49 protein-coding genes, 1 tRNA gene, 1 other RNA gene and 1 pseudogene (1 of these 52 only partly in view) are annotated in these 56,790 nt (G+C 66.9%); 36 read left to right on the top strand and 16 right to left on the bottom strand.

Annotated features, from left to right (window positions below; genetic code table 11):
• The 10 genes from pcnB to D579_RS0111590 form a co-directional block, all read left to right on the top strand.
• Positions 1 to 911, top strand: partial view of a polynucleotide adenylyltransferase PcnB gene (gene pcnB, locus D579_RS0111635; protein ID WP_018168075.1) — the 3' portion only. The gene continues 529 nt to the left of window position 1, outside the view; the window shows 911 of its 1,440 coding nt (coding positions 530-1,440); its start codon lies beyond the left edge, outside the window; it ends in the stop codon at positions 909 to 911.
• Positions 908 to 1,453: a 2-amino-4-hydroxy-6-hydroxymethyldihydropteridine diphosphokinase gene (gene folK / locus D579_RS0111630; protein ID WP_018168076.1), complete on the top strand. Its 546-nt coding sequence runs from the start codon at positions 908 to 910 to the stop codon at positions 1,451 to 1,453. The genes pcnB and folK overlap by 4 nt, the downstream gene beginning before the upstream one ends.
• Complete coding sequence (locus D579_RS0111625) at positions 1,450 to 2,100, top strand: deoxynucleoside kinase (RefSeq protein WP_018144144.1); 651 nt, start codon at positions 1,450 to 1,452, stop codon at positions 2,098 to 2,100. The genes folK and D579_RS0111625 overlap by 4 nt, the downstream gene beginning before the upstream one ends.
• 34 nt (positions 2,101 to 2,134) lie before the next feature.
• The gene (gene panB, locus D579_RS0111620; protein WP_018952115.1) at positions 2,135 to 2,929 is read left to right on the top strand and encodes a 3-methyl-2-oxobutanoate hydroxymethyltransferase; all 795 of its coding nucleotides are present in this window, start codon (positions 2,135 to 2,137) and stop codon (positions 2,927 to 2,929) included.
• Positions 2,930 to 2,959: 30 nt separating this feature from the next.
• Positions 2,960 to 3,838 carry a pantoate--beta-alanine ligase gene (gene panC, locus D579_RS0111615; RefSeq protein ID WP_018952114.1) on the top strand — a complete coding sequence of 293 codons (879 nt, stop codon included), beginning with the start codon at positions 2,960 to 2,962 and terminating at the stop codon, positions 3,836 to 3,838.
• Between the two features lie 320 nt (positions 3,839 to 4,158).
• Positions 4,159 to 4,539, top strand: coding sequence for an aspartate 1-decarboxylase (gene panD / locus D579_RS0111610; RefSeq protein ID WP_018144141.1), 381 nt, complete (start codon positions 4,159 to 4,161; stop codon positions 4,537 to 4,539).
• 68 nt (positions 4,540 to 4,607) lie between these two features.
• Positions 4,608 to 5,768 carry an ADP-forming succinate--CoA ligase subunit beta gene (gene sucC, locus D579_RS0111605; protein WP_018952113.1) on the top strand — a complete coding sequence of 387 codons (1,161 nt, stop codon included), beginning with the start codon at positions 4,608 to 4,610 and terminating at the stop codon, positions 5,766 to 5,768.
• Positions 5,765 to 6,640, top strand: coding sequence for a succinate--CoA ligase subunit alpha (gene sucD / locus D579_RS0111600; RefSeq protein WP_018952112.1), 876 nt, complete (start codon positions 5,765 to 5,767; stop codon positions 6,638 to 6,640). The genes sucC and sucD overlap by 4 nt, the downstream gene beginning before the upstream one ends.
• Positions 6,641 to 6,647: 7 nt before the next feature.
• A complete protein-coding gene (locus D579_RS0111595; protein ID WP_018952111.1) occupies positions 6,648 to 8,342 on the top strand; it encodes an NAD+ synthase in 1,695 nt (564 codons plus the stop codon).
• Positions 8,343 to 8,790: 448 nt separating this feature from the next.
• A complete protein-coding gene (locus D579_RS0111590; protein WP_017940393.1) occupies positions 8,791 to 9,129 on the top strand; it encodes a P-II family nitrogen regulator in 339 nt (112 codons plus the stop codon).
• Between the two features lie 262 nt (positions 9,130 to 9,391).
• On the opposite strand, the gene D579_RS0111585 is transcribed toward D579_RS0111590, so the two are convergent.
• Complete coding sequence (locus tag D579_RS0111585; RefSeq protein WP_018144137.1) at positions 9,392 to 10,234, bottom strand: outer membrane protein assembly factor BamD; 843 nt, start codon at positions 10,232 to 10,234, stop codon at positions 9,392 to 9,394.
• A 79-nt stretch (positions 10,235 to 10,313) separates the two neighbouring features.
• On the opposite strand from D579_RS0111585, the gene rluD reads away from it, so the two are divergent.
• The 3 genes from rluD (at position 10,314) to clpB (ending at position 14,901) form a co-directional block, all read left to right on the top strand.
• Positions 10,314 to 11,273, top strand: coding sequence for a 23S rRNA pseudouridine(1911/1915/1917) synthase RluD (gene rluD / locus D579_RS0111580; RefSeq protein ID WP_018952110.1), 960 nt, complete (start codon positions 10,314 to 10,316; stop codon positions 11,271 to 11,273).
• The gene (gene pgeF / locus D579_RS0111575; protein WP_018952109.1) at positions 11,266 to 12,048 is read left to right on the top strand and encodes a peptidoglycan editing factor PgeF; all 783 of its coding nucleotides are present in this window, start codon (positions 11,266 to 11,268) and stop codon (positions 12,046 to 12,048) included. The genes rluD and pgeF overlap by 8 nt, the downstream gene beginning before the upstream one ends.
• A gap of 270 nt (positions 12,049 to 12,318) precedes the next feature.
• Positions 12,319 to 14,901 (top strand): ATP-dependent chaperone ClpB, encoded by a 2,583-nt coding sequence (clpB, locus tag D579_RS0111570; protein WP_018175810.1) that lies wholly within the window; start codon positions 12,319 to 12,321, stop codon positions 14,899 to 14,901.
• Between the two features lie 126 nt (positions 14,902 to 15,027).
• Here clpB and D579_RS0111565 read toward each other — a convergent pair whose 3' ends face one another.
• On the bottom strand, positions 15,028 to 15,507 hold the full coding sequence (locus D579_RS0111565) for a cupin domain-containing protein (RefSeq protein WP_018144133.1): 480 nt from the start codon (positions 15,505 to 15,507) through the stop codon (positions 15,028 to 15,030).
• A 245-nt stretch (positions 15,508 to 15,752) separates the two neighbouring features.
• Between D579_RS0111565 and D579_RS0111560 the strand changes: the two genes are divergently transcribed.
• The 4 genes from D579_RS0111560 (at position 15,753) to D579_RS0111545 (ending at position 20,633) form a co-directional block, all read left to right on the top strand.
• A complete protein-coding gene (locus D579_RS0111560) occupies positions 15,753 to 17,042 on the top strand; it encodes an alpha/beta hydrolase (protein WP_018952108.1) in 1,290 nt (429 codons plus the stop codon).
• A gap of 108 nt (positions 17,043 to 17,150) precedes the next feature.
• On the top strand, positions 17,151 to 18,302 hold the full coding sequence (locus tag D579_RS0111555; RefSeq protein WP_018952107.1) for a putative zinc-binding metallopeptidase: 1,152 nt from the start codon (positions 17,151 to 17,153) through the stop codon (positions 18,300 to 18,302).
• Positions 18,303 to 18,370: 68 nt separating this feature from the next.
• Positions 18,371 to 20,029, top strand: coding sequence for a BCCT family transporter (locus D579_RS0111550; RefSeq protein ID WP_018952106.1), 1,659 nt, complete (start codon positions 18,371 to 18,373; stop codon positions 20,027 to 20,029).
• A gap of 319 nt (positions 20,030 to 20,348) precedes the next feature.
• Entirely contained in the window at positions 20,349 to 20,633 is a 285-nt protein-coding gene (locus D579_RS0111545) for a hypothetical protein (RefSeq protein WP_018952105.1), read from the top strand.
• Between the two features lie 75 nt (positions 20,634 to 20,708).
• Here D579_RS0111545 and D579_RS0111540 read toward each other — a convergent pair whose 3' ends face one another.
• The 6 genes from D579_RS0111540 to D579_RS0111515 form a co-directional block, all read right to left on the bottom strand.
• On the bottom strand, positions 20,709 to 21,287 hold the full coding sequence (locus D579_RS0111540; protein WP_018952104.1) for a hypothetical protein: 579 nt from the start codon (positions 21,285 to 21,287) through the stop codon (positions 20,709 to 20,711).
• A 99-nt stretch (positions 21,288 to 21,386) separates the two neighbouring features.
• Positions 21,387 to 22,379 (bottom strand): NAD(P)H-dependent glycerol-3-phosphate dehydrogenase, encoded by a 993-nt coding sequence (locus D579_RS0111535; RefSeq protein ID WP_018144127.1) that lies wholly within the window; start codon positions 22,377 to 22,379, stop codon positions 21,387 to 21,389.
• Between the two features lie 15 nt (positions 22,380 to 22,394).
• A complete protein-coding gene (secB, locus tag D579_RS0111530; protein WP_018952103.1) occupies positions 22,395 to 22,922 on the bottom strand; it encodes a protein-export chaperone SecB in 528 nt (175 codons plus the stop codon).
• 111 nt (positions 22,923 to 23,033) lie between these two features.
• Entirely contained in the window at positions 23,034 to 23,324 is a 291-nt protein-coding gene (gene grxC / locus D579_RS0111525) for a glutaredoxin 3 (protein ID WP_018938373.1), read from the bottom strand.
• Positions 23,324 to 23,752 (bottom strand): rhodanese-like domain-containing protein, encoded by a 429-nt coding sequence (locus D579_RS0111520; protein WP_018144124.1) that lies wholly within the window; start codon positions 23,750 to 23,752, stop codon positions 23,324 to 23,326. Before D579_RS0111520 ends, grxC begins: the two co-directional genes overlap by 1 nt.
• A 28-nt stretch (positions 23,753 to 23,780) precedes the next feature.
• A complete protein-coding gene (locus tag D579_RS0111515; protein WP_026182005.1) occupies positions 23,781 to 24,116 on the bottom strand; it encodes a helix-turn-helix transcriptional regulator in 336 nt (111 codons plus the stop codon).
• A 74-nt stretch (positions 24,117 to 24,190) separates the two neighbouring features.
• On the opposite strand from D579_RS0111515, the gene D579_RS0111510 reads away from it, so the two are divergent.
• The 3 genes from D579_RS0111510 (at position 24,191) to D579_RS0111500 (ending at position 27,338) form a co-directional block, all read left to right on the top strand.
• Positions 24,191 to 25,372: a murein hydrolase activator EnvC gene (locus D579_RS0111510; RefSeq protein WP_038050455.1), complete on the top strand. Its 1,182-nt coding sequence runs from the start codon at positions 24,191 to 24,193 to the stop codon at positions 25,370 to 25,372.
• 126 nt (positions 25,373 to 25,498) lie between these two features.
• Positions 25,499 to 26,773, top strand: coding sequence for a S41 family peptidase (locus D579_RS0111505; RefSeq protein ID WP_018952101.1), 1,275 nt, complete (start codon positions 25,499 to 25,501; stop codon positions 26,771 to 26,773).
• A 22-nt stretch (positions 26,774 to 26,795) separates the two neighbouring features.
• Positions 26,796 to 27,338, top strand: a complete 543-nt coding sequence (locus tag D579_RS0111500; RefSeq protein ID WP_018175801.1) for a DJ-1 family glyoxalase III — start codon at positions 26,796 to 26,798, stop codon at positions 27,336 to 27,338.
• 313 nt (positions 27,339 to 27,651) lie between these two features.
• Here D579_RS0111500 and recG read toward each other — a convergent pair.
• Positions 27,652 to 29,745: pseudogene (gene recG, locus D579_RS0111495) on the bottom strand (ATP-dependent DNA helicase RecG); the annotation flags it as partial.
• Positions 29,738 to 30,127 carry a RidA family protein gene (locus D579_RS0111490; RefSeq protein ID WP_018168099.1) on the bottom strand — a complete coding sequence of 130 codons (390 nt, stop codon included), beginning with the start codon at positions 30,125 to 30,127 and terminating at the stop codon, positions 29,738 to 29,740. The gene D579_RS0111490 and the pseudogene recG, both read right to left, overlap by 8 nt.
• A gap of 170 nt (positions 30,128 to 30,297) precedes the next feature.
• Here D579_RS0111490 and D579_RS0111485 point away from each other — a divergent pair, with 170 nt between their 5' ends.
• On the top strand, positions 30,298 to 30,765 hold the full coding sequence (locus tag D579_RS0111485) for a CopD family protein (RefSeq protein ID WP_018144117.1): 468 nt from the start codon (positions 30,298 to 30,300) through the stop codon (positions 30,763 to 30,765).
• A gap of 8 nt (positions 30,766 to 30,773) precedes the next feature.
• On the opposite strand, the gene D579_RS0111480 is transcribed toward D579_RS0111485, so the two are convergent.
• Positions 30,774 to 31,271, bottom strand: a complete 498-nt coding sequence (locus tag D579_RS0111480; protein ID WP_018952099.1) for a DUF3293 domain-containing protein — start codon at positions 31,269 to 31,271, stop codon at positions 30,774 to 30,776.
• A 153-nt stretch (positions 31,272 to 31,424) separates the two neighbouring features.
• Here D579_RS0111480 and D579_RS0111475 point away from each other — a divergent pair, with 153 nt between their 5' ends.
• Positions 31,425 to 33,155 (top strand): diguanylate cyclase domain-containing protein, encoded by a 1,731-nt coding sequence (locus D579_RS0111475; RefSeq protein ID WP_018952098.1) that lies wholly within the window; start codon positions 31,425 to 31,427, stop codon positions 33,153 to 33,155.
• Between the two features lie 15 nt (positions 33,156 to 33,170).
• Here D579_RS0111475 and D579_RS0111470 read toward each other — a convergent pair whose 3' ends face one another.
• A complete protein-coding gene (locus D579_RS0111470) occupies positions 33,171 to 36,074 on the bottom strand; it encodes an EAL domain-containing protein (RefSeq protein ID WP_018952097.1) in 2,904 nt (967 codons plus the stop codon).
• A 164-nt stretch (positions 36,075 to 36,238) separates the two neighbouring features.
• On the bottom strand, positions 36,239 to 37,660 hold the full coding sequence (cls, locus tag D579_RS0111465; RefSeq protein WP_018952096.1) for a cardiolipin synthase: 1,422 nt from the start codon (positions 37,658 to 37,660) through the stop codon (positions 36,239 to 36,241).
• Between the two features lie 126 nt (positions 37,661 to 37,786).
• Between cls and parC the strand changes: the two genes are divergently transcribed.
• Positions 37,787 to 40,048 carry a DNA topoisomerase IV subunit A gene (parC, locus tag D579_RS0111460; RefSeq protein WP_018952095.1) on the top strand — a complete coding sequence of 754 codons (2,262 nt, stop codon included), beginning with the start codon at positions 37,787 to 37,789 and terminating at the stop codon, positions 40,046 to 40,048.
• A 112-nt stretch (positions 40,049 to 40,160) separates the two neighbouring features.
• A complete protein-coding gene (gene htpX, locus D579_RS0111455) occupies positions 40,161 to 41,048 on the top strand; it encodes a protease HtpX (protein WP_018168105.1) in 888 nt (295 codons plus the stop codon).
• A gap of 85 nt (positions 41,049 to 41,133) precedes the next feature.
• Here htpX and D579_RS0111450 read toward each other — a convergent pair whose 3' ends face one another.
• On the bottom strand, positions 41,134 to 41,817 hold the full coding sequence (locus D579_RS0111450; protein WP_018952094.1) for an MBL fold metallo-hydrolase: 684 nt from the start codon (positions 41,815 to 41,817) through the stop codon (positions 41,134 to 41,136).
• Between the two features lie 367 nt (positions 41,818 to 42,184).
• Here D579_RS0111450 and D579_RS0111445 point away from each other — a divergent pair, with 367 nt between their 5' ends.
• From D579_RS0111445 to D579_RS0111400, 11 genes are all read left to right on the top strand, one after another.
• Positions 42,185 to 43,660, top strand: coding sequence for an ATP-binding protein (locus D579_RS0111445; protein ID WP_018952093.1), 1,476 nt, complete (start codon positions 42,185 to 42,187; stop codon positions 43,658 to 43,660).
• Positions 43,657 to 45,084 (top strand): sigma-54 dependent transcriptional regulator, encoded by a 1,428-nt coding sequence (locus D579_RS0111440; protein WP_018952092.1) that lies wholly within the window; start codon positions 43,657 to 43,659, stop codon positions 45,082 to 45,084. Before D579_RS0111445 ends, D579_RS0111440 begins: the two co-directional genes overlap by 4 nt.
• Before the next feature lie 303 nt (positions 45,085 to 45,387).
• Positions 45,388 to 45,903: a DUF4168 domain-containing protein gene (locus D579_RS0111435; RefSeq protein WP_018168109.1), complete on the top strand. Its 516-nt coding sequence runs from the start codon at positions 45,388 to 45,390 to the stop codon at positions 45,901 to 45,903.
• Positions 45,904 to 46,142: 239 nt separating this feature from the next.
• Positions 46,143 to 46,571, top strand: a complete 429-nt coding sequence (gene rplM, locus D579_RS0111430; protein WP_018144106.1) for a 50S ribosomal protein L13 — start codon at positions 46,143 to 46,145, stop codon at positions 46,569 to 46,571.
• Positions 46,572 to 46,602: 31 nt separating this feature from the next.
• Complete coding sequence (gene rpsI / locus D579_RS0111425; protein WP_018144105.1) at positions 46,603 to 46,995, top strand: 30S ribosomal protein S9; 393 nt, start codon at positions 46,603 to 46,605, stop codon at positions 46,993 to 46,995.
• A gap of 40 nt (positions 46,996 to 47,035) precedes the next feature.
• Positions 47,036 to 47,109 (top strand) — tRNA-Gln (locus D579_RS0111420).
• 36 nt (positions 47,110 to 47,145) lie between these two features.
• A non-coding RNA gene (locus D579_RS14895) (RtT sRNA) lies at positions 47,146 to 47,281 on the top strand.
• 437 nt (positions 47,282 to 47,718) lie between these two features.
• The gene (locus tag D579_RS0111415; RefSeq protein WP_018144104.1) at positions 47,719 to 48,636 is read left to right on the top strand and encodes an MBL fold metallo-hydrolase; all 918 of its coding nucleotides are present in this window, start codon (positions 47,719 to 47,721) and stop codon (positions 48,634 to 48,636) included.
• A gap of 88 nt (positions 48,637 to 48,724) precedes the next feature.
• Entirely contained in the window at positions 48,725 to 48,874 is a 150-nt protein-coding gene (locus D579_RS14890) for a DUF3096 domain-containing protein (protein WP_018144103.1), read from the top strand.
• A 181-nt stretch (positions 48,875 to 49,055) separates the two neighbouring features.
• On the top strand, positions 49,056 to 52,898 hold the full coding sequence (locus D579_RS0111405; protein ID WP_018952091.1) for a DUF3683 domain-containing protein: 3,843 nt from the start codon (positions 49,056 to 49,058) through the stop codon (positions 52,896 to 52,898).
• 186 nt (positions 52,899 to 53,084) lie between these two features.
• Positions 53,085 to 53,918 (top strand): rhodanese-like domain-containing protein, encoded by an 834-nt coding sequence (locus D579_RS0111400; RefSeq protein ID WP_018952090.1) that lies wholly within the window; start codon positions 53,085 to 53,087, stop codon positions 53,916 to 53,918.
• A 72-nt stretch (positions 53,919 to 53,990) separates the two neighbouring features.
• On the opposite strand, the gene D579_RS0111395 is transcribed toward D579_RS0111400, so the two are convergent.
• Both D579_RS0111395 and rpiA read right to left on the bottom strand, forming a co-directional pair.
• Positions 53,991 to 54,200: a DUF2905 domain-containing protein gene (locus D579_RS0111395; protein WP_018952089.1), complete on the bottom strand. Its 210-nt coding sequence runs from the start codon at positions 54,198 to 54,200 to the stop codon at positions 53,991 to 53,993.
• A 19-nt stretch (positions 54,201 to 54,219) separates the two neighbouring features.
• Entirely contained in the window at positions 54,220 to 54,882 is a 663-nt protein-coding gene (gene rpiA / locus D579_RS0111390; protein WP_038050453.1) for a ribose-5-phosphate isomerase RpiA, read from the bottom strand.
• 103 nt (positions 54,883 to 54,985) lie between these two features.
• Between rpiA and ilvA the strand changes: the two genes are divergently transcribed.
• Positions 54,986 to 56,500: a threonine ammonia-lyase, biosynthetic gene (ilvA, locus tag D579_RS0111385; protein ID WP_018952087.1), complete on the top strand. Its 1,515-nt coding sequence runs from the start codon at positions 54,986 to 54,988 to the stop codon at positions 56,498 to 56,500.
• The last annotated feature ends 290 nt before the right edge of the window (positions 56,501 to 56,790 follow it).

The raw sequence follows: 56,790 nt of genomic DNA, 5'->3' as shown, positions 1-56,790 counted from the left end.
TGCGCGCGGGCGAGCTGCGCCTGATCGGCGACGACGTCGAGACGCGCCTGCGCGAAGACCCCGTGCGCATGCTGCGTGCGGTTCGCTTCGCCGCCAAGCTGGGTCTGACCATCGCGCCGGAGGTCGAGGCCGGCATCCTTGATCTCGCCTCGCTGATGCAGACGGTAGCCCCGGCGCGGCTGTTCGACGAGGTGATCAAGCTGTTCCACAGCGGTGCGGCGGTCACCTGTCTGGACGAGCTGGAACGCCTCGGCCTGTTCGAGCCGATGTTCCCCGAGGCTGCGGCCTGCTTTGCCGATCCGGACGTCGGACCGGAGCGCCGCCAGTTCCTGGTCGAGTCGCTGCTGAATACCGACAAGCGCATCAATGAAGGCCTGGGTGTGAACCCGGCGTTCCTCTACGCGGCCATCCTCTGGGCCCCGGTGCAGGTGGCCGCGGCCAAACGGATCGCGGCCGACGAACAGGAGATTCCGGCCTGGCAGCAGGCGATGGCCGAGGTGCTGGATCGTCAGGTGAAGACGGTGTCCATTCCCAAACGCTTCAGCCTGATCGTGCGCGAGATCTGGGAACTCCAGGCGCGGCTGGAGCGCCATCGTGGTGGCCGTGCGCTGCGCCTGCTGACGCATCCGCGCTTTCGCGCCGGTTATGACTTTCTCTGCCTGCGCGCCCGCGCCGGCGATGCCGACCCCGAGCTGTGTCGCTGGTGGACCGAGATCCAGGAGCTGGACGAGGACGCACAGAAGGCCATGGCGGGTGCCCAGGGCAAGGGTGTTCCCAAAGGGGATGGCAAGGCTGGAGCCAAGAGCAAGTCACGCCGTGGCGGCCGGCGCCGGCGTCGGGGACGCAAGGGCGGCGCCGGCGCGAGCGCCGATGCGGGCGCAAACCCGGAATCGGGGGGTGGCGGCGAATGAGCAGCGAGCCTGCCCGCGGCGTGCACGCGTTCATCGGGATCGGCGCCAACCTGGGTGACCCCGAGACGCAGGTGCGGGACTCCTTTGCCCGGCTGGCGCATGAGTTGCCGCAAACGCGTCTGATCGGGCGCTCGCGGCTGTTCCGTAACCCGCCGATGGGCCCGCAGGACCAGCCCGACTACGTGAACGCCGTGGCCCGTCTGCACACCCGGCTGGAGCCGCTGGACCTGCTGGCGGAGCTGCAGGCCATCGAGTGCGCCTGCGGGCGCGAGCGGGACGGTACCCGCTGGGGGCCGCGCCTGCTGGATCTGGACCTGCTGCTGTTCGGCGAGCAGTCGCTGGATCTGCCGGGGCTGAAGGTGCCGCACGCCGGGATCGCCGAGCGCGACTTCGTGATCCTGCCGCTGCTGGAGCTGGCGCCGTCGCTGCAGATCCCGGGAGTGGGGTCGCTGGATCGGCTGGCGCAGCGCTTCGACGGTGCGAGCCTGATCCCGATCGCGGAACCGCAGGAGGCCGTGGCGACTGCGGAGGGACGCGGATGAGCCTTGCTGATTTCGATTTCATCGCGGTAGAGGGACCGATTGGGGTCGGCAAGTCCAGCCTGGCCAAGCGCCTGGCCGAGCACCTGCAGGCGGAGGGCATCTTCGAGGCCCCGGACGAGAACCCTTTCCTGGATCGCTTCTATCAGGAGCCGGACAAGCACGCCCTGGCGACCCAGCTGCACTTTCTGGTGCAGCGCGTGCGCCAGCTGACGCCGCTGGCGCAGAAGGGCCTGTTCGAGCAGCGCCATGTGTCCGACTACCTGATGGACAAGGACCCGCTGTTCGCCGAGTTGAACCTGCATCCGGATGAGCTGGAGATCTACCGCGAGATGTTCCGCCATCTGCGCGGGGGGCTGCCGCGCCCGGACCTGGTGGTCTACCTGCAGGCGCCGGTGGAGGTGCTGCAGGAGCGCATCCGCCGCCGGGCGCGACCGTACGAACGTCACATCGAGGCCGGTTATCTGGAGCGCTTGAACGCGGCCTATGCGGAATTCTTCTATCATTTCGAAGGACCGGCGCTCGTGATTGTGAACGCCACCGAGATCGACTGGGTGAACAACCCGGCCGACTTTGACCAGCTGGTGCAGTTCCTGGAGCCGATCCAGGGCGGGCGGCACTACTTCAACCCGTTGCCGATCTCGCTTTGAGGCTGGCAAGCCGGACTGCCCGGGAGGCATGAGCATGCGTCCGATTACCGTGAATACCCTGGCCCAGCGCAAGCATGCGGGTGAACCCATCGCTTGCCTCACGGCCTATGATGCAGCCTTCGCCGGGTTGCTGGATCGCTGTGGGGTCGACGTGATCCTGGTCGGCGATTCCCTGGGCATGGTGGTCCAGGGGCATGCGACCACCCTGCCAGTGACGCTGGAGGACATGGTCTACCATGTAGCCAACGTGGCCCGCGGCAGTGAGAACGCGCTGATCATGGCCGACATCCCGTTCCTTGGCGATGTCGATCCCGCTACCGCGCTGATCCAGTCCGGGGCGCTCCTGCGCGCCGGGGCTCACATGGTCAAGGTGGAATGCGGCGCGATGGAGGTCCCCGTGGTCGAGCGCCTGGTCGCCGCCGGGATTCCCGTCTGTGCCCATCTGGGCCTGACCCCGCAGGCGGTGCACCGTCTCGGCGGGCACCGCGTGCAGGGGCGCGACCCGAAGGCGGCGGCGGAGCTGGAATCCCTGGCCGCCCAGCTGGAGAACGCCGGGGCCCAGGCCCTGCTGCTGGAGGGTATCCCCGAAAGCCTGGCCGATGTCATCGTGCGCAGTGCAGGGGTCCCGGTGATCGGGATTGGCGCCAGCCCGCGTTGCGATGGTCAAGTGCTTGTCTTGACCGACGTGATCGGCCTGACGCCCGAGCCGCCGCGCTTCGCGCGCGATTTCCTTGCCGAGGGCGGTTCCCTGGAGGGCGCCGTCCGCGGATACTGTGATGCGGTGCGGGCGCGAGCCTTCCCCGAATCCGGCGTGCATACCTTCAGTTAACTGCGTTTCCCAAAGGATGGATCCTGGCCCATGAGAATCCTGCGTGATCGGCCGCAACTGGTGGCCATGCATCGAGAGTGGTCCCGCAAGGGGCGCGGTACCGTGGCGCTGGTGCCCACGATGGGCAACCTCCACGAGGGCCATATGACCGTGATCCGGCATGCCCGGGCGCGGGCCCAGCGGGTGGTGGTGTCGATCTTCGTCAATCCACTGCAATTCGACCGCGCCGAGGATCTGGAGCGCTATCCGCGCACCCTCGACGAGGACGCCCGGCTGGCGACGAATGCCGGTGTGGACGCCTTGTTCTGTCCCAGTGAAGAGGACATGTACCCTGCCGACGGCCTGCCCCCGGTGCAGGTCGTGGTGCCGGTGCTTTCCGAGATCCTGGAGGGTGCCTATCGCCAGGGGCACTTTGAGGGCGTGGCCACCGTGGTGACCAAGCTGTTCAACCTGGTGCGCCCGGATCTGGCCCTGTTCGGCGAGAAGGATTACCAGCAGTTCAAGTTGATCGAGCGCATGGTGCAGGGGCTCGACATCCCCACCCGGGTGGAGGCAGTCCCGACCGTGCGCGAGCCGGATGGCCTGGCCTTCAGTTCACGCAACAGCCAGCTGTCGGAAGAGGCGCGGGCCGTGGCACCCGAGCTCAAGCGGGTGCTGGACGAGGTGGCGACCGTCTGCCGCACGGCCACCAAAGTCGACGCCGACCGCATCGCCGAGGTGGAGGCCCGCGCCAGCGATCGTCTGCGCGAGGCCGGCTTCGAGCCCGAATACCTCTCCATCCGCCGTGCGGAAGATCTGATGGCGCCGGCAACCGATGTGCCCCTGGCCGAGCAGGACCTGGTGGTCCTGGCCGCCGTCTGGCTGGAAGGCGTCCGCCTGATCGACAACGTCCGCACCCGTACCGACTGACGCTGCTTGTTTCGGCTACCCCGAAGTACACGAAGAAATTCAAGAGTCATCCACAGAAGACGGGCAGGTTAAAGGGTGAGGGTGGTGCTGCAGGGCGCTGACAATCGGTAACGTTCTTGCGGGCCCCCGAACGCCGGGTCCATTCCTTTTTTGCCACTCGTTCTGTCTTCCAGCCTGCCTGTAAGTCGCCCTCGAATTTCTCCGTGTCTTCGCGCGCTTCACGGTGAAAAACCATCGACTCGAGAAGGCGCGTTTGCCGTATCCGCCGGGATCGCGGATAATTTTCCGCCCTTCCGAGGTTCAAGCCGGGAATTCGCCGTATGTTTGTCACTATGCTGAAAGGCAAGCTGCATCAGGGCCGGGTCACGCATTGCGAGCTGGAATACGAGGGCTCCTGTGCCATCGACACGCGCCTGCTGGACGCCGCCGGCATCCTGCCGTTCGAGCAGATCCAGATCTACAACGTCGACAACGGCGAGCGCTTTACCACCTACGCGATCGAGGGCGAGGCCGGCTCCGGGATCATTTCGGTCAACGGCGCGGCCGCACACAAGGCCGCCGTGGGCCATCGCGTGATCATCTGTGCCTATGGCCAGATGGAGGCCGCCGAGGCCCGAGAATTCACGCCCGACCTGGTCTATCTCGACGCCGGCAACCGCATCGTGCGCACCGGTAACGGCATTCCGGTCCAGGCCGCTTAAGAACACTCTCCTTCGCGCGCGCCTCCCGCAGTTGTCGGGCCGGGGCTGCGCCGCTATCCTCGACGCCCATGAATCTCCACGAATTCCAGGCCAAGGCGCGCTTTCGCGACGCCGGTATCCCCGTCCCCGAAGGTCAGGTGATCGACGCCGCCGAGCAGGTCTCCGGGGCCTGGCAGGCGCTGGGTGCCGAGCGCGCGCTGGTCAAGGCCCAGGTGCACTCGGGCGGTCGCGGCAAGGCCGGTGGCGTGGTCATGGCGGATTCCGCCGATGCTGCGCGCGAGGCGGCGGAAAAGCTGCTGGGTTCGCGCCTGGTGACCGGCCAGAGCGGCCCCGACGGACTGCCAGTGGACCAGCTTCTGCTGGAGCCGGCGGCGGACATCGCCCGCGAGTTCTATTTCGCGATGCTGGTGGATCGTTCGCGCGAGCGCCTGGCGCTGGTGGTCTCCGCCGAGGGCGGCATGGACATCGAGACCCTGGCGGCGGAGCGCCCCGAGGCCGTGGTGACCTTGCCGATCCATCCGGCCACCGGCGTGATGCCCTTCCACGGCCGCCGCGTCGCCGCCACCCTGGGTCTGTCCGGCGACGCGGCGAAGGCGATGGCGCAGCTGGTGACCAATGCCCATGCCCTGTTCCAGCAGCTCGACGCGCAGCTCCTCGAGATCAACCCGCTGGTGCTGACCCATGAGGATCAGCTGCTGGCGATCGACGCCAAACTGACCATCGACGACTCCGCCGCCTACCGCCAGAAGGCGCTGTTCGCGGAGCGTGACGTGCGCCAGCGCGACCCTGCCGAGGAGCAGGCACACGAGCACGACCTCAACTACATCCGCCTAGACGGCTCGATCGGCTGCATGGTCAACGGCGCCGGGCTGGCAATGGCGACCATGGACCTGATCCAGCACCACGGCGGCTCGCCGGCCAACTTCCTCGATGTCGGCGGCGGTACGACGGTGGAGCGGGTCACCGCAGCGTTCAAGCTGATCCTGTCGGACCCATCGGTGAAGGCGGTGCTGGTGAATATCTTTGGCGGCATCGTGCGCTGCGACCTGATCGCCGAGGGCATTATCGCCGCGATTCGCGAGATCCAGGTGCAGGTGCCGGTGGTGGTGCGCCTGGAGGGCACCAACGCCGAGCAGGGCCGCGCCGCGCTGGCCAACTCCGGCCTGGACGTGATCCCGGCCGCCGATCTGGACGCGGCGGCGCGCGCCGTGGTGGAGGCCGTGGCATGAGCATCCTCGTCGACCGCGACACCAAGGTGATCTGCCAGGGCTTCACCGGCAAGCAGGGCAGTTTTCACTCGGAGCAGGCCATCGCCTACGGCACGCGCCTGGTCGGGGGCGTGACCCCGGGCAAGGGCGGCCAGGCCCACCTGGATCGGCCGGTGTTCGATACCGTCGCCGATGCGGTGGCGCAGACCGGCGCCACGGTCAGCATGATCTACGTCCCGGCCCCGTTCGCGGCCGACGCGATCTGCGAGGCGGCGGATGCCGGGATCGAACTGGCCGTTTGCATCACCGAGGGCATCCCGGTCCAGGACATGGTGCGGGTCAAGCAGGTACTGGCCGGCAGCCCCACGCGCCTGATCGGCCCGAATTGCCCGGGCATCATCACCCCGGAGGCCTGCAAGGTCGGGATCATGCCCGGCTATATCCACAGCCGCGGGCGCATCGGCATCATCTCGCGCTCGGGCACCCTGACCTACGAGGCGGTCAAGCAGACCTCGGACCTCGGGCTTGGTCAGAGCACCTGCGTGGGCATCGGCGGTGACCCGATCCAGGGCCTCGACTTTGTCGACTGCCTGCGCCTGTTCCGCGATGACCCGGAGACCGACGGCGTGCTGATGGTGGGCGAGATCGGCGGTGATGCCGAGGAACGCGCCGCACGTTACATCGCGGACGAATTCGACAAGCCGGTAGCCGCCTATATTGCCGGCGCCACGGCGCCCCCGGGGCGGCGCATGGGTCATGCCGGCGCGATCATCGCCGGTGGCCAGGGTACCGCGGAGCAGAAGATGACGGCCCTGCGCGAGGCCGGCGCGACCGTGGCGGAGAGCCCGGCCGAGCTGGGCGCCGCGATGCAGTCCGCGCTCGCCCGCGCCTGAGTCGCCGATGACCCCTGACCAGCCTCTGCGTCTGGCCCTGGCCCAGATCAATCCGGTCGTGGGCGGGCTGGACGACAATCGCCACCAAATCCTCGAGGCCATCGAGCAGGCCCGTGCCGGTGGCGCCCGCGCGGTGGTTTTCCCCGAACTCGCGGTCACCGGCTATCCCCCCGAGGATCTACTGCTGCGCCCGGCCTTCCTGCTGGGCGTGGAGCGCGCGGTGGTGGCGATCACCAAGGCGGCGCGGGATATCGACGTGATCCTGGGTGCCCCGGTGCGCAGCGACGCCGGCCTGATCAACGCGGCCCTGTGGCTGCGCGACGGGGCCTGTATCGCGCGCTACGCCAAGCAGGTCCTGCCCAACTATTCGGTCTTCGACGAGCAGCGCTATTTCGTTGCTGGCGATGCCCCCTGCGTGGTCGAGCTGGATGGCTGGCAGATCGGGCTGACCGTCTGCGAGGACATCTGGCAGCCGGGTCCGGCCGCCAGGGCGCAGGCTGCCGGGGCCGAGCTCCTGCTGAATCTCAACGCCTCGCCCTACCACCGCGGCAAGGCCGAGGAACGCCTGCAGGTGGTCGGGGCGCGGGTGGCCGAGACCGGCTGCCCGGTGGTCTACGTGAACCAGGTGGGCGGGCAGGACGAACTGGTGTTCGACGGCCGCTCGTTCGTGCACGACCCGGTCAACGGGGCCCGCGCCGTGCTGCCCGCCTGGGCCACCGGCCAGGGCCAGGTAGAGGCAAGTCGCAGTGCGCAGGGGCCGGTCCTGCGGTCCCGCGACGAGCACATGCATCTGTCCGCCTGCGGCATGCTTCCGACCCTGACCGACCCCGGCCCGGAACCGGACGAGGCGGACGCCCGTGACCTCTATCAGGCGCTGATGATCGGCATCCGCGACTACGTGAGCAAGAACGGCTTCCCGGGGGTATTGCTGGGCCTGTCTGGCGGCATCGACTCCGGTCTGACTGCGGCCTTGGCGGCGGATGCGCTGGGCCCGGCGGCGGTGACCGCGGTGATGATGCCCTATCGTTACACCGCCTCGATGAGCATCGAGGATGCGGAGGAGCAGGCGCGGCTTCTGGGTCTCGAATACCACGAGATCGCCATCGAGCCGATGGTGGAGAGCTTCATGGCCGGGCTCGGGGATGCCCTGGCGGCGTATCCGGCCGGGGCGGGAGACGTGACCGAACAGAACCTGCAGGCGCGCGCCCGCGGCGTGCTGTTGATGGCGCTGTCCAACCGCAGCGGCAAGCTGCTGTTGGCCACCGGCAACAAGTCCGAGATGGCGGTGGGCTATTCCACGCTGTACGGCGACATGAATGGCGGTTTCGCGCCACTGAAGGACGTCTCCAAGCAGTGGGTGTACCGCCTGGCACGCTGGCGCAACACGTGCGGCGCGGCGATCCCGCCACGGGTGATCGAGCGCCCGCCCAGCGCCGAGCTGGCGCCGGACCAGCAGGATGCCGACTCGCTGCCCCCATACGATGTGCTGGACGCGATCCTCGAGGCCTTCGTCGAGCAGGAGCAGTCGGTCGCCGAGATCGTCGCCCAGGGCTTCGACCGCCCCACGGTGGAGCGCATCGCGCGCATGGTGTTCATCGCCGAGTACAAGCGCCGCCAGGCCGCGCCGGGGGTGCGGGTCAGCCCGCGCGCCTTCGGCCGCGACCGGCGCTACCCGATTACCTCGGGGTATCGTCCGGATTGAGCGATACGCGACGCCGGACGCGCGCACCGTCATTGCGAGGAGGCGAAGCCGACGTGGCAACCTCCGTCCGGAACCACCGATGTCCGCCTTGGCCGGCATCGGGGCCACCCATGGAGATCGCCACGGCGCTGCGCGCCTCGCGATGACGGTGCTTCCCGGTCGCGTCATTGCGAGGCCCCGCAGGGGCCGTCGCACAAAAGCAGCGAAGCTGCGTTGAACGGCCGCAGGCCGGCCCGAAGGGCGAGCGTAGCGAGTAACCTCCGTCCGGAACCACCGGATCCCGGCGCTCTGCCAGCTTCAGGAGGTTGCCGCGGCCCCTGCGGGGCCTCGCAATGGCGGGGGCCTCGGACCGCGCCGGGGCGGATCGGCCAGCGCAGCGCCGGGGGTTTGATACACTTCCGGGTGTGAGACAAGCGCCCGCGCAGCGGGCTCAACCAAAGGGATTCGCATGAAGAAGATCGAGGCGATCATCAAGCCGTTCAAGCTGGAAGATGTCCGCGAGGCCCTGACCGAGATGGGCATTGCCGGCATGACCGCGACCGAGGTTCAGGGCTTCGGGCGCCAGAAGGGCCATACGGAACTCTACCGGGGCGCGGAATATGTGGTCGACTTCCTGCCCAAGGTGAAGCTGGAACTGGTGGTGGACGACGACCGTGTCGATCCCTGCATCGACGCGATCGTGAAGGCCTCGCGCACCGGCAAGATCGGGGACGGCAAGATCTTCGTGTCCGACATGTCGCGCGTGGTCCGCATCCGCACCGGCGAAGAGGGCAGCGAGGCCCTCTAGCAGGGCGGAGTTACAGGCACCCTCATTGCGAGGAGGCGAAGCCGACGCGGCACAAAAGCAGCGAAGCTGCGTTGAACGGCCGCAGGCCGGCCCGAAGGGCGAGCGTAGCGAGTAACCTCCGTCCGAAACCACCGGATCCCGGCGCTCTGCCAGCTTCAGGAGTTTGCTTCGTCGCTGCGCTCCTCGCAATGACGGTGCCGCCCCCGAAGTGGTGCGGGGCGCCGGCCGGGGGATGGCTTTACGGTTGCGCCGCTTTCCCCGCTTAGTTCGTCAGGAAGGGGATGCGGTCCATCACGCGCCACAGGCCGCGGCGTTCCTCGCCTTCCAGTTCCACCGGTTCGCCGGCGCGCACGGCGACGGCGGCATCCGGGTAGTTCAGTTCCAGCACCGTCATGGTGTTCTCGGCGTGGTCTTCCAGGCCGAGTTCGGTGTAGGCGCGGTGCAGCACGGCCAGGGCCTTCGGCATCACCTCGGCCCCGGGATAGGTGGCCACCACGTTGCGCGCGCGCTGGGCCGCGGCGACCCAGGCGGTACGTTCCATGTAAAACTCCGCCACGCGCAGCTCGTAGGCGGCCAGTGCATTGCGGATGTAGAGCATGCGCTGGTAGGAGTCCGGGGCGTAGCGGCTGTCCGGGAATTCGCGGATCAGGCGGTCGAAGTCCTGGAACGCCTGGTCAAAGGGCTCCGGGTCCATCTCGGCCGGGTCGCGCGGGAACAGGTTGGCGAGGAAGCCCTGCTGGCGGTTGAAGTTGATCAGCCCGCGCAGGTAGTACGCATAATCGAGGTTCGGATGCCGCGGGTTCAGCTGCACGAAGCGGTCCACGGCCGCCAGGGCGGGTTCCGGCTCGCCGGCCTTGTAGTAGGCATAGGGAATCTCGATCTGCGCCTGCTGGGCGTAGCGCCCGAACGGGTAGCGCGCCTCGAGTTTTTCGTAGTATTCGACGGCCTGATCGTAATTGCCCTCGTTCAGGGCGTTCTTGGCCTCGCCGTAGAGCTGACTGGCGGACCAGCCGAGCGTGGGGTCTTCGCGCCCGGCGCAGCCGGCGACCACGAGCGCCACGAACAGAACGACGAGCAGGCGCGACAGGTGCGGGACAGAAATCACGGCGAGGCCTCACAGATGAACCAAAGTCCAAGGATTCTACAACATCAAGCCCCGGTGGCGACGAGCGGGAGGCTGCGCAATGAGTGAACCGCGTGAGGCCCATCTGCCGGGGGAGTCGGCCGGGCAGCGCCTGGATGCCGCGCTGGCGCAGCTGTTCCCCGAGTATTCGCGCAGCCAGTTGACCCAGTGGCTGAAGGAGGGCGCGCTGCGGGTGGACGGCGCCTCGCCGCGCCCGCGCACGCCGGTTCGAGGGGGTGAGCGGGTGGAACTGATCGCGCCGGACGCCCCGGTGCTGGCGGCGCAGCCCGAGGCCATAGCGCTGGATGTCCTGTACGAGGATGCGGCGGTGCTGGTGATCAACAAGCCGGCCGGGCTGGTGGCCCACCCGGCAGCCGGGCATCGCGACGGCACACTGGTCAATGCCCTGCTGCACCATGCCCCGGAACTGGCGCAGTTGCCGCGCGCGGGCGTGGTCCACCGCCTCGACAAGGACACCACCGGATTGATGGTGGTCGCGTGTACCCCGGAGGCGCAGACCGCCCTGGTGCGCCAGTTGCAGGCGCGCAGCGTGCACCGTGAGTACCGCGCGCTGGTCCAGGGGCGGGTGATCAGCGGTGCCACTATCGAGGAGCCGATCGGGCGCCACCCGGTGGATCGCAAGCGCCAGGCGGTGACCGGCGGTGGCAAACCCGCGGTCACGCATTACCGCGTGGCCGAGCGCTTCCCCTCCCATACCCTGCTGAATGTGCGCCTGGAGACTGGCCGCACCCACCAGATCCGCGTACACATGGCGCATATCCGCCACCCGATCGTGGGCGACCTGACCTACGGCGGGCGCCCGCGGCCGGTCAAGGGCATGGGTGAGGCGGCCAAGGCCACGGTGGCGGCCTTCAAGCGTCAGGCCCTGCATGCGGCGCGCCTGGAGTTCGAGCACCCGACCAGCGGCGAACCCTGCGCGTTCGAGGCCCCGCTACCGGAGGACTTCGCGGGCCTGCTTGCAGCCCTGCGCGCCGATGCCCGGGAGACCGGTGATGCCTGAGACCCTGCCCCTGCTGGCGCCGTCCCCCGGCGAACTGCCGGCCGGCGTGCGCGCGGTCCAGACCACGCGGCTGGGCGGCGTCAGTACCGGGCCCTGGGCCGCGCTGAACCTGGCGCTGCACACTGGCGATGAACCGGAGCATGTGGCGGAGAATCGGCGTCGGCTGGAACAGTCTTTGGGGCTGGCCGCGCCGATCACCTGGCCGCGCCAGGTCCACGGCACCGGCGTGACCAACGCCGACACCCTGCACGCGGCGCTGGAGGCCGGCGACGCGGCCGAGGCCGATGCGGTGGTCAGCAATCAGGCCGGGGTTGTCTGTGCGGTGCAGACCGCCGACTGCCTGCCGGTGGTGCTGGCGACCGCCGATGGCGCGGCGGTGGGGGTGGCGCATGCCGGCTGGCGCGGGCTGGCCGACGGGGTGCTGGAGGCCAGCGTGGAGGCCCTGAAGACGCTGCGCCCGGGGATGCCGATCCAGGCCTGGATGGGGGCGGCCATTGGCCCCGCGGCCTTCGAGGTGGGACCCGAGGTCCGCGAAGCCTTTGTCGCGCACGACCCGGAGGCCGTTGCCGCGTTCTGCCCCGGCGCCGAGGGCCGCCTGCTGGCGGATCTCTACCTGCTGGCCCGGCAGCGCCTGCAGCGGGCCGGGGTGGCGCAGGTCGCCGGTGGCGGACGCTGCACCTTCAGCGAGGCGGATACCTTCTTTTCCTACCGCCGCGATGGCGAGACCGGTCGCATGGGCACGCTCGTCTGGGTCGATCCCGGCCACCTGCGATAACCCCGGCGCTCGGTCCGGCGCGAGGGTTGCCCATGGAGATCGCCGCGTCGCTGCGCGCCTCGCGATGACGGTGCTTTTCCCTGCCCCCGTCATGGCGAGGCCCCGCAGGGGCCGTGGCAACCTCCGCGCGCAGCCCCGACGTTCGTTCGTGACGGTGATGGCGTTTGTCTGATGCGGGCGGTTGCGTCCGTCTATCCTTGAAGGTCGGGGGATTGTCCCCATCATTGGTGTCAGTTCACCCAGATTTGACCGAGGGGTTTCCCAATGCGAATGGATCGCCTGACGACCAAGTTCCAGTCCGCCATCGCGGACGCACAATCGCTCGCGGTAGGCCGCGACCACCAGTTCATCGAACCGGCCCACCTCCTGCTGGCCTTGCTGGACCAGGAGGGCGGCACCATCCGCCACGTGCTCGACCGCGCCGGCGCCAACGTGCGCCAGCTGCGCTCCGCGCTGGGCGAGGCGCTGGACCGCCTGCCCAGGGTGGAGGGTGCCGCGGGCGAGGTGCATGTCTCCAATGACCTGGGGCGCATGCTGAATGTCTGCGACAAGCTTGCCCAGGAACGCAAGGACCAGTACATCCCCAGCGAGCTGTTCCTGCTCGCGGCGATCGCCGAGAAGGCCGGTGTGGGCGAGATGCTGCGCAACGCCGGCGCCAACAAGGACTCCCTGGAGAAGGCCGTGGAAGACATGCGCGGCGGTGCCCAGGTGGACGACCCGAACGCCGAGGAGAACCGCCAGGCGCTGGACAAGTACACCATCGACCTCACCGAGCGCGCCGAGCAGGGCAAGCTCGATCCGGTGATCGGGCGTGACGAGGAGATTCGCCGTTCGATCCAGGTCCTGCAGCGGCGCACCAAGAACAACCCGGTGCTGATCGGCGAGCCCGGGGTCGGCAAGACCGCGATTGTCGAGGGCCTGGCCCAGCGCATCATCAACGGCGAGGTGCCCGAGGGCCTGAAGGACAAGCGCGTGCTTGCGCTGGATCTGGGCGCCTTGCTGGCCGGGGCCAAGTACCGCGGCGATTTCGAAGAGCGGCTGAAGTCCGTGCTCAAGGAGCTCTCGCAGGAAGAGGGTCGCGTGATCCTGTTCATCGACGAGATCCATACCCTGGTGGGCGCCGGCAAGGCCGAGGGCGCAATGGACGCCGGCAACATGCTCAAGCCGGCGCTGGCGCGCGGCGAGCTGCACTGCATCGGCGCGACCACGCTGGACGAGTACCGCCAGAACATCGAGAAGGACGCCGCGCTGGAACGCCGTTTCCAGAAGGTGGTGGTCGACGAGCCCACGCTGGAAGACACCATCGCTATCCTGCGCGGTCTGAAGGAGCGCTACGAGGTCCACCACGGGATCGAGATCACCGACCCGGCGATCGTCGCCGCGGCGCAGCTGTCGCAGCGTTACATCACCGATCGCCAGTTGCCGGACAAGGCGATCGACCTGATCGACGAGGCCAGCTCGCGGATCCGCATGGAGATCGATTCCAAGCCCGAGGTCATGGATCGCCTGGAACGGCGCCTGATTCAGCTGAAGATCGAACGCGAGGCCCTGAAGAAGGAATCCGACGACGCCTCGAAGAAGCGGCTGGATACCCTGGAGGGCGAGATCGATCGCCTGGGGCGCGAGCTCTCCGATCTGGAAGAGGTGTGGAAGTCCGAGAAGGCCTCGGTCTCCGGCGCCGCGCAATTGAAGGAAGAGCTCGAGCGCGCACGTACCGAGCTGGAGACCGCCCGCCGTGCCGGCGACCTGTCGCGCATGTCCGAGTTGCAGTACGGGCGCATCCCGGATCTGGAGAAGTCCCTCGCCATGGCCCACGAGATGGAGAGCCAGGAGACCCAGTTGCTGCGCACCAAGGTGACCGACGAGGAGGTCGCCGAGGTGGTTGCGCGCTGGACCGGCATCCCGGTCTCCAAGATGCTGGAGGGCGAGAAGGACAAGCTGCTGCGCATGGAAGAGGCCGTGGGTGATCGCGTGGTCGGCCAGACGGAAGCCGTGCGCGCGGTGGCCAACGCCATCCGCCGTTCGCGGGCGGGCCTGTCCGATCCGAACCGGCCGAATGGCTCGTTCTTGTTCCTCGGCCCGACCGGGGTCGGCAAGACGGAGCTGACCAAGGCGCTGGCGTCATTCCTGTTCGACACCGAAGAGTCCATGGTGCGCATCGACATGTCCGAGTTCATGGAGAAGCACTCGGTGGCGCGGTTGATCGGGGCGCCCCCGGGCTATGTCGGCTACGAGGAGGGCGGCTACCTGACCGAGGCCGTGCGCCGCAAGCCGTACTCCGTGATCCTGCTGGACGAGGTCGAGAAGGCGCATCCGGATGTCTTCAACGTGCTGCTGCAGGTGCTGGATGATGGTCGTCTGACGGACGGTCATGGGCGCACCGTGGACTTCCGCAACACGGTGATCGTGATGACTTCCAACCTCGGCTCGCAGCAGATCCAGGAGATGGCCGGCGAGGCGAACTACGACGCAATGAAGGCCGCGGTGATGGAGATCGTCGGGCAGCACTTCCGCCCCGAGTTCATCAACCGCGTGGATGACGTGGTGGTGTTCCACCCGCTGGAGCGCGAGCAGATCCGGGCGATTGCCGGCATCCAGCTGCAGTTCCTGCGCAAGCGTCTGGAGGAGCGCGATCTGGGGCTCACCATCACCGACGCCGCGCTCGATCACCTGGGCGCCGCCGGTTTCGACCCGGTGTACGGCGCGCGTCCACTCAAGCGGGCCATCCAGACGCAGATGGAAAACCCGCTGGCGCAGTCGTTGCTGTCCGGCGAATTCGGCCCCGGCGATACCATCGAGGTGGACCTGGCTGGCGACCAGCTTGCCTTTACCCGGGCTGCCGCTGCCGCCTGACCGGGCTGTCGCTGTTCCGATCCAACAAGGCCCGCCCCGTGCGGGCCTTTTTTGGGTCCGGGAGCAGCAGAGCGGGCGAAGGGGCTGGCGGCCGCATCCGGCGGTGGTGATTGGACGGTGACGGGGTCAGTCGTCGTGGCTGGCGTGGGCGTCCACCGGTTCCTCGAACGCGATGAACAGGATGCAGTCCTCGTCCGATGTGCAATGGGTGGTATGTGCCAGCCGGGCCGGTCCGTAGGCATAGGTGCCGGGTCGGAGCACGACCGGATCCTGGTCGTCGTAGTCGACCTGCATCTCGCCGCTGACGAGCACCATGCGTTCGGCGCTGGTGTGCCAGTGGTGGGGCGCGGTGCTGTTGCCGGGGAGGAGGAAGAAGACGTCGGCATTGGGCTGCGCCGGGTCACCTTGCAGCACGGCGAGCCGGCAGCCATCCGGCATGAAGTCCGGGCACGGGCCCCATTCGAGATCGGGGGAATCGGGTTCGTGGATGAAGGCCGGGCCCTGGTCCGCCGTCGCGACCGTCCAGGCGGCGACCAGCGCGAGGGCGGCGGCGGCCGAGGCAAGGCGGGGTATGGCCCCGGGGGGCGGGATATCGTGTTTGAACATGGTGCACCTCCTGTGGGTCGGCTTTACCCGGCACGCTCCGGGGGGAGCGTGTCGTGGTGTGGCTGACCGGGCGGGTGTCCGTCCGGAGCGGCTTTTGCCTGTGAGTCTGGCTGGTTCACGTGGGGGTGACTTCCAAGATCTTGCGGCAGGGGGGCGGATGTTGCGGTGGGTGGGCACCGGGCAGCGCCACGATTGCCGGCTCGCTACACTCGGGGTCTGGGAGCTATCGGATAGGGATGTTCGGAATGGGTGTGTTGCGGGTGTGTGCGGTCCTGGCGGTGGTGTTGGGGCTGGTGGGGTGTTCGCTGCTGGATGCGCGCGAGCAGCTGGCGCGGATGGGCGGGGCCTGTGTGATCAGCGGTACGGTAGGATCGAACGAAGGGGCGGATGAGTCGGAACGGACCGGGCCCTATGTGGTGGCGGTGTTCCGCGAGCCGGTCGCCGGCGCCGTTGTGCCCGAACCGGTGGACCACGTGGTGAGCGCGCGCGGCGGGAGCTGGTTCTTTGCCCTGGAGCCTGGTCGTTACAGCGTGCTGGCCTTCCGCGACGAGGATGGTGATCGCGCGCATCCGGCCGGCGCACCGGTCCAGCACGTCGCGGGCGGCGATTCGCTGGATTGTGGTCCTGGCGGTCGGCTGACCGGGATCGATATCCGCGTGAACGGGAATGATCGCCTGGCGCACGCCATTCGCCTGCCGGATACACGGGGTCCCGGGGACGGCGCGGCGCCGCTGAGCCTGGGTCGGGTGACGGTCTACGGCGAGATCGCCCATCTGGAGGATCCGCGTTTCGCGAACGAGGTGGCGCGGGGCAGCCAGTGGCGCCCTCTGGATTTCGTGCTGGCGGGGTATGCCGGGGTGTACTTTCTTGAGCCATACGATCCCGCTCGGACGCCCGTGCTGTTCGTGCACGGGATGAACGGCTCGCCGCGGGATTTCGCTGGGCTGCTGGAGGGGCTTGACCGAGAACGTTACCAGCCGTGGTTCTACTATTACGCCTCCGGGCTGCCGCTGCAGTCGGCCGCGGCGCACCTGGCACAGGTGGTCGAGGAGCTGGAGGTACGCCACGGCGTCGAGTCACTGCCGGTGGTGGCACACAGCATGGGGGGGCTGATCGCGCGCGGCTTCCTGAACGAGCGCGCCCGGCGCGAGGCGGCGGCGACCGTGCCGGCGATGATCACCCTGTCCACTCCCTGGGCCGGACACGAACGCGCCCAGCGGGGTGTTGATCGTTCGCCGGTGGTCATTCCGGTATGGCGCGACATGGCCCCGGGCAGCGATTACCTGGAAGGCCTGTTCGCGGATGCCAACACGGAGGTGACCGAGCTGCACCTGCTGTTTGGCTACCAGCGCGGGGAGGGAGGTGCGCGCGCCACTGCGGACGGGGTGGTCACTCTCGCCAGCATGCTGCACCCGCCCGCGCAGCGCGAGGCGGCCTCGGTCTTCGGGGTGGCGACCACGCATGCCGGTATCCTGTCGCACCCACTGGTGCTGGAACGGGTGGAAGGGCTGCTGTCCGGCGTGCAGGCCGAGTGAGGCCCTGGCGACCCGGTTGCACCGCGACGGCGCAGCGGGATCGGCGTAGTCTGAAAGGATGACTGCCGCCCGGATCTTCTGGCGGCAGGCCAGCCAACGGGGAGCGCGATGCAGTTGTTCGAGTGCGAGGTCTGTGGGCAGGGGGTGTACTTCGACAACACCTTCTGTACCCGCTGCGGCCACCGGCTGGGATTCCTGCCGGACCGCCTGGAGGTCTCCGCCCTGGTGCCGGCGGGGGAGGCTGTGGGCGCCCGCGGGCGACCGATCCCCGGTGGCCTGTGGCGGGTAGCGGACGAGCCGGACGGGCTGTTTTATCGCCAGTGCCGGCACTATGCGGTAGACGCGGTGTGCAACTGGATGGTGCCACATGAAGAAGCCGAGCCGTTCTGTCGCGCCTGCCGCCTGAATCGCACCATCCCGGACCTCAGTGTGCCGGGCAATGCGCGGCTGTGGGAGCGTCTGGAGGCCGAGAAGCGACGCCTGGTATATGGCCTGTTGCGCCTGGGCCTGCCGGTGGTGCCGCGGAAAAGCGATCCTGGGGGGATTGCGTTTGATTTCCTGGCCGATCCGGCCCCGGAGTTCCGCGAGGGCGGGGGCGTGGTCACCGGTCATTCGCACGGGCTCATTACCATCAATATCGCCGAGGCCGATCCCGCGGTGCGCGAGCGCATGCGCGAGGCGATGGCCGAACCCTATCGCACCATTCTCGGCCACTTTCGCCATGAGTCCGCGCACTACTACTGGGATCGACTGATTCGCGGTAGCCACTGGCATACCGATTTTCGCGAGCGCTTCGGCGACGAGCGCGCGGACTACGACGAGGCCCTGCGGCGCCATTACACCGGTGGTCCGCCGGCGGATTGGCAGGCCTCGTTCGTGTCCGCCTATGCCAGCTCGCACCCCTGGGAAGACTGGGCCGAGACCTGGGCTCACTATATGCACATCGTGGATACGCTGGACACGGCCTCCGCCTACAACATGGACATCGAACCCGTCGCCGGACCGTCGGCGCGGCTGGGCGCGCAGGGGAATCTGCCGGCTTTTGATGCCTATGCCACGGCGGACTTCGATCTGCTTCTGGAGCATTGGCTGCCGCTGGTCAGCGCCCTGAACAGCCTGAATCGCAGCATGGGTCACTCGCATGTCTACCCCTTCGTGCTGACCGCTACCGCGATCGCCAAGCTGGCGTTCGTGCATCAGGTCATTCAGGATTTCCGCATGGGCATCCGCGTACAACCGGCGGGCGCCACCGGCCCTTGATCTGCCGGCCTGGATCGGCAAAGGTCCTGTCCTGAAATACATCCATCGCGCAAGCGAAAGGACGCGAGATGTACAACGTTGCCACCCGCGGCCCGTTCAAGGGGCTGAACCCGCGTGTTGCGCCGCTGGCGCTGATGCTTGTGGTGATCATCGCCCTGCTGGGGGTTTATCGAACCGAGCAGCTGGGCGCAGTGGTGGGGGATGCGCGCGCCTTCGTGACGCCGCTGCTGGAGTGGTACTACGTGGTGATCATGGCCTTCTTCCTGGTCATGGTGATCTGGCTCGGGGTCGGGCGCTACAAGAACGTGCGCCTGGGGCGCGACGACGAGGTCCCGGAGTTCACCACGCTGTCCTGGCTGTCGATGCTGTTCGCCGCCGGCATGGGCGTCGGCCTGCTGTTCTGGGCGGTGGCCGAGCCGCTGTCGCATTACGGCGGCAACCCGTTTCTGGCCGAGAACGGCAACCAGGCGGCCGCCGCCGACATGTCGATGGTGCTGACGTATTTCCACTGGGGGCTGAATGCCTGGGGTGTGTTCGCGCTGCTGGCACTGATCCTGGCCTATTTCAGCTTCCGCAAGGGCCAGCCGCTGGCGCTGCGCTCGGCCCTGCACCCGCTGATCGGCAAGTACAGTCATACCTGGCCGGGCGATCTGGTGGATCTGCTCGCCATCGTGGCCACGGTCTTCGGGATCGCAACGACTCTGGGGCTGGGTATCCAGCAGCTGGAGGCCGGGTTGGCGCATACCGTGGGCCTCTCGCTGGAAGGGGATCGCGGTCTCCTGCTGCTGACGGCGCTGCTGACGGTGACTGCGATCGTGTCGGTGGTGGCCGGGATGCAGGCCGGGGTGCAGCGGGTCAGCCAGGCCAACCTGTGGCTCAGTGTCGCTCTGCTTGGGCTACTGCTGGTATGGGGTCCAACCCAGTACTTGCTGGCCTTGGTGGTGCAGTCCAGTGGTAGTTACATGCAGAACCTGCTGGGGCTGTCGCTGTACACCCATGCTCACCACCTGGACGAGTGGCACTCCGACTGGACGGTCTTCTACTGGGGCTGGTGGCTGGCCTGGGCGCCGTTCGTCGGGCTGTTCATCGCGCGCATCTCGCGCGGGCGCACGCTGCGCGAGTTCGTGATGGGTGTGCTGCTGGTGCCGACCCTGATCACCTTCTTCTGGCTCGCACTGCTGGGCGGTACGGCCCTGCACGCCGAGGTCGAGGGCATCGCGAACATTGCCGATCAGGTGGCGGAGGATCTGACCATGGCGACCTTCGCCACCATGGAGACCCTGGAACCCTGGTTGATCGCGAAGAGCGGGGCCGTCCTGATTACGGTGCTGATCGCGACCTACCTGTTGACCTCGGCCAATGCCGGCATCGTGGTCATCAACACCCTGCTGGCCCATGGGTCCACCGAACACCGGGCGATTCACCTGATCCTGTGGGGCGCGATGATCGGGCTGGTGACCGGCGTGCTACTGCTGGCCGGCGGGCTGGAGGTCCTGCAGAACGCAGTCATCCTGGCCGCGCTGCCGTTCTCGCTGGTGATGCTGATGATGGTGGTGGGCCTGATGCGTGCCCTGGAAGACGAGCGCTATGCCCCACGCCCGGGCGAGCATACGGTCGCACCCAGCGAGCCGTGGACAATTCCGCCGGATCGCGTCCACGAGGACTTTGACATGGACGACGATGCCCCCGAGGCCCGTGACGAAGACGACGACCCTCGTCGCTCCTGACGGTCCCAGTTTTCCACCACGAAGCACACGAAGAGGGTCAAAAGCCTTTGAACCACAGAAGGCACAGAGAAAAGAAAGGAACGCGGTAACGCCTGGGTGGCGAAGGCGCCGTTCGATCCGCCTTGCCCTTCAACCCTGATTTTCTCCGTGCCCTCTGTGGTTCAAATCGCTCTTGAACTTGACCTTCTTCGTGCCTTCGCGCGCTTCGTGGTGCACACACCAGGGAGGGAAAGGCCCGCGCATCTTGCGTTCACTTTCGGGGTGGCGGGGCTTGCCGTAGCCTGTGCGCAACGATTTCACGAACCGCGAGAGGAACCCCATGAGCGATACCCTGCAGTTGTCCGGCGAGTTGATTCAGAAGGTCCAGGATCTGCTGACCGAGGTAGACCCGAAGGCGCAGCAACCCATCGTGGCCGTGCAGTACCTGAGCGCGATCACCGGGTTCATGGTCGCGCAGATGCCGGAGTCGGTGAACGAGCGCAAGGAGTACCTCAAGCAGCTCTCCGAATTTACCGAGTCGGTGTTCGTGGACGTCGAGAGCCGCAAGCAGTCCGCCCCGCCGCCGCAGGAGGCCAGTGGCGTGTGGCGCCCCGGCGAGAACTGAGCGCCACGGGCCATGCCGTCGGGCGTGGCCGCAACCGGGGGCGGCGCAACCTCGGCGATCTTGTGAAGGCGGCGGTCAGTTGTTCCCGTCGCCTTTGTTTTTGTCCTTGCGCATCTGGCGCAGCATGGCTTCCTGTTCGTTGAAGCTGGGCATGCGGCGCTTGCCGCCGGCGTCACGGGCCGGGTCGTTGCGACCGGCCAGGCCTGATTGCCCGGGCTTTTCGGCTTCCTTGATCTGCTGGTATTCGTCCAGTTCGCGGCGGGCGTCTTCGTCGCTGGTGTAGCGGCCACGGTAGTTCTGCGGTGGCTTGTGGCCCTTGCGCAGGAAGAGCTGCTTGCGTAGCTCCTTGTTGTAGTCGGTCACCCGACGGTCGATCCACCACAGGTCCACCAGCGCCCATGACACGCCAATAATCAGCGGTAGCAACCACCAGGCGGCGGGGCCAAATCCGGCGAGGGCCAGGGTGGCCGCACTGAGTGCCAGGAAGCCGGCGCCGCCCAGCGGCTCGCGCAGGTAGAAGCGATGCAGCCCGAGCGGGAACAGGATCCACGCAGCGTAGGCCGCAGGGCGGGTGCGCATCTCGCGAGCGAGGCGGGCGTTGACCGCCTGCAGGCCGCCACCTTCCAGGTCCAGTTCCTTCCAGGCCTTGCTCATGCGGTTCTCCGTTGCGTTCGCGTGTGAGGGCCACGGTAGTCCGACCGGAGCGTACGGGCGATTGTGCGGGTGTCGCGCGGGGCTTTTGCGGACGCGGGTTCAGTCCTCTTCGCGGGTGGCGTCGCGCTCCAGCAGCCGGCGCACAGTGTCGTGCACCGGGCGGCCTTGGTAGAGCACCGCGTGCACTTCGGCGCAGATCGGCATGTCCACTTCCAGTGCCTTCGCCCGCGCCACAGCGACCCGGGCGGTCTCTACGCCCTCCACCGACTGTCCCACCCGCGCGCGGGCGGTGTCGAGATCCAGGCCTTCGCCCAGCATCCGGCCCAGGCGCCGGTTGCGCGACTGGTTATCGGTGCAGGTGAGGATCATGTCCCCCAGTCCGGAGAGGCCGGTGAGGGTGGTCGGACGGGCGCCGACCGCCGCGCCGAAGCGCTGGATCTCGGCCAGCCCACGGGTCATCAGTGCGGCGCGCGCATTGGCCCCGAACCCGGCGCCGTCGGCAATACCGGTGGCCACCGCGAGCACGTTCTTCAGCGCGCCGCCCAGTTCCACGCCGATCACGTCCGTATTGCGGTACAGGCGCAGCGAGCGCCCGTGCAGGGCCGCAACCAGTGCGTCCATGTGCCCCTCGTCGCTGGAGGCGACCGACAGTGCGGTGGGTTGCTCCTGTGCGACCTCGGCGGCAAACGAGGGGCCGGAAATCAGGGCGGGCGGGCGCTCCCGCCCGAGTTCCTGTTCGGCAATCTCGTGCAGCCAGGCCCCGGTCGCCGTCTCCAGGCCCTTGGTGGCCCAGGCCACAATCTGCGCGCGCGCCAGCCGTGGGGCCAGCCAGCGCAGGGTCTCGCGGAACGCGCCGGAGGGGACCGCGATCAGGACCAGATCGCGGTCATCGACGATTGCCGGGTCGGCGCTGACGCGCAGGTTGTCCGGGAAGCGGTGGCCGGGCAGGTAGCGGGCGTTCTCGCGCTGGTGCTGCAGGCGCGTGGCGGTATCGTCCCCACGCACCCACAGGGCGACGTCGGCATGCAGGCGGGCCGCATGCAGCGCCAGCGCCGTGCCCCAGCAGCCGCCTCCGAGGACCGCGATACGCATCGGTTGCGCCTCGCGTCAGGCCTGTTGCGTGGGCTCGGCCTGTTCCCCGCCGGCCTGTTGCTTCTGTTCCTGCAGGTGCTGGGCATACAGCGACTCGAAGTTGACCGGCTGTAGCAGGAGCTGCGGGAAGCCGCCCTTCAGTACCAGGTCGGCCACCGTTTCGCGGGCGAACGGGAACAGCACGTTGGGGCAGTAGGCACCCAGCAGGTGGTTGCGCTGATCCTCGGCAAAATTGCGCACGATGAACACGCCGGCCTGCTTGATTTCGACCAGATAGGCGGTCTTGCCGTCGGATTCGGTGGTCACGGTCAGGCCCAGTTCCACCTCGAAGGCGCCGGCGGCCTCGTCGATCGGACGTGCGTTGGTGTTCAGCTGGATGTTGGTCTCGCCCTTCCACTCGCGCATGAATACCTCGGGGGATTCCGGCGCCTCGAAGGACAGGTCCTTGATGAAGACCTTCTGGATGGAGAAGTCGGGCCGGTCACTCTGTTCGGCCTGGGTCGCGCCGTTGCCGCTCTTCGGGGAATTCTTCTCTTCAGCCATGATGTTGTCTCGCAGTCGTCTGGAATCGGGGCATTGTAAGGGGGATGAGCGGTGTTTTTCGGGGTCGCCGGGGCGATCCCGTTTGCCGCCCGTTGCCGGCGGCGGCGCGTGTTATCCGGAGGCGTTGTCGGTCGGGGCTTCGAGGCCGGCCTCACTGGCCAGGCGCGCCAGTTGGCCGTTACTGTCCATCGCCTGCAGTTCGTCGAAGCCGCCGATGTGTGTGTCGCCGAGAAAGATCTGCGGGACCGAGCTGCGGCCGGCGGCGCGCTGTTCCATCTCCGCGCGCAGACCGGGTTCGCGGTCGACGGCGTACTCCGCGAACGGGTAGCCACGCTGATTGAGCAGGCGCCGCGCGAGCAGGCAGAATGGACAGCGCCCGCTGGAGTAGACCTCGAACTGCATTACTTCTTCTTGATGGGCATGTTGGCCGATTGCCAGGCCTGGATGCCGCCCTGCAGGTTGACTACGTCCTCGAACCCGGCCGCGGTCAGTTGCTGCGCGGCGCTGGCGGAGCGGTTGCCGCTGCGGCAGTACACCACCACCGGCTTGTCCTTGTATTTCTCGATGTCGCCCATGCGCTTTTTCAGGCTGCCGAGCGGGATATGCTTGGCGCCGCCGATGCGCCCGGAGGCGACTTCGTTGTCCTCGCGCACGTCCAGTACCAGGGCGTCGTCCTGGTTGATCACGCGCACCGCCTCGACCGGCGAGAGCGAGCGATACTTGCGGTTCAGGCGTCGCAGTTCGACGAACAGGATCATCCCGATCACCGCCAGCAGGGCGCCGGTCAGGATGGGGTGGTTGGCGAGAAATTCGGGCAGGCGTTCAAGCATTCGGGAGACCGGATCGGAGGGGTGGGTGTCAGGAACTGCAGAAAACGTCCTGCATCATACCGATCAGGCGCAGGGTCCGGGAGTCCCCCACCCGGTAGTAGACCCGGTTGGCGTCCTTGCGCGTGGCGAGGATGCCCTTGTCGCGCAGGATGCCGAGATGCTGCGAGATGTTGCTCTGCGACGTCCCGACCTGATCGACGATTTCCTGTACGCTGATTTCGCGATCGCCGAGAATGCAGAGGATCTTCAGACGCAGCGGGTGGGACATGGCCTTGAGCGAGCGCGAGGCCCGCTCGATGTCTTCGTCCTGGGACATCAAACCGTCTTCGACGTACATTTCGTCTTCAACCGTTTCGTTGCTCACGGCATGCCTCTCTTGCTCGCGAGGGAAGGCCCTCGCAACTGGGTCAGAATATAAGAACCTAAACGTACCCCGATATGCGAATTTGCGCAATCTTGAGTCATCCAAGCGGTTCACGCGCCCTTTTGTGGTGCGGTGTGTTGCTCTGTTTTCTGTGGCCGGTCGTCGCCGTGGCGCTGGAACCGGAGGCGGAGCTGCGCGAGACGCGCGAGGCCATCCAGGACCTGGAGCGTAGCCAGGAAGAGCGTTACGCGGCCCTGCAGCAGCTGGAAGGGCTGCTCGCGGAGGCTGCTCGCGGGACCGAGGCCTCGCGCCAGGAGCTGCGCGAGCTGGCGCGGGCGCGTTCGCGTCAGGAGGTGGTGGTCGCCGACCAGGAGGACCGTGTGGACGAGGCCCGGGAGCGGCTGGAGGCAGAACGCCGCGCCGCGGCCCGCCTGGTGCGCGATCAGTGGCAGGGCGAACGCCATCCCGGACGCAGCGACGGTCAGGCCGCGGAGCACCGCCATCAGGCCGCGTTTGCCGCGCGCATCCGCGAGGCGCGCGAGCAGGCCCTGGTCGTGTTGCGCGACCGCATCGAGGCGCTGGAGACGGCGCGCGAGAACCTCGCGCGGGAGCGGGCGGTGCTGGCAGAACGGGAAGAGCAGGCCCGCGCGGCGGTCGCGGATCTGGAACGCGAGGAGGCGCACCAGCGCCAGGCGATGGCGGAGCTGGAGGCGGTGATCGAGGACGAGTCGCTGGAACTGGAGCGCCTGGCGCGCAATGCCGAGACCCTGGAGACGGTGATCGAGGAGGTCGAGGCTCGCAGCGCGGCGCGTGCCGCGGCACCCCGCGAGTCCACCCCCGAACGGCCGGACGTGGCCTTCGTGGAATTGGAGGGCGAGCTTCCGCGTCCGGCCGAAGGCCGCGTGATCCGCAGTTTCAACGAGTCCCGTGGTAGCCGCCTGCGCTCGCGCTGGCGTGGCGCGGTGCTGGCGGTCGATAACGGCACGGCGGTACGCGCGGTGCACTACGGCCAGGTGGTCTACGCCGACTGGATGCAGGGCTACGGCTTCCTGGTGATCGTCGATCATGGGGAGCGCTACCTGACGCTCTACTCCAATGTAGAGGAGATCCTGGTTGCAGAAGGCGAGACCGTGGGTGCTGGCGAGCAACTGGCCGTGGCGGGCGAGGGCAGCGAGGCGATTGCGCCCGGGCTTTACTTCGAGATCCGTCACAACGGCGGACCATTGAACCCCGAGAGCTGGTGGCCCTCTCAGTAGAGGGAAAAAGATGGAATGCGCCCATGCCCCGGCAAAAGGCCGATCGGTGGCGTGCATTCAGGCAGCCGTCACATTGCGGGTGCTACCATCTTCACACAAATCACCTCAAGTGAACGAGGAAAGGTAATGAGCAAGTCTTGTCGCACCGGATACTCCCTGATCGTCGGACTGGTTGTCGGGGTCATGTTGAGTGTCTCGGTGGCGGTCTACGCCGACCGCGACAATGGCGCGCAATCCGCTTTGCCAGTAGAAGATCTGCAGCGCTTCACTGACGTATACATGCGCATCAAGCGCAATTACGTCACCGAGGTCGAAGACAAGGATCTCCTGGACAATGCGATCCAGGGGATGCTGTCCGGCCTTGACCAGCATTCGGCCTATCTGGACGAACAGGACTTCGAGGACATGCAGGTCGGGACCTCCGGCGAGTTTGGCGGTCTGGGCATCGAGGTTGGCATGGAAGACGGCTTCGTCAAGGTCATCGCGCCGATCGATGACACCCCGGCCAGCCGTGCCGGGGTCGAGGCCGGTGACCTGATCATTCGCCTGGATGGCGAGTCGGTGAAGGGTATGTCCCTGTCCGACGCGGTCGCCAAGATGCGCGGCGAGAAAGGCTCGGACATCACCCTGACCATCCTGCGCGATGGCGAGGACCGCCCGAAAGAAATCACCATCACCCGCGACGTGATCCAGGTGCAGAGCGTGCGCTCCGAGATCCTGGAGGACGGCTTTGGCTACGTACGCATCAGCAATTTCCAGCAGCGCACGGCACGTGACCTGGTGCGGGCGATCGAAGACCTGCAGGAACAGGGCGAGCTGCAGGGGCTCGTGCTGGATCTGCGCAACAACCCCGGTGGCATTCTGACGGGCGCTGTGGGCGTCTCGGACGCCTTCCTCGAAGAAGGCCTGATCGTCTACACCGAAGGTCGGCTGGAGGATTCGCAGTTCCGCTACCAGGCCTCGCCGGGGGATGTTCTCAAGGGCGCGCCGATGGTCATCCTCGTCAATCGCGGATCGGCCTCCGCCTCCGAGATCGTGGCGGGTGCGTTGCAGGACCACCGGCGGGCCGTGGTTATGGGTCAGAACACCTTCGGCAAGGGTTCAGTGCAAACCATCCTGCCGCTGACCCAGAACACCGGGATCAAGCTGACCACCGCGCGTTACTTCACGCCTGATGGCCGTGCCATCAACGAGGACGGGATTGACCCGGACATCCGCCTGCAGCAGCTCGTGGTGCAGCGCTCCGACAGCGAAAATGGCGGTGCCCGCATGGGCCGTGACGGCCTGCCGGAATCTGTGGATGCGGACGAAGACAATGGCGAGACGTTGGCCGAGCGCGATTACGGTATGAACGAGGCGCTGAATCTCCTGAAGGGCCTGAACTTCTACAACCGCCGCTGAGCGCGGTGGACAGGGAGGATTGATGCCGAACGTACTGGTGCCCCTGGCCGCCGGGGCCGAGGAACTGGAGGCGGTCACGATCATCGACCTGCTGCGCCGGGCGCAATTCGAGGTCACCGTGGCCGGGCTGGAGCCGGGGCCGGTGACCTGCTCGCGGGGCACGGTGATCCAGCCGGATACCACGGTTGATCAGGTGCTGGATCAGTCCTTTGACCTGATCGTCCTGCCGGGTGGCCTGCCCGGCGCCAATCACCTGCGCGACGACGCCCGGGTGCAGGGTTTGCTGCGGGCGCAGGCCGAACGCGATGGCCACTTGGCCGCGATCTGTGCCGGGCCCAAGGCGCTGGCCGAGGCCGGGCTGCTGGAGGGGCGCACCGTGACGGCCTTCACCGGCGCGCTGGACGAGGCGGGGATCCCGTCCACTGGCGCCCCGGTGGAGATCGACGGGCGCCTGATCACCGGCCGTGGCCCGGGTGCCGCGATGGACTTCGCCCTGACCCTGATCGAACAGCTCGCCGGCCGCGAGGCCCGCGACGCCGTCGAGGGCCCGCTGCTAAGGCCCTGATGGTCTTAGCCACGAAGCGTACGAAGACCCGAAGGAAGACACGAAGAGGGTAGGATGTGTTGAGCGCAGCGAAACGCATCGGGGCCCGGATCATTCCGTGAGGCCGATGCGATTCGCTGCGCTCATCCTCACCCTGCCCGCTGCAAAACGATCGTGGCCTTTCTGATACGCCTCAAAAGGCCCGATGGAGGTCGTCAACACCCGCTGTTTCGTGCGCGATAGCGCGTCGTCCCCGGACGGGGCGCCAACTCTGTGGTGGAAGCTTTTGACCTTCCTCGTGCGCTTCGTGGTGGATTCGCCCTTCGTTCTTGAGCTATCCCACGGTCGCGTAGCGGGTGGCGGTGCCCAGCCAGCGTTCGATCAGGGCGGCGGCGCGCGCCGGGTCCTTCTCGATGCGTGCGGCAAGGGTGGTGGCCTCGTCGAGCAGGTCCTGGTCGCGTGACCAGTCGGCGACGCGGAAGCTGCGATCGCCAGTCTGGCGCGTGCCCAGCAGTTCGCCCGGACCGCGCAGCTTGAGATCCACCTCCGCAATCTCGAAGCCGTCGTCGGTGCGGCGCATCGCCTCGAGGCGCTCGCGGGCGGTATCGCCCAGTGGCGGACGGTAAAGCAGCACGCAGGCCGAGGCGGCACTGCCGCGCCCGACCCGGCCGCGGAGCTGGTGCAGCTGCGACAGCCCCATGCGTTCGGCATTCTCGATGATCATCAGGCTGGCGTTGGGGACGTCGACGCCGACCTCGATCACGGTAGTCGCCACCAGCAGGTCGATCGCGCCCGCGCGGAAGCGCTCCATCACCGCATCGCGCTCGGGTCCCTTCATGCGTCCGTGGGCCAGTCCGATGGTCAGCTCCGGCAACGCCTCGCGCAGGCGTTCGGCGGTGGCCTCGGCCGATTCCGCCTCCAGTTGTTCCGATTCCTCCACCAGCGGGCAGACCCAGTAGGCCTGGGTGCCGGAGCCGCAGGCGGCGCGGATGCGTTCGATGACCTCGTCACGGCGCTCGTGGCTGATCAGCGCGGTGCGTACCGGGGTGCGCCCGGGCGGGCGTTCGTCGATGACCGAACTGGCCAGTTCCGCGTACAGGGCCATGGCCAGCGTGCGCGGGATCGGGGTGGCGGTCATGATCAGCTGATGCGGCATCCGGCCGTTGCCCTTGTCGCGCAGGGCCATGCGCTGGTGCACGCCGAAGCGGTGCTGTTCGTCGATGATTGCGAGCCCCAGATGATGAAACCGCACCTCCTCCTGAAACAGGGCGTGGGTTCCGATCGCGACCTGGCGCTGCCCGCTGGCCAGTTCCGCGAGCAGTTGGCCGCGCTCGCTGGCCGTCTGGCGTCCGCCCAGCCAGGCGATCGCGACGCCCAGTGGTTCCATCCACTGGGCAAGATTGCGCCCGTGCTGGCGGGCGAGTAGTTCGGTCGGGGCCATGAACGCCACCTGATAGCCGGCCTCTACCGCCGCCAGCGCGGCTGCGACCGCGACCAGGGTCTTGCCGGAGCCGACATCGCCCTGGACCAGACGGTTCATCGGCTGCGGGCGCGCGAGGTCGGCCAGGATCTCTTCGGTAACACGCTCCTGTGCGCCGGTGGGTTCGAAGGGGAGCTGCCCGCGCAGTTGTTGCCACAGCGCCCCCGGGGACTGGATGACCGGGGCGCTGCGTGTGTCCGCGGGCATCCGGCTCTGCTGCATGCGCGCGAGTTGGTGGGCGCAGAGCTCTTCCAGGGCCAGCCGCGTGCGCGCCGGGCTGCGGTTCTCCGGGGTGTCCAGGGCGGCCAGTGCGTCGGCCTGCGCCGGTGGGTGATGGAGCTGCTCGAGGGCGCTATGCAGGCCAGGCAGGCCCTGCCGGGGCAGTTCCGGAAGCAGGTCGGGCAGGGCCTGCATCCCCGGCAGGGCGTGCGCGACCAGCTGGCGCAGCAGCTTTTGCGACACGCCCTCGGTGGTCGGGTAGATCGGGGTCAGGTGCGACTCCATCGCCGGCGGGCTATCGCCCACGGTCTGGATCTCCGGGTGCACGCACTCCAGTGCGCCGGGCATGCCGCGGGGCTCGCCGAAGGCGCGGATGCACGTGCCGGGGCTCAGGCGGCGCTGCTGGTTGGCCCCGAAGTGAAAGAACCGCAGCAGGACCTGGGCCTGGCCGTCGGCCAGGGTGACCACCAGCATGCGCCGGCGGCGGTGGACCACCTCGGAGTGGGTGACGCGCCCCTCGAACAGTGCAGTCAGCCCCGGACGCAGCGCGGCAATCGGCGTCAGGCGCGTGCGATCCTCGAAGCGCAGGGGCAGATGGAACAGCAGGTCCCCGGCCTGCTCCAGACCCAGACGCTCCAGTCGTTCCGCCACCGCCGGGCCGACACCCTTCAGCGCGGTCAGCGGGACCTGCAGCTCCACCGGTTGGGTTCGCGCAGCGCGATCAGTCGCGCGGGCACCAGGCGATGGCGTCCATTTCCACCTGGGCGCCCTTGGGCAGGGCGGCCACGCCGATCGCGGCACGTGCCGGGTAGGGCTCGTTGAAGACTTCGCTCATGATCTTGTTCACAAGCGGGAAGTGAGCCAGGTCGATCAGGAAGATGTTCAGTTTGGCGATATCGGCGGTGCTGGCTCCCGCCGCCTCCAGGACAGCCTGGAGGTTGGCGAACACCTGGCGGATCTGGTCCTCGATGCCGCCGTCGACCAGTTCCATGGTGGCCGGGTCCAGCGGGATCTGGCCGGACAGGTACAGGGTGTCGCCGGTACGCACGGCCTGCGAGTAGGGGCCGATGGCGGCCGGGGCGTTTTCGGTCTGGATGATCTCGCGCGACATGTGGACTCCTTGTACTGCCGGGTTGAATCTTGATAGGGCCGCGATTGCTGCATGCGGACCCGCCATTCTACTGATCAATCCGCACGCGTGTGCGGTCGGGGGGCTCGGCAGCCGTGCACGCGGGCGGCTACACTGCGGGCCACATCCGTAACGACAAAAGGAAGCAGGCAATGACGGGATACGCACTGGCAAACGTGCTGCATGTACTGGCCGTGGTGATCTGGGTGGGCGGTATGTTCTTCGCTTACATGTTCCTGCGCCCGGTGGCCGGGCAGCAGCTCGAGGGGCCGGCGCGGCTGAAGCTCTGGGAGGGTGTGTTCGCGCGCTTCTTCCCCTGGGTCTGGGCCTCGGTCCTGGTGATCCTGGTGACCGGCTTCTACCTGATCTTCGGGGTGTTCGGCGGCATGGGTGATGTGCATCCCAGCGTGCACACCATGCTGCTGCTGGGTCTGATCATGATGGCGATCTTCGCCCATGTGTTCTTCGCCCCTTATCGGCGCATGCGCAAGGCGATTGCGGCAAACGATACCGAGGAAGGCCTCCGCCGGCTGGGGCAGATCCGCATCCTGGTCGGGATCAACACCGTCATCGGTCTGGTGACGATCGTGGTCGCTTCCGGCGGTCGCCTGCCGCTGTAGGCGGCACGCTACTTGCCTAGCCCCGGGTGCCATACCAGCCGGGGCCGAGCCGGCGGTTCCAGCAGCACGGCTGCGTTCTGGCCGAAGGCCTCCAGCCAGCGCGCCAGCAGGTCGTCGGGCAGGTCCGCGATGGCCAGGCCCGGTTCGTCCGGCCACTGGCCGCGCGGGTCGCGATTGCGGGCAGGCCATGCGCGCAGGCCGTGCTCGGCCACGGTCTGCTCCAGCCGGCGCTGGCGTTGGATGTTTTCACCCTCGGTGCTCGGGCGGCTGCCCGGATTGCAGGCGGTGAACAGGACCAGGCGCTGCATGTCCCGCTTGGCCATCCAGGTCGTGACATCCTCCGCGGGCTGGTCGATGTACAGAACTCGGCTGCTGCCCTCGATCTCCAGGCAGTAGGCGGCGCTTAGGTAGGCCTTCTCCAGTGTCGCCAGCTGCGCTACGGGAGCGGGCGACTCCGCGTGCGCGGCGGACATCCGGTCGCGGTATTTGCTTGTATTGGTGGACATCTCGCGGCACCCTCCCCGCCTGGATCGTGCGGATGTGGTCGATCAAACAGGGGGAGCGGGATGCGCGTCAAGGATGCGACAGCGGTTTGTGGTGCCTCGTCGGGTGCGGGTGCGTCCATAGACCGGCCCGTCCCCGGCTGGGATTGAGACGCGATGGCCCCGCGTCCCTTCGTTCCCGGGCTGACCGGCGCCTTTGTTGTGGTGCTGCTGCTGGTCGCGGTGGTCGCCGTCGCCAGCTGGCTTCGGGTGCAGCAGCTGCAGTACGACGTCCAGGCCCTTACCGAGGAATACGTGCAGAAGGTGGACCGCGTGCATCGCATGCGCAGCCTCGTGCGCGAGCGCATGCTGCGCGCCTCGCTGGTGATCAGTGCCGAGGACCCGGCACTGCAGGATCGCTACCAGCGGGAGTTTCGCGAGCTGGCCGAGCGCTTCCTGGACGCCCGCGAGGGTGCGGAATTACTGGCTCGGACCCCACGCGACGCCGCGCTGCTGGCCGAACTGCGTGCGCTGACCGCGACCGGTGCCCCGATCCTGTCCGAGCTCCTCGACGTTGCCCTGGCGGGTGGGCGCAACGAGGCGCTGGCGATCCTGTATGCGGACGCAATGCCGGTGCAGGAGGATGTGCTGGAGCAGATGGAGGCCATCCTCGCGGCCTTCGAACGTGATAACGAGGAGGCGGTGGCGGCCATGGCGCAGCGCCATGAACAGGCGCAGCAGGTGATGCTGGTAGCCACCGTCCTGACCATGCTGATGATTGCGCTGATGTGGGTGCGGGTGCGCCGGAGGATCTGGCGTGATCACGCCGCCTTGCACAAGGAACTGGAGGGGCGCCAGCAGATCGAGGCGCGCCTGCGCGAGACGCAGGCCGGGCTCGAGGCGGCGGTGGCCAGGCGAACCGCGGCCCTGCAGGAGACCACCGAGCGCCTGGAAGAGGCCCAGCGGATTGCCGGGGCCGGTTACTGGGACTGGGATATTCGTGGTCTGCGGATGAACTGGTCCACGCATGTATTCGATCTGTTCGGCCTCGACCCGCAAACCGATACCGCGGGATTCGAGGCCTACATGCGAGCCATCCATCCCGACGACCGTACGCGGGTGCGCCGCGCTACCAACGAGGCGCTGGATCACGAGGCCTATTACCGGGTGGATCACCGGGTGGTGCGCGCGGACGGCGGGCTGCGCCATGTGCGGGTCGAGGGCGAAATCGATCGGGACGCCCAAGGCCGCGCCGTGCAGGTCCTCGGGATGGTCCGTGACATCACCCGCGACAAGGCCTCCGAGGAGCGCCTGTGGCACCAGGCCCATCATGACTCCCTGACCGGCCTGCCCAATCGCAGTCTGCTGCAGGAGCATATTCAGCAGGCCCTGCGCCGGGCCCAGCGCGCCGGCACCGGCCTGGCCCTGGTGGTCTGCGATCTCGACGGCTTCAAACCCATCAACGATCGCCTGGGACACGATGCCGGCGACGTGATGCTCGTGACCGTGGCGCGGCGTCTGCGCGAGGGCGTGCGCGAGAGCGACGTGGTGGCCCGCGTGGGCGGCGACGAATTCGTGCTGCTGCTGGAGAATGTGCGTGATCCGGATGCGGTGACGGGGGTCGGACTCAAGCTGATCGAACGCTTCGAGGAGCCGGTGGAGGTGAATCGCGAGTCGGTTCGCGTCGGGCTCAGCATGGGGGCGGTGCTCTACCCCGAGGACGGGGACGATGTGGAGGCGTTGCTGCAGCGCGCCGACCGCGCGATGTACGTGGCGAAGGAGGAAGGCGGCAGCCGGATCGTGCTGTTCCGGGAATGCTCCGGAGAGGAGCGCCGGCCAACGGATCTGTCCCTGCGCCGGCGCGGCGCGCTGGGTTGCGGGCTGGAAGACCCGGCCGCTCGCGACTGAATCGGCCGGCCTCGGCTACGGCCGATGCAGTCGCGCGACGAATTGTTCGTGTGTCAGCGGCGCGCTGAACAGGAAGCCCTGGAACCGGGTGCAGCCCAGGGCCAGGAGCTGCTCCCGCTGCTCCGGGTGCTCCACGCCCTCGGCGATGACGTCGAGCTCCATGTTGCGGGCAATGTCCACGATGTTTTCGATCAGGGTCCGGTCACCGCCGGCCAGCAGTTCCTTGACGAAGGATTTGTCGATCTTCAGCTCGTCCACCGGCAGGTCGCGCAGGTAGGCGAGCGAGGAATAGCCGGTCCCGAAGTCGTCCAGGGCGATGCGCATGCCGAGCCGGCGCAGCGCGCCCAGCTTGGTGATGGCGTCCGGCAGGTCGCGCAGCAGGCCGGACTCGGTGACCTCCAGGGTCAGGGCGTGGCCGTCCACCCCGTGTCGGCGCAGCCGCGCCTGAAACTGGTCGACGAAGTCCGGGCGCGCCAGTTGCCAGGGCGAGAGATTCAAGGCCAGGCGAGGTGGCTGCAGGTTCCCGGCCTGCCACTGCGACAGCTGCATCAGGGCGTGTTCCAGGACCCAGTTGCCGACCCCGTGGATCAGGCCGGTCTCCTCGGCGACCGGGATGAAGAGATCTGGCGGGACCTGGCCCATCTCCGGGTGCTGCCAGCGCAGCAGGGCCTCGGCTCCGATCAGGCGCTCGGCGGCATCGAACTGCGGTTGGTAGTGCAGGTCCAGCTCGTCACGTTCGGCCGCTTGTCGTAGCCCGTCCTCGATCTGCAGGCGGGCATGCGCCTCGTCCTGCAGTGCATGGCGGTAGAACTGCACGCCGCCGCGGCCGGCACGCTTGGCCTGGTACAGGGCGATATCGGCGTGGCGCAGGGCTTCTGCCGAGCTCTCGCCGGCGTCGGGATAGCATACGCAGCCGAGACTGGCGCCGACCCCGAAGGTGCGTTCGCCGATGATGATCGGGCGCTGCAGGGCCTCCAGGATGCGCTCGGCGATTGCCTGCAGTTCCGGCTCCAGGGTCTCGCGTACCCGGGCGCAGGGGGGCAGGACAACGGCGAACTCGTCGCCACCCAGGCGCACGATCAGCGCATCCTCGGGCGCATGGCTGCGCAGGCGGTCCGCCACCGCGCCCAGCACGGTGTCGCCTACCGCATGCCCCAGGGCGTCGTTGATGGTCTTGAAGTGGTCCAGGTCGATCAGGATCAGCCCGCCATGCAGGTGGTCGGCGGTGGCCTCCTCGATATGGTGGGTCAGGTCGTCGTGCAGGCGGGTGCGGTTGGCCAGCCCGGTCAGGGAGTCGTGGTAGGCCAGGGCATGGATGTGTTCCTCGGTGTGCAGGCGTTCCAGTTCGGCCCCTGCGCGGTCGGCCATGATCCCGAGGATCTCCATCGCCTTGTCGACATCCTCCACCGGATATCGGTTGACCATGGCGATGTGCCCCAGCAGCGTGCCCTGGCTGTCCAGCAACGGAGCCCCCAGATAACTCTCGGCGTCCATCTCCACCAGCATCTCGTCGGCCGGAAAGCGCTGTTGTACGTCGCAGGGGTAGATACAGGTACCGATCTCCAGCACACGTTCGCAGGGGGTCTCGGCGAGGTCGTAGCGCAAGTTCTCCACGATCTGCCCCGCGGTGCACAGGGCGACGGTCTCTACCACGCCGGGTTTTTCCGGATCCTCGATGCCGATCAGGGCATGGTCGGCAGCGAACAGGTTGCTCAGCTTGAGAACCAGCTGCTGGAAGAACTCCTCGCGCGAGCGCGCCTGCAGCCCCTCGGCGATCAGGCGCAGGGCGTCCTCGCTGCGGTGCGCGGCGGTGATGTCCTCCTGCATCACGATCACATCCTGTACCTCGCCGCGGGCATCCTGCAGTGGGTAGATGCAGCCCCGCAGCCAGCGCTCGGGGGTGATGAGCGGGGTGGTCTGGGTTGCCGGGCCGGGGTCGGCGGGTTCGGCCGACTGGTCGGGGCGGGCTGGCGGGGTGTAGGGCAGAGGGCCGATCTCGCGGTAGTGTCCGCGCAGGGCATCCTTGAGCGGTTCGTGGATGTGCCGGTCGATGGCATTCGGGCGGTCCAGAACGTTGCCGCCCGGCAGGGAGGCTTGTGCGCCGTGCATGGTTTTCCAGGCGGCGTTGCACTGGCGGATCTCGCCCTGCGGTGTGAGTACCTGGATGCCGACCGGGGATTGCTCCACCAGCGCCCGAAAACGGCTTTCCGAGTCACGCAGGCGTTCGCTGGTCTCGCGGTTCAGTACCAGGCTCATCATGACGACCATCACCACGTAGCCGAACGGCGCGAGCTGGGGCATCTCCAGTGCGCCGCCCCGGGCCAGGACGCCCTGCAAGGTGAACAGGACGAAGACCCCGATCCCGCCCAGCAGGAGCAGGGTGGTGGTCTGGCGATAGCGCCGGTAGTGCCGGATTAGTGTGGTGAGGGCGAAGCCCAGGACCAGAAAGACCGCGAGCACGCCAAAGCTGAACCAGGGGCTGATGGTGCCCACTGCGAGAGCCACGGTTTCGCCCCAAGGGAGTTCCAGGGGGCGGAGTTCGTCAATCACCTGGTACTGCATGCTGTAGGGCTGCAGGGTGTTGACCACCCAGGTGATGACCAGCAGTACCAGAAGACCGGAGATCAGCCAGCGGGCGGGGGTGCGCGTATGGGCCGCGACGAAGGCGGCGAACAGCACGTAGAACGGTCCCAGCAGATAGACGTTCAGGGTGAGTGCGCGGGTATAGGCCTCGACGGTGCCGGCCTGGTAGGTCTGGGCCGATCCGACGGCAAGCACCGCCATCAGGGCGCACATCGCGGCGAACAACCGGTGCTCGGTGCTCCGGGCGCTTTGCCGGCTGTGCAGCAGGTGGCTAAGCGTGGCGTAGATCGCCAGCCCCGCCGCAAGGTAGAGCGATGGCGCAAGAATCCCGTTCATCGGTTCCCTGCGCTTGCATCCCAGTGCCGTGCCATCCCTTGCCCCCCTGCGGTAAAGCGATGCGGGTCGGTCCCCGCGCTCGGTCCCTGCCGCTACAGTACAAAAGACCACGCGCGCGCGTCCCGGTTCGCGTGAGGGTCACCGCGGGGGTGGCTAACGGTCGGTCACAGATACGGCGTGAGCAGGCGCGCGGCCCCGTCGCGCAGTTGGGTCGCGAGCGGCCGGGCACGGACCTCCTCGAGCGTCAGGGGGTGCGACTGTGCGCGCAGCGCGTCGGTCCAGCTGGCCAGTTCCTGGCCCAGTCCGGCATCCAGGCATTCCAGGTTGAACTCGAAGTTCAGGCGCAGGCTGCGCGGGTCCCAGTTGGCGGAGCCAACCAGGGCCCACTCGCGGTCTACCAGCATCAGCTTGGCGTGGTTGAACGGTGGTGGTGTGAGCCACAGCCGGCAGCCGCGCTCCAGCAGTTCGGCCTGCTGCGGACGGCTGGCCCATGCCACCAGGCGCAGGTTGCTCCGGGCGGGGATCAGGATGTCGACCTGCACCCCGCGCAGGGCCGCGGCCTTCAGCGCCCCGGTGAGCGCCACGTCGGGCAGGAAGTACGGGGTCACGATGGTGACCTGTTCGCGGGCTTCGGCCAGCGCCGACTGCAGGGTGAAGTTCAGGACCTCGAAGTCCTCGTCCGGGCCGTCCGGCAGGCCGCGGCAGGCGCGGGCGCCGGCGGGGTCTACGGATTGCGGAAGCCAGAGCGGACCCTCCAGGCGTTCGCCGGTGGCGAATTGCCAGTCTTCCGCGAAGACCCGCTGCAACTGGGTGCAGGCCGGACCCCGCAGCTCGAAGTGGAGGTCGTGTATGGGGTGCGGACCGGGGTTGGTGTGGCTGTGGCCGCGGCGGATGTTCATGCCGCCGGTGAAGGCGCGGGCGCCGTCGATCACCAGCATCTTGCGGTGATTGCGCAGGTTGAAGGCGGCCAGGCTGCTCGGCAGGTGTACCGGCATGAAGGCGGCGGCAGGCAGGCCCACCCGGCGCAGCTGGCGCAGGGTGTTGCGACGGCTGTAGCGGGCGCCGATGGCATCGATCAGGATGCGCACCTGCACGCCCCGGTCCTGTGCCTGCTGCAGGTGGGCGACGAAGCGCTCGCCTACCTGGTCATAGTCGAAGATGTACGTGGCCAGGCTGATGCTGTGACGGGACGCGTCGATCGCGGCCAGCATCTGCGCGTAGGCGCGATCGCCGTCGAACAGCGGTTCGATCGCGTTGCCACCGACCAGGCGGAACGGGCTCAGGCGGTCCCCGGAACGCAGCAGGCGCTGCCAGCGTTCCGGTGGCTCGGCCCGGCTGGTCCCGTCGGTGCTGGGGTCGGCGATCAGATAGCCCTCGCGCAGGGCGTGGGCCCGCCGGCGAATACGATTGACGCCGAACAGCCAGTAGAGCAGCGAGCCGGCCAGGGGCAGCAGCACGATCAGCCCGACCCAGGCGATGACGGTCCCGGTATCGCGGCGTTGCAGCAGCGCGTGCACGACGCTCATCACCGCCAGGGCGAAGACGGCGATGGCGACGATACTGGCGGTCCAGCCTGTATCCGGCACGGACGGACTCCTTGTCGATGATGCGTTTTCCGACTGCACCCGTGGAACGCCGGGCGCGTGCCCGCTACAGTACGCGGGCCCGACCCGGCGTAAAACCCCGGCCCATCCACGTCCGCGAGACTGTCGATGACCGATATCGAGACCCCCAGCCTGTTCGCCAACAGCGGCGAGCAGCTGCCGCTGAAGGACTTCACCGAGAAGGCGTACCTGGACTACTCCATGTACGTGATCCTGGACCGTGCTCTGCCGCATATCGGCGACGGCCTGAAGCCCGTACAGCGGCGGATCATCTACGCGATGAGCGAGCTGGGGCTCTCCGCCACCGCCAAGTACAAGAAGTCCGCGCGCACCGTGGGCGACGTGCTCGGCAAGTTCCATCCGCACGGGGACTCGGCGTGCTACGAGGCGATGGTGCTGATGGCGCAGCCGTTCTCCTATCGCTATCCGTTCGTCGACGGGCAGGGCAACTGGGGTTCGCCGGATGATCCCAAGTCCTTTGCGGCGATGCGCTACACCGAGTCGCGCTTGTCGCGTTATGCGCAGCTGCTGCTTTCCGAACTGGGTCAGGGCACGGTGGACTGGGTGCCCAACTTCGACGGTGCGCTGGACGAGCCGAAGATGCTCCCGGCGCGGCTGCCGAATGTGCTGCTCAATGGTGGTTCCGGGATCGCGGTGGGTATGGCGACGGACATCCCGCCGCACAACCTGCGCGAGGTGGCCGCTGCCTGCGTGCACCTGCTGGAGCACCCGAAGGCAACGGTCGAGGAGTTGTGCGCGATCCTCCCGGCGCCGGATTTCCCCACCGAGGCCGAGATCATCTCCCCGCCGGCCGAGTTGCGAAAGGTCTACGAGACCGGCCAGGGCTCGATCCGGGCCCGGGCGCGCTACGAGCGCGAGGGCGACGACATCGTGGTGACCGCGCTGCCGCACCAGGTCTCCGGCGCCAAGCTGCTGGAGCAGATCGCCGCCCAGATCCGCGCGAAGAAGTTGCCGATGGTCGAGGACCTGCGTGACGAGTCCGACCACGAGCATCCGACGCGCCTGGTGATTACCCCGCGCTCGAACCGGGTGGACGTCGAGGGCCTGATGGCGCATCTGTTCGCGACCACGGATCTCGAGAAGACCTACCGCGTGAACATGAACGTGATCGGCCTCGATGGCCGGCCGCGGGTGCGCGACCTGGCAGGGCTGCTCGGCGAGTGGCTGCAGTTCCGGATCGAGACGGTGCGCCGGCGCCTGCAATGGCGGCTGGAGAAGGTGCAGGCGCGGCTGCACGTGCTGGAAGGCCTGCTGATCGCCTATCTCAATATCGACGAGGTGATCGCGATCATCCGCGAACACGACCGGCCAAAGCCGGAATTGATGAGCCGGTTTGGCCTGAGCGATATCCAGGCCGAGGCGATCCTGGAGCTGAAACTGCGCCATCTGGCGAAGCTCGAGGAGATGAAGATCCGCGGCGAGCAGGACGAGCTCAGCCAGGAGCGCGACCAGCTGGAGAAGACGCTGGGCTCCGAGCGCCGCCTGCGCACCCTGGTCCGCCGCGAGATCGAGCAGGACGCGAAGGAGTATGGCGACGAGCGGCGCTCGCCGCTGGTCGAACGCGCGGCCGCGCAGGCGCTGGATGAATCGGCACTGGTGCCGACCGAGCCACTGACCATCGTGCTCTCGGAGAAGGGCTGGGCGCGGGCGGCCAAGGGCCACGATGTCGATCCCCGCGGGCTCAACTACAAGGCCGGGGATGCCTTCCAGGCGGCAGTCATCGGGCGCAGCAACCAGCCGGTGGCGTTCATCGACTCTACCGGTCGCACCTACACCATTGCGGCCCACACGCTGCCGTCGGCGCGCGGCCAGGGCGAGCCGCTTTCCGGCCGGGTGAACCCGCCGGAGGGGGCGCGTTTTGTGGGCCTGGCCACCGGGGCGGAGGAGGACCGCTGGCTGCTGGGCTCGGATCACGGCTACGGCTTCATTGCCAAGCTGGGTGACCTGCTCGGCCGGCAGAAGGCAGGCAAGAACGTGCTGAGCGTACCGGCTGGCGCGGCCGTGCTGCAGCCGGCGCCGGTGCGCAACCCGCACGAGGATCACATCGCGGTGGTTACGACCCGCGGCTATCTGCTGGTGTTTCCGGCCGCGGGGCTGCCGGAACTGGCGCGCGGCAAAGGCAACAAGCTGATCGGCATCCCGTCCGCGGCGCTCAAGGATGGCTCCGAGCGGGTGCTCGGGGTGGCTGTGCTGGCGCCGCAGGACACCCTGGTCGTGCATGCGGGCAAGCGCTTCAAGGCACTGGCCCCGGCGGAATGGGCCGAGTACGTTGGCGAGCGCGCGCGTCGCGGGCGTCAGCTCCCGCGCGGTTATCAGAACGCGGACAGCCTGGAGGTGCGCCCGGCCTGAACCCGCGCGTACCTGTGTGGTCTGTGAACGCGGCGGTGCTTGAATTTGGCCGCTGCGCCCCGACTATCGGTTCATCCCGTCGAGTTTATTAATTGGAGTACAGGAAAGCTTCATGAAACGTATCGTGCTGTTTCTGGCGACCAACTTCGCCATCCTGATCGTCCTTAGCATTACTCTGCGCATCCTTGGGGTCGAGAGCATCCTCGACGACCAGGGGGTCAATCTCGACCTGACCGCGTTGCTGATCTTCGCCGCCGTGTTTGGCTTCGGTGGTTCGTTCATCTCGCTGGCCATCTCCAAGTGGATGGCGAAGAAGACGATGAAGGTCCACGTGATCGACAAGCCGCGCAACGCCACCGAGCAGTGGCTGCTGGAGACGGTCACCCGTCAGGCCCGCGAGGCCGGAATCGGGATGCCGGAGGTCGGTATCTACGACTCGCCGGACCCGAACGCCTTCGCCACCGGCATGAGCAAGAACAATGCCCTGGTCGCGGTCAGCACCGGGTTGATGCAGAACATGGGGCAGGGCGAGGTCGAGGCCGTGCTGGGGCACGAGGTGGGCCACGTGGCCAATGGCGACATGGTGACCCTGGCGCTGATCCAGGGGGTGGTCAATACCTTCGTGATCTTCCTGTCGCGCGTGATCGGTCACTTTGTCGATCGCGTGATCTTCAAGAACGAGTCCGGTCACGGGCCGGCATTCTGGATCACCGCCATCGTGGCCGAGATCGTCCTCGCCATCCTGGCCTCCATCATCGTGTTCTGGTTCTCGCGTCAGCGCGAGTTCCGCGCCGACGAGGCGGGGGCTCGTTTTGCCAGCCGCGAGAAGATGATCGGGGCGCTGGAGTCGCTGGCGCGCGCCTCCGGTCGCCCGGTGGACATGCCGGACCAGATGGCCGCCTTTGGCATTCGCGGTGGCATGGCCCAGGGGCTGAAGAAGCTGTTCATGAGCCACCCGCCGATCGAACAGCGCATCGCGGCGCTGCGCGCCAACGGCTGACCGCAACCCTTTATGTGTACCAGGAGAGGGCCGCCCTTCGGGGCGGCCTTTTTCGTTTGCAGTGCCGGGGCTGCGGCCGGTCGGATCAGTAGTAGCGACCGCGTCCGGGTTCGCTGCCGGGGGCGGCGATGACGTCGTCGCCGACGAAGGGGTTGCTACGACGCTCTTCGCCGAAGGTGGACTCGGGGCCATGGCCGGGGACAAAGCGGGTGTCGTCGCCCAGTGGCCAGAGCTTGCCGGTGATGGAGTCCAGCAGCTCACGCCCGTTGCCGCGCGGAAAATCGCTGCGGCCGATCGCGCCATGGAACAGGACGTCACCGACCAGGGCGAGTCGGCCCTCCGGATCGTGGAAGACCACGTGGCCCGGGGTGTGGCCGGGACAGTGCAGGACGTGGAGGGTGGCTTGCCCGAGCTCGATGGTGTCGCCATCGTCCAGCCACTGATCGGGCACCAGTGGCTGGACCTCGGAGAAGCCGAAGATCTGCGCCTGCGCCGGGAGTTGGTCCAGCCAGAAGGCATCGTCGCGGTGCGGGCCGATAATCGGCGCGCCGGTACGTTTGGCCAGTTCGGCGGCTGCGCCCACGTGGTCCAGGTGGCCATGGGTCAGCAGGATCTTTTCCAGGTGGACGCCCTGATCCCGCGCGATCCGTTCCAGGGCCGCGGCATCCGCGCCGGGATCGACCCAGGCCGCGGCCCCGGTGACGTCGCACCAGATCAGGGTGGCGTTCTGGGCAAGCGGGGTGACGGGGTGGCTCAGATGGCGAAGCATGGCAGTGGATCCGTGAACAATTTCGAATTTTGAAGGCTGGAGGCGCTGGATTGCACGCAGCGGGGAATAGAACTGGCGAGCGGGCGTCTTACGGGGTGTGCAGGTCTTCAAGGGTACGTGATATGACGATGCGGTGAATTTGCGAACCCCCTGCGCATTCACCGGTTGACAAGAATATCGTCATATTAGAAGATTTGCATACGCTAATCGCTGTCCCCCCTGTCAGCGGTTGGTGGACTCCTCCATCCTCCTTTGGTGGTTTTCTTGGCGCGGGCTTCGACCCGCGCTTTTTTTTGCCCGCAATTCGCGTCATGCCGGCCCGCGTGTCTACCATGGTGGCCTTCGACGACGCTGCGAATTGCCCTTTATGACCCGACGCCTGAACAGTCTGCGCACCGCGGTGTTGTCGTTCGTGCTGCTGCCCCTGTTGCTGCTGATGGCCGCGGTGGTCGCGCTGGGTCTGCACGAATTCCAGACCCAGATGGAAAACCGGATGCAGGAGGACATCGAGCTGGTGGCGCGCTCCATCCGCCTGCCTGTGGCCGGTGCGATGCTGCAGGACGACGCGGCCGGTGTGCAGCAGTCACTGGACTCCCTGTTCCAGATCGAGGAGGTGTTCGGGGTCTATGTCTACGATGCCGACGGCCGGATGGTGGCGGCCAGTGGCCCGCCCAGTCCGACCCTGCAGCGCCGTGGCGAGGCGCAGGTCATCAGCGAAACCGGGAGTCTTGGGGCTTTCGGCGAACATCAGGGGCGCGAGACCTTTTCGTTCTTTCTTCCGTTGTCCGATCCGGCCGGTCGCATCGTGGGGCTGTTGCAGGTGACGCGCGACGTCACACCGTTCCGGGCCTTCGTCGCGCAGCTCCAGTGGCAGGGTGGGTTGCTGATGCTGGGGATTAGCGGGCTGTTTCTGCTGGTGGTGCTGTTCGGGTACCACCGGGCGGTGGGGCGGCATGTGTCTCGGTTGATGGCCGCGATGCGCGCGATTGGCGAGGGTCAGCGTGGATTGCGGGCGCCGGAACAGGGGCCGGCGGAGCTGCGCGGCCTGGCAGTCTCGATGAACCGCATGATGGAGCGTCGCGAGGCCTCGGAGGCCGAACTGGAGGCGCAACGCCTTGAGCAGGGACGGCTGGAGGAGAAGCTGCGGCACTCGGAGAAGCTGGCGGCGATCGGCCAGCTGGCGGCCGGCGTGGCACACGAACTGGGGACGCCGCTCGGGATTATCGCCGGTCGCGTGCAGCGCGCCATCCGGCACCTGCCGGAGGCGGATCCGGCGCGCACCGAGATGGAGGCGCTGAAGGCCGAGCTGGAGCGGGTGGAGACCATCGTGCGCCAGCTGCTGGACTTTGCCCGGCGCAATCCGTTGCAGGAACGCTCGCTGGATCTCGCGCAGCTGGTTGGAGATCTGGTCGAGCGTGTGCGCGAGCGGCATGCCTCCGGCGGGGTGGAATTCCGGCTCGAAGGCCCCGGGTTGACCATCGCCGCGGACCGCCTGCGCTTGGGCCAGGCCCTGGAGAATCTGCTGGAGAATGCCGCGCAGGTCGCCGCCCGCGAGGTCCGGGTCCGCTGGTATGCCTCGTCCGACCGGGTCGAGCTGGTGGTGGCGGACGACGGCCCCACGGCCGGGCGAGGGATAGACGATGAGCAGGCCGAACGCCTGTTCGAGCCCTTCTTTACCACCAAGCCCACCGGCGAGGGGACCGGGCTCGGGCTGGCGGTGGCGCAGGTGGCGCTGGAGGACCACGGGGGTACGGTGATGCTGGATCGCAGTGTCGCGGGGGAGACCCGATTTGTCGTGCATCTGCCGGTGGCCGCTGGCGCCCAGGAGGATTCGCTTCGATGAGCAGCAAGGCACAAGTCCCCGCAACGCCCCCGGAGTCGGTCCTGGTCGTGGAGGACGATCGCGGGCATCGCGAGCTGCTGACCGAGGAACTGACCGAGGCCGGCTACGCGGTTACGGCGGTTGCCAGTGCCGAGGATGCCGCGCGGGTGCTTGCGCAGCAGGCCTTCAGTCTGGTGGTGAGCGACCTGCGCCTGCCCGGCGCGGATGGCTTCCAGGTGCTCCAGGAGGCCCGCACCCGGGTGCCGGCACCCGGGTTCATCATGCTCACGGGCTTCGGGACAATCGACCAGGCGGTGGCCGCGCTGAAGGCGGGGGCGGATGACTTCCTGACCAAGCCGGTGGATCTGGATCACCTGCGTCTGGCCGCCGACCGGGTGACCGAGGCGCGGCGTTTGAAGGACGAGGTGCGTCGCTATCGTGAGGTCCTTGCGCAGGCCGATGGCTTTCACGGCATGCAGGGCCGCAGTCCGGCCATGCTGCAGTTGTTCGACCTGATTCGGCGGATCGCGGCCGCCGACGGCAGTGTCCTGATCACCGGCGAGTCCGGTACCGGCAAGGAACTGGTGGCGCGCGCGCTCCATGCGGAAAGCGAGCGGGCCCGTGGTCCGTTCGTGGCGATTAACTGCGCGGGCATCCCCGAGGCCCTGCTGGAGTCGGAGTTGCTGGGGCACGTGGCGGGTGCGTTCAGCGGGGCCAAGGGGGCTCGGCGCGGCCTGTTTACCGAGGCCGACGGCGGCACCCTGTTCCTGGACGAGATTGCCGAGATGCCGGTGGCCATGCAGAGCAAGCTGTTGCGTCTTCTGCAGGATGGTCGCGTGCGTCCGGTGGGCGCCAACGAGGAGATCGCGACCGATGTGCGTATCGTGGCGGCCACACATCAGGATCTGCAGACGCATATTGCCGACGGTCGTTTCCGTGAGGATCTCTACTATCGCCTGGAGACCTTTCGTATCGAGATCCCGCCGCTGCGCGAGCGTGGCGATGACATCGAACGCCTGGCCCTGCAGTTCCTGCGTCAGCAGGCCCTGGCCCGCGACCTGCCCGAGCGTCGCCTGAGCCCGGAGGCCCTGCGCGCGCTGGTGCGGTATCCGTTCCCGGGGAACGTCCGCGAACTCGCGAGTCTGATGGAGCGTGCCGCCACTCTGGCGGCCGGCGAGGTCATCGAGACCCGTGATCTGCCGGAGCGCGTATTCGAGGCGCCCGCCGAGGATCCCGGCGGAACGACGGGCGACCGGGCGGAGGGGGCGACGCCGGTACCGGGGATGGGCGACGACGGCCAGTGGCCGACCCTGGAGGAGCGCGAGCGCGACTACATTCGTCGGGTGCTGGAGCATGTGGACGGCAACAAGCAACGCGCTGCGCGGATCCTCGGCATCGGCCGCAAGACGCTGTACCGCAAACTCGGGGAATCCGACCCATCGTGACATCCTGACCCGGGTCGACCTGACCCATGTGTCATTCTGACCCGGTTTACCGTTGGGGCGTTCCCCGGCCCTTTCGGGATGATGAGAGCATAAGTCGCTGTTTCAAAGTGTTTTGTTTGTCTTTTTCCAATCTTGGCACGATGCCTGCTCCTCCTGGGACAGCAATCGAGGAATCGGAACCGCAGTGATGGACCATTCCTCCTCACACGGTTGCAACGAAATCGGGCGGGCGGACGATCGACCTTGAGTCGTCGCCGGCTTCGCCCCGAGATCCGAACGATCCAAAGGAAAAGGAGCAACATGATGAATATGCGCAAGACGATGCTCGCGATGGCCCTGACCTCCCTGTTTGCCGTGGGTGGAGCCGCCTCTGCCCAGTACGGCGGTGCCGAAGGTGGTGCCGGTGGGGGCGACATGGGCGGTGCCCAGGGCGGCCAGCCGCCGGCCCAGGAAGGCGGTGCCGGTGGCGGTGCTCAGGGCGGCCAGCCGCCTCAGGGTGGTGCCCAGGGTGGCGCGGCCCAGGGCGGTGCCCCGATGCAGGAAGCCCCCGAGGTGGATCTGAGCGAAGAAGACATCGACACTTTCGTAACCGCCTTCGTTGCGGTGCAGGAAGTGCGCGAAGACTTCGCCGACCGCCTGCAGAGTGCCGAGGACGAAACCGAGGCCCAGTCCATGCAGCAGGAAGCACAGGACGAAATGGTCAACGCGGTTGAAGACTCGGGCATGAGCGTCGAGGAATACAACGAAGTGGCCATGGCCCTGCAGAACGACCCCGAGTTGATGCAGGAAGTCCAGGAGCGCGCTGAAGCCCAGCTGTAACGGGCAGCGCAAAACCGCCCCGGGCATTGCGCCCGGGGGGTTGCAGGGGCCGGCCTTCGGGTCGGCCCCTTGTTTGTGTCCGGGGCATGCACGCGAATGTTCGGCACATTGATCCGTGATTCCCCCGAGGGCGGACGCCTTCGCGTCTCGGGAATTGTCCCTGTAGCTTGAATTGGGCAGAGGGAAGCGTTATTCTTGCGCGCTTTCTGAATCGCCCCGACCTCGGAGCATCGAACATCATGAGTACCATTAGCGCCAAGCCGGCCGAAGTCGAACGCGACTGGTTTCTCGTCGACGCCGACGGCAAGACCCTCGGTCGACTCGCCACGGAAATCGCACATCGCCTGCGCGGGAAGCACAAGCCCGTGTACACGCCGCATGTCGATACCGGCGACTACATCGTCGTGATCAACGCGGAGAAGATCCGCGTCTCCGGCAACAAGGCCATGGACAAGAAGTACTTCCACCATTCCGGTTACCCGGGTGGCATCAAGGAAGCCAACTTCACCCAGATGATCGAGCGTCATCCGGAGAAGGTGCTGGAGCTTGCCGTCAAGGGCATGCTGCCGCGCAACCCGCTTGGCCGGGCCATGTTCAAGAAGCTCAAGGTCTACGCCGGTACCGAACACCGGCACACGGCCCAGCAGCCGCAGCCGCTCGAAGTCTGAGCCGCCAGAATCAGCAAGGGAATCGATCCGAATGGCTATCAATCAGTATTACGGCACCGGCCGCCGCAAGACCGCCTCGGCGCGCGTCTTCCTGCGTCCCGGCACGGGCAACATCACGGTTAACGAGAAGCCGCTGGACGACTTCTTCGGCCGCAAGACCTCGCGCATGGTGGTACGCCAGCCGCTGGAGGCGACCGAGTCGACCGGCAACTTCGACGTGATCGCGACCGTTGAAGGCGGTGGCGGCAACGGCCAGGCCGGCGCGATCCGTCTGGGCATTGCCCGCGCCCTGGTGCAGTACAACGAAGACATGCGCCCGTCGCTGCGTCGTGGTGGTCACCTGACCCGCGATGCCCGCGAGGTGGAGCGCAAGAAGATCGGCCTGCGCAAGGCCCGTCGTGCAACCCAGTACTCGAAGCGCTAAAATTCGCGTCGAGTTTCGGGCTGCACCCGACCCGGTTTACTGGGGGATCGTCTAGCGGTAGGACTGCGGACTCTGACTCCGCCAACCCAGGTTCGAATCCTGGTCCCCCAGCCATTCATGGAAGAAGGCCCCCTTGTGGGGCCTTTTTTCATGAATGGCTGGAAGATTTCAGGATGAGAACCTGCAAGGTTCGACGGTGAGGCGTAGCCGACCCGAACAGCGCCGTATGCGGCGCTGGCCCGAAGGGCGAGGCGCATAGCGCCGAGTAATCCTGGTCCCCCAGCCATTCATGGAAGAAGGCCCCCTCGTGGGGCCCTTTTCTATGTTTGTTTGAGCGTGTCCAGGGTTCGAACCTGGAAGGTTCGGCGAAGCGCAGCGAAGCACTGCGCGCGCGCAGCCGCCGAATCATCCTGGTCCTCCAGCCATGGCAACGATTCGGGCCAGAACGTTTCGGCACCGCCCCGCTGATTTGTGGACGCCGACCCTGCTTCCGGTCTCCCTGCCTTTAAATGGCCAGCCACCGCCGACCTTGGCGACCGGTCCCCGGTAGCCACAAGCGCCCGGACCCCGGCATCCCGTCAACCCCGCTCCCGACTCCGCTACAATCCCTCGGCAGTGATCGGGAAATGCAGGGAATTCTCCCGCCCTTTTTCCGTCCAATTCCGCAGAACCCGGCCGCACTGGGTCGGATCGATCAAAATGCCAGAGAAGAGAGGATTGACCATGTCGGTACCCGAGAATCCCTACGAGCCGGTCAGCGTGGATGTGACAGCCCACGAGGTCGAAGGTCTGGACACCTGGTACATGATCGGGATCTCCGGTATTCCGGATCCCGACAACGAGGGGCATACCTCGAATGCGGGGTTCGTCGTGACCGACGAGGGCGTGGTGGTATATGACGCCCTGGGGACGCCGCCACTTGGCTTCGAGATGATTCGCCGGATCCGCGAGGTGACCGACCAGCCGATCAAGTACGTGATTGCTGGTCATTATCACGCGGATCACATCTATGGCCTGCAGGCGTTCGCGGACCACACCGATGCCAAGATCATCGGGCAGGCGCGCGCGAGAGACTATCTGGGAGGCGCCGGTGCGGTGGCGCGGCTCGAGCAGCGCCGGGGCGTGCTGGCCCCATGGGTGGACGAGGACACCCAGATCATTCCGCCGGACGAATTCTTCGAGGACGAGTACACCATCCGTCTCGGCGGGAAGACCTTCCGGTGCGTGCACGCGGGGCCCGCACACTCGCCGGACGACATCATCATGGTGGTGGAGGAGACCGGCGTGGTGTTCGCCGGCGACATCGTGTTCGATGGCCGGATCCCGTTTCTGGGCGACGATGCGCTGGATTCGGAGAACTGGGTCAAGCGCCTGGAAGAGTTGATGGAGATGGACCTGAAGTTCCTGATTCCGGGGCATGGCGAGGCGACCGATCAGGCGGCCCGGGCGGTCAGGTTCACCCGCGACTACCTGGTTAAGCTGCGCGAGCACATGGCCGTGGCGGTCGAGAACATGGATTCCTTCGACGAGGCCTACTCCGCGATGGACTGGAGTGACTACGAAGACCTGCCGGCCTTCGAACAGACCAACCGCAGCAACGCCAACGCGGTCTATCTGGAGATGGAAGAGAAGCTCTTTTGAGCTCGGCCGCAGGGGAAGCCCGGTCGGTGCGTGCGTTGCGGGTCCTTGATGTATCCCTGAATCCCACAAGCGAAAGGAATGATCGCCAATGACGCTGAATATTGAACCGGGCCTGCTCATGGCCATCCTGTCCCTGGTGGCGGGCATCCTGATCCTGATCCGGCCCCGCCTGCTGAACTACATCGTCGCGATCTATCTGATTGTTATCGGGGTGCTGGGCCTGCTGGCGTATTTCTAGGGAGATGCTCAAGGGGCCCCAGCGCGGATGTGTGAATCGATCAGCGCCGCCCTGGCGACGTAAAGGTCCCCGTCACCGATAGTTTGGTGCCCAAAAGCATGGACCAACAGTGCGACTTCGTGCGCAGGGCGTGCGGACCCGTTACTCTTTGGCCACATTCTGATCGGGGGGCTACGCCTCAATGACCGCCGAACGCGTCCGAGAAATACCCTATAACTACACCTCATTCTCCGACCGCGAAATCGTTATCCGTTTCCTGGGTTCCGATACCTGGGACCTCCTCAATGAGTTGCGTGGGGAGCGTCGGACGGGTGTGTCTGCGCGCATGCTGTTCGAGGTTCTGGGCGACATGTGGGTGGTCACCCGAAACCCGTACATCCAGGATGATCTGCTGGAGGACAAGAAGCGCCGCAAGGCGCTGATTGATGCCATGCAGCATCGTCTGGGCCAGATCACGGCCCGGGCCGACGGCAACGAGAAGGCGCTCAAGCTGGGCCAGCGCGCGCAGGCGGCAGTGTCTGCCTTTGCGCAGGAGTTCACCGATACCGCCGCGCTGCGCGATCAGGTGCGCAAGCGCATGAAGGCCCTGACGCACAAGGACAACATCCAGTTCGGCGGCCTGGCGCGGGTCTCCCACGTGACCGATGCGACCGACTGGCGTGTGGAGCTCCCGTTCGTGGTGCTCACCCCGGATTCCGAGGAAGAGATGGGCCCGCTGGTCGCGGCCTGCATCGAGCTCGGCCTGACGGTGATCCCGCGTGGCGGTGGCACCGGCTACACCGGTAGTGCCGTCCCGCTGTCCAAGCGCTCGGCGGTCATCAACACCGAGAAGCTGGAAGGCCTGGGCGAGGTCGAGCGCCGACCCCTGCCGGGCGTGGAGCGTGACGTCCCGGTGGTGCGCGTGGAGGCCGGTGTGGTCACCAAGCGCGTCTCCGAGCTGGCCGATCGCAACGGTCTAGTGTTCGCGGTGGATCCGACCTCGCAGGACGCCTCCACCATCGGCGGCAACGTCGCGATGAACGCTGGCGGCAAGAAGGCCGTGCTGTGGGGTACCGCGCTGGACAACCTGGCCGCCTGGACCATGGTGACCCCCGAGGCGGAGTGGATGTATGTCGAGCGCCTCAACCACAACCTCGGCAAGATCCACGACGCCGAGATCGTGCGCTTCCGTGTGAGCCGCTATCAGCCGGACGGCAAGACCCCGAAGGGCGAGCCCGAGATCCTGGAGATGCCGGGACAGAGCTTCCGCAAGCTGGGGCTGGGCAAGGACGTGACCGACAAGACCCTGATGGGCGTGCCGGGTATCCAGAAGGAAGGCTGCGACGGTCTGATTACGTCGGCCGAGTTCATCCTGCACCGGATGCCGGACAACATCCGCACCGTGTGCCTGGAGTTCTACGGGACCGATCTGCACCAGGCCGTGCCGGCGATCGTCGAGATCAAGGATGCGGTGGACGCCGAGGACGAAGTCCTGCTGGCGGGTCTGGAGCATCTCGACGAGCGCTACGTGCGCGCGGTGAAGTACACCCCGAAGGGCGCCCGTGGTGACCTGCCGAAGATGGTCCTGGTCGCCGACATTGTCTCCGACAACGAGGATGCCCTGGGCAAGCTGGCGGCCAGGATGGTGCGCGCGGCGAACGCCCGCAATGGCGAGGGTTTCGTTGCGGTCAGCCCCGAGGCGCGCAAGCGCTTCTGGGCGGATCGCGCCCGCACCGCGGCGATTGCTCACCACACCAACGCGTTCAAGATCAACGAGGACGTGGTGATCCCGCTGGAGCGCCTGGCGGAGTACACCGAGGGGATCGAGACCCTGAACGTGCGCGAGTCGCTGACGAACAAGCTCCGGATGGTCGACGAGATGCAGGAGTGCATGCGCGGTGACCATCCGGAGCTGCGCGAGTTGCTGGACGACACCGGTGGCGAGGGCCAGCAGTGGTTCGAGGCCAAGCGCGAGCGTGCGGTGGAGGTCCTGGAGACGGTGAAGAAGCGCTGGGAGGCAATCTCGGACAACTTCTTCACCCAGGCCTCGGAATGTGACGAGCTGCTGGACGAGCCCGCTCGTGCGGATTTGCGCGACCATGACAAGCTCATCAATGTGCTGCTGCGGCGCAGCCTGCGCATCTCCTACCGCGCCGAGGTCGAGCGCCCGCTGTTCGAGATCTTTGGCGGGCACCAGCTGGAGCCGGTGCGCAAGCGGCTGACCGCGATCCACGACCGGGTACTGACCAGCCGCCTGTTTATCGCCCTGCACATGCACGCGGGCGATGGCAACGTGCACACCAACATCCCGGTCAATTCCAATGACTACCAGATGATGCACCAGGCCGAGCGCCTGGTGGATGAAGTGATGCGCCTGGCACGCGAGCTCAATGGGGTGATCTCCGGCGAGCACGGGATCGGGCTGACCAAGATGCAGTATCTGGAGCCCGAACGCATCGAGTCGTTCGCGAAGTACAAGAAGGACGTCGACCCGAATGGCGTGTTCAACGCCGGCAAGCTGCTGGTGGGCTCCGGGTTGTCCAATGCCTATACGCCGTCGCTGCGCCTGGTCAAGCAGGAGGCGTTGATCCTTGAACAAAGCGAGCTGGGCGATCTCAACGACGAGATCAAGGACTGCCTGCGTTGCGGCAAGTGCAAGCCGGTGTGCAACACGCACGTCCCGCGCGCCAATCTGCTGTACTCGCCGCGCAACAAGATCCTGGCGACCGGGTTGATCGTCGAGGCGTTCCTCTACGAGGAGCAGACCCGGCGCGGGCTGTCGCTGAATCACTTCGAGGAGATGAACGACGTCGCGGATCACTGCACGATCTGCCACAAGTGCCTGAATCCGTGCCCGGTCGACATCGACTTTGGCGACGTGACCATGCACATGCGTTCGATCCTGAACAAGAAGGGCAAGCGCAAGGCGACGCCGGCGACGATGATGTCCATGGCCTTCCTCAACGCGAAGGACCCGGCCACCATCAAGGGTATCCGCAAGGGTGCGATCCAGATGGGCTATGCCGCCCAGCGCCTGGGGCATTTCGCATTCAAGAAGTTGAACCTGACCGGGGAGGGCAAGACCCCGCGCTCGACCACCGGCAAGGCACCGATGCACGAGCAGGTCGTGCACTTCGTGAAAAAGCCGATGCCCGCCGGGTTGCCGAGCCAGACCACCCGCCAGATGCTGGGGCTGGAGGATTCGCGCTACGTGCCGATCCTGCGCGACCCGGTGAAGACCGATCTGGATTCGGATGCGGTGTTCTACTTTCCCGGGTGCGGTTCCGAGCGCCTGTTCAGCCAGGTGGGCCTGGCTACGCTCGCCATGCTCTACGACGTCGGCGCGCAGACCGTGCTGCCGCCGGGCTACCTGTGCTGCGGGTATCCGCAGAATGCCGGTGGCGATTTCGAGAAGGGCCAGCAGATCAGTACCGAGAACCGGGTACTGTTCCATCGCCTCGCGACCACGCTCAACTACCTCGACATCAAGACCGTCGTGGTGTCCTGTGGCACCTGCATGGATCAGCTCCTGAAATACGAGTTCGAGCGGATCTTCCCGGGTTGCCGGTTGCTGGACATCCACGAGTACCTGATGGAGAAGGGCGTCCATCTCGAGGGGCTCGAGGGCGTGCAGTACATGTACCACGATCCCTGCCATTCGCCGATGAAGTCGCACAAGCCGACCGACGTCGCGGCCAAGCTGCTGGGTCAGGAGGTCCTGCAGTCCGACCGTTGCTGTGGCGAGGCCGGGACCTTTGCGATCAGCCGTCCGGATATCGCCACCCAGGTGCGCTTCCGCAAGCAGGAAGAGCTGCACAAGGGCATCAAGGAGCTGACCGGAGAGGAGAAGGCGAAGGACGGCAACGTGAAGATGCTGACCTCCTGCCCGGCTTGCCAGCAGGGCCTGGAGCGCTATCGCGAGGATACCGGGATGGATACCGACTACATCGTGGTGGAGATGGCCAACCGTCTGATGGGCGATGGCTGGCAGAAGGCCTTCATCGAACGGGCCCGCGAGGGTGGGATCGAGAAGGTCCTGCTGTAGGGCTTGGAGCCGGCACAAGCGGGTGCTGCACATGGCCCGCCCGGGTTGGCTACAATCGGGGGCACCGGGCGGTCGCGACGGAATAAAGGATCGTCACGTCGCGTCGCCCCATCGGGCGTACGCAATGCCCGTCAAGGCCGCGGCAGTGTATGCGGCATGTCCACCCGTCCATGCAAGGGAGTTCGCATGACCTTTCGCTCTTTGAGTCCCCGTCTCGCCGTCATGGCCCTTTGTTTCGGGCTGGCGGCGGCCCCCGTCGTGGCCAGTGCCCAGGCCTTTGTCGAATTCCCCGGCCGCAGTCTTTACGAGCGATTCGGCGTGGATGCCGTGGACCTGTTCGATCTGCGGGGCCAGTTGTCGCGCTCCACGGTGATCGATGTCCGCCCGCGTCTGGAATACGACATCCTGCACATCGAGGGGGCCCATCATGTACCGCTGGGCGCCCCGGATTTTGAGGATCAGGTACGGGCCCTGGAAGAGCAGCATGGCGGGCCCCTGGTGTTCTACTGCAACGGGCGCGAGAGCTACATGTCCTATCGCGCTGCCGCGCGGGCCAACGCGGCCGGGCTCGGCCCGACCCAGGCCTATGACGCCGGTGTCGCGGACTGGGCAGACCGCTACCCGGGGCTGGCCATGCTCCGCGGCGAGCCGATCGAGGACCCCGAGACCCAACTCATCACGGACGAGGCCTTCGAGGCGCGGTTGCTGGATGCCGACACCTTCGCCCGTCGTGTTCGCAACGACGACAATGCGGTGGTGCTGGACGTGCGCGGCAACGAGGAGCGTGACGAGATCTCGCTGTTTGCCGGGCGCGAGATGTCGGCCCCGTTGGAGAACATCGATACGCTTAACCGCATCCTCGGCCAGGCCAACAGGGATGGTGATGCGCTGTTGATCTTCGACCAGAACGGTCAGCAGGTGCGCTGGTTGCAGTATCACCTGGAGGGACGCGGCATCGAGAACTACCACTTCCTGGAAGGCGGCCTGCAGCAGTTCTACGACGAGGTGATGACGCGCTGATTGTCCGTCTCACCGCTTGCCCACGTTAAAAAGGCCGGGATCGTATGATCCCGGCCTTTTTTTGGAGCGGTATCAGCGACGAAACAGCGCCAGGAGGATCGTGATCCCCACGCTGACGATGATCATCGTGGTGAGCGGGAAGTAGAAGCGGGCGTTCTCGCGTTCGATCACGATGTCACCCGGGAGCCGGCCCCAGGGGATTTTTCCGAGCCACGGCCACAGCAGACCGATCAGGACGATCAGCCCGCCGATGATGATCAGCCATTTGCCCGTCGCGGTCACCGTGGCGGACTCGACCCGCTTAACCGGCGGTCATCTCCTCGACGCCCGAGGCGGAGCCCACCAGCATGATATCCGCCGAACGGCGGGCGAACAGTCCGTTGGTCACGACGCCGGCGATATGGTCCAGCTCGGATTCGAGTTCAACCGGGTTCATGATGCGCAGGTTGTGCACGTCGAGGATCACGTTGCCGTTGTCGGTCTTGAAGCCCTCGCGCAGTTCCGGGTTGCCGCCCAGCTTCGACAGGGCGCGGGCCACGTGGCTGCGCGCCATCGGGATGACCTCGACCGGAAGCGGGAAGGCGCCGAGATAGTCGACGACCTTGGTCTCGTCGACCACGCAGACGAAGGTCTTCGACGCCGCCGCGACGATCTTTTCGCGGGTCAGCGCGCCGCCGCCGCCCTTGGTCAGGTGCAGATGCCGGGTCGCCTCGTCGGCCCCGTCGACGTAGATCGGCAGCGGACCGGCGGAGTTCAGGTCCAGTACCTCGATACCGTGGCCGCGCAGGCGCTCGGCGCTGGCCTCGCTGGAGGCCACGGCGCCATCGATCTTGCCCTTGATGCCGGCCAGGGCGTCAATAAAGTAGTTCGCGGTGGAACCGGTGCCCACACCCACGATCCAGCCGCTCTCGATCCGTTCCAGCGCCGCCTCGGCGACCGCCTTTTTCATTTCGTCCTGATTCATCACCGTCTCCCGAATATTCTGTCCGTAACCCATTGAGGATACCGACTGCTCCGTCCCCGGGACAAGCGGAAGCGTTAAGGCCTCGCATGCTATCGTTTGGGGCATGAAATTCCCCTATCTCGAGAAGATCCTGACGGCGCGCGTCTACGATGTCGCGCGCGAGACGCCACTGGACCCGATGCCGAATCTGTCGGAGCGCCTTGGCTCCACGTTGTGGCTGAAGCGCGAAGATCTGCAGCCGGTGTTCTCGTTCAAGCTGCGTGGCGCCTACAACAAGATCGCCCAGCTGACCCCGGAACAGCGCGCAAAGGGCGTGGTGGCCGCCTCCGCCGGCAACCATGCGCAGGGCGTTGCGCTGGGGGCCAGTCACCTCGGCATCAAGGCCGTGATCGTAATGCCGGTGACCACGCCGTCGATCAAGATCGACGCGGTGCGCCGGTTCGGTGGCAAGGCTGTGCTGCACGGCGATTCCTTCGACGAGGCGGCCGCCCACGCCCGCGAACTGGAACAGAAACACGGCTACACCTTCATCCATCCGTTCGACGATCCCGACGTGATCGCCGGGCAGGGCACGGTGGCGATGGAGCTATTGCGCCAGCACCCGGGTCATCTGGACGCGGTGTTCGTGTGCATCGGGGGGGGCGGACTGGCGGCCGGCATGGCCGCCTACATCAAGCGCCTGCGTCCGGAGATCAAGGTCATCGGCGTGGAGCCGGACGATGCGCCCTCGATGTACAAGGCGCTGCAACAGAACCGCCGGGTCACCCTCAAGCAGGTCGGGATCTTTGCCGACGGTGCGGCTGTGCGTCAGGTCGGCAAGGAGACCTTCCGTCTGTGCCGCGACCTGATTGACGAGGTCCTCCTCGTGGACACCGACTCCATTTGCGCGGCCATCAAGGACATCTTCGATGACACCCGCGTGGTGGCCGAGCCGGCCGGGGCCCTCGCGGTGGCCGGGATGAAGCAGTACATCCAGCGCGAGGGCCTGCAGGGCGCGAACCTGGCGGCGGTGCTCAGCGGGGCCAATATCAACTTCGATCGCTTGCGCCACGTGGCCGAGCGCGCCGAGATCGGCGAGCATCGCGAGGCCCTGTTTGCGGTCACCATCCCCGAGCGTCCGGGTAGCTTTCGTCAGTTCTGTCAGGCCATCGGCAAGCGCGGGGTCACCGAATTCAACTACCGCTACGCGGATGATGAGAAGGCCCAGGTCTTTGCCGGTATCAAACTGGAGGGGGGCGACCCCGAGCGCCAGGAAATCCTGGCGGCCCTGGAGGAGGCGGGTTACGACGTTCTGGACATGACCGAGAACGAGGTGGCCAAGCTCCACCTCCGGCACATGGTCGGCGGCCACGGTGGCGAGGTCCGCAACGAACGGATCTACCGCTTCGAGTTCCCGGAGCGCCCCGGCGCGCTGCTGAATTTCCTGACGCACATGGGCCAGACCTGGAACATCAGCCTGTTCCACTATCGCAACCATGGTGCCGCCTATGGCCGCGTGCTGGTCGGCATGCAGATCCCCGCCGAGGATCGGGCGCGGTTCCGCGAGTTTCTGAAGGAGGTCGGGTATCCATGGCACGAGGAGACCGGGAATCCGGCCTACTCCCTCTTCCTGCGCTGACCGCGCGTTTCCTTAGGGGGTGGCATGTCCTAGGCGGGCCCTGGGCCGTCCTCCGGTGTTTACGTGCCTTCGTCCGGCCGCCTGCCAGGTGCTCTTTCGCGAGCGCACCGCGAGGTACTTTCTTGCTTGCCCAAGAAAGTACCCAAAGAAGGGCCCCAGGATTCCGCCCGGGAACCTCGCTCCGGACGCGCTGGGCCGGCGGCGCTGAACTCGCTACGCTGCGCTTCGCTCAGACATCCAGCGCCTTCTCCCGGCCCATCACGCCCTCCGCGAGGGGCTCCATACGGGAG

It is taken from the genome of Thioalkalivibrio sp. AKL12, from assembly GCF_000377925.1.
In the GTDB taxonomy this organism is placed as follows: domain Bacteria; phylum Pseudomonadota; class Gammaproteobacteria; order Ectothiorhodospirales; family Ectothiorhodospiraceae; genus Thioalkalivibrio; species Thioalkalivibrio versutus.
Note: the sequence above shows the minus strand (reverse complement) of the source record. Positions and strands in the feature narration are given on the sequence as shown.

Coding starts and splice junctions, on each gene's coding strand:
- folK (WP_018168076.1), top strand. CDS start 908: ATGAGCAGCGAGCCTGCCCGCGGCGTGCACGCGTTCATCGGGATCGGC.
- D579_RS0111625 (WP_018144144.1), top strand. CDS start 1,450: ATGAGCCTTGCTGATTTCGATTTCATCGCGGTAGAGGGACCGATTGGG.
- panB (WP_018952115.1), top strand. CDS start 2,135: ATGCGTCCGATTACCGTGAATACCCTGGCCCAGCGCAAGCATGCGGGT.
- panC (WP_018952114.1), top strand. CDS start 2,960: ATGAGAATCCTGCGTGATCGGCCGCAACTGGTGGCCATGCATCGAGAG.
- panD (WP_018144141.1), top strand. CDS start 4,159: ATGTTTGTCACTATGCTGAAAGGCAAGCTGCATCAGGGCCGGGTCACG.
- sucC (WP_018952113.1), top strand. CDS start 4,608: ATGAATCTCCACGAATTCCAGGCCAAGGCGCGCTTTCGCGACGCCGGT.
- sucD (WP_018952112.1), top strand. CDS start 5,765: ATGAGCATCCTCGTCGACCGCGACACCAAGGTGATCTGCCAGGGCTTC.
- D579_RS0111595 (WP_018952111.1), top strand. CDS start 6,648: ATGACCCCTGACCAGCCTCTGCGTCTGGCCCTGGCCCAGATCAATCCG.
- D579_RS0111590 (WP_017940393.1), top strand. CDS start 8,791: ATGAAGAAGATCGAGGCGATCATCAAGCCGTTCAAGCTGGAAGATGTC.
- rluD (WP_018952110.1), top strand. CDS start 10,314: ATGAGTGAACCGCGTGAGGCCCATCTGCCGGGGGAGTCGGCCGGGCAG.
- pgeF (WP_018952109.1), top strand. CDS start 11,266: ATGCCTGAGACCCTGCCCCTGCTGGCGCCGTCCCCCGGCGAACTGCCG.
- clpB (WP_018175810.1), top strand. CDS start 12,319: ATGGATCGCCTGACGACCAAGTTCCAGTCCGCCATCGCGGACGCACAA.
- D579_RS0111565 (WP_018144133.1), bottom strand. CDS start 15,507: ATGTTCAAACACGATATCCCGCCCCCCGGGGCCATACCCCGCCTTGCC.
- D579_RS0111560 (WP_018952108.1), top strand. CDS start 15,753: ATGGGTGTGTTGCGGGTGTGTGCGGTCCTGGCGGTGGTGTTGGGGCTG.
- D579_RS0111555 (WP_018952107.1), top strand. CDS start 17,151: ATGCAGTTGTTCGAGTGCGAGGTCTGTGGGCAGGGGGTGTACTTCGAC.
- D579_RS0111550 (WP_018952106.1), top strand. CDS start 18,371: ATGTACAACGTTGCCACCCGCGGCCCGTTCAAGGGGCTGAACCCGCGT.
- D579_RS0111545 (WP_018952105.1), top strand. CDS start 20,349: ATGAGCGATACCCTGCAGTTGTCCGGCGAGTTGATTCAGAAGGTCCAG.
- D579_RS0111540 (WP_018952104.1), bottom strand. CDS start 21,287: ATGAGCAAGGCCTGGAAGGAACTGGACCTGGAAGGTGGCGGCCTGCAG.
- D579_RS0111535 (WP_018144127.1), bottom strand. CDS start 22,379: ATGCGTATCGCGGTCCTCGGAGGCGGCTGCTGGGGCACGGCGCTGGCG.
- secB (WP_018952103.1), bottom strand. CDS start 22,922: ATGGCTGAAGAGAAGAATTCCCCGAAGAGCGGCAACGGCGCGACCCAG.
- grxC (WP_018938373.1), bottom strand. CDS start 23,324: ATGCAGTTCGAGGTCTACTCCAGCGGGCGCTGTCCATTCTGCCTGCTC.
- D579_RS0111520 (WP_018144124.1), bottom strand. CDS start 23,752: ATGCTTGAACGCCTGCCCGAATTTCTCGCCAACCACCCCATCCTGACC.
- D579_RS0111510 (WP_038050455.1), top strand. CDS start 24,191: ATGCGAATTTGCGCAATCTTGAGTCATCCAAGCGGTTCACGCGCCCTT.
- D579_RS0111505 (WP_018952101.1), top strand. CDS start 25,499: ATGAGCAAGTCTTGTCGCACCGGATACTCCCTGATCGTCGGACTGGTT.
- D579_RS0111500 (WP_018175801.1), top strand. CDS start 26,796: ATGCCGAACGTACTGGTGCCCCTGGCCGCCGGGGCCGAGGAACTGGAG.
- D579_RS0111490 (WP_018168099.1), bottom strand. CDS start 30,127: ATGTCGCGCGAGATCATCCAGACCGAAAACGCCCCGGCCGCCATCGGC.
- D579_RS0111485 (WP_018144117.1), top strand. CDS start 30,298: ATGACGGGATACGCACTGGCAAACGTGCTGCATGTACTGGCCGTGGTG.
- D579_RS0111480 (WP_018952099.1), bottom strand. CDS start 31,271: ATGTCCACCAATACAAGCAAATACCGCGACCGGATGTCCGCCGCGCAC.
- D579_RS0111475 (WP_018952098.1), top strand. CDS start 31,425: ATGGCCCCGCGTCCCTTCGTTCCCGGGCTGACCGGCGCCTTTGTTGTG.
- D579_RS0111470 (WP_018952097.1), bottom strand. CDS start 36,074: ATGAACGGGATTCTTGCGCCATCGCTCTACCTTGCGGCGGGGCTGGCG.
- parC (WP_018952095.1), top strand. CDS start 37,787: ATGACCGATATCGAGACCCCCAGCCTGTTCGCCAACAGCGGCGAGCAG.
- htpX (WP_018168105.1), top strand. CDS start 40,161: ATGAAACGTATCGTGCTGTTTCTGGCGACCAACTTCGCCATCCTGATC.
- D579_RS0111450 (WP_018952094.1), bottom strand. CDS start 41,817: ATGCTTCGCCATCTGAGCCACCCCGTCACCCCGCTTGCCCAGAACGCC.
- D579_RS0111445 (WP_018952093.1), top strand. CDS start 42,185: ATGACCCGACGCCTGAACAGTCTGCGCACCGCGGTGTTGTCGTTCGTG.
- D579_RS0111440 (WP_018952092.1), top strand. CDS start 43,657: ATGAGCAGCAAGGCACAAGTCCCCGCAACGCCCCCGGAGTCGGTCCTG.
- D579_RS0111435 (WP_018168109.1), top strand. CDS start 45,388: ATGAATATGCGCAAGACGATGCTCGCGATGGCCCTGACCTCCCTGTTT.
- rplM (WP_018144106.1), top strand. CDS start 46,143: ATGAGTACCATTAGCGCCAAGCCGGCCGAAGTCGAACGCGACTGGTTT.
- rpsI (WP_018144105.1), top strand. CDS start 46,603: ATGGCTATCAATCAGTATTACGGCACCGGCCGCCGCAAGACCGCCTCG.
- D579_RS0111415 (WP_018144104.1), top strand. CDS start 47,719: ATGTCGGTACCCGAGAATCCCTACGAGCCGGTCAGCGTGGATGTGACA.
- D579_RS14890 (WP_018144103.1), top strand. CDS start 48,725: ATGACGCTGAATATTGAACCGGGCCTGCTCATGGCCATCCTGTCCCTG.
- D579_RS0111405 (WP_018952091.1), top strand. CDS start 49,056: ATGACCGCCGAACGCGTCCGAGAAATACCCTATAACTACACCTCATTC.
- D579_RS0111400 (WP_018952090.1), top strand. CDS start 53,085: ATGACCTTTCGCTCTTTGAGTCCCCGTCTCGCCGTCATGGCCCTTTGT.
- rpiA (WP_038050453.1), bottom strand. CDS start 54,882: ATGAATCAGGACGAAATGAAAAAGGCGGTCGCCGAGGCGGCGCTGGAA.
- ilvA (WP_018952087.1), top strand. CDS start 54,986: ATGAAATTCCCCTATCTCGAGAAGATCCTGACGGCGCGCGTCTACGAT.